Origin of the sequence: Pseudomonas sp. CBZ-4 (assembly GCF_000346755.1) — a bacterium.
Lineage (GTDB): Bacteria > Pseudomonadota > Gammaproteobacteria > Pseudomonadales > Pseudomonadaceae > Aquipseudomonas.
In genome coordinates this window covers 1-57,671 of record NZ_ANNV01000183.1, presented here as the reverse complement: position 1 = coordinate 57,671, position 57,671 = coordinate 1, and the positions used below count along the sequence as shown (strand labels likewise).

Genomic DNA, 57,671 nt, shown 5'->3' with positions numbered 1-57,671 from the left:
ATGGCAAATACCAGGGCCAATGCGGTCAGGGCTTTTTCGCCGCCGGACAACAAATGGATGGTGCTGTTCTTCTTGCCCGGAGGCCGCGCCATGATCGTTACCCCTGTATCGAGTAGATCTTCGCCCGTCAGTTCCAAGTAAGCGCTGCCACCGCCGAAAACTTTCGGGAATAACGCCTGTAAACCGCTATTAATCTGATCAAAGGTATCTTTGAAACGGTTGCGGGTTTCCTTGTCGATCTTGCGGATCACGTTTTCCAAGGTATCCAGGGCTTCGACCAGGTCGGCGTCCTGCGCGTCCAGATAACGTTTACGCTCGGATTGTTGCTGGTATTCGTCGATGGCCGCGAGGTTGATCGCGCCCAGACGTTGAATGCGCGCAGCAATCCGCTCAAGTTCTTCTTCGGCGTCTTTTTCGTTGGCCTGGGTGGTCAACGTGTTGAGCACGCCGTGCAAGTCGTAGCCGTCTTCCAGCAACTGGTCTTGCAGGGTCTTGCGGCGCACGGTCAGGGCTTGCCATTCCATGCGCTGTTGTTCGAGTTGGCCGCGGATCAACTGGGATTGCTGCTCGGCCTGGGTCCGGCGTTTTTCGGCATCACGCAGTTCGCGGTCGGCGTCTTCCAGGGCGATTTGAGCGGTCTTGAGTTCTTCGTCGACGGTCATGCGCTTGTCGAGCAACTCTTCGAGCTTGAGCCGCAACTCTTCCAGCGGCGCTTCGCCCTCTTCCAGGTTGAGGCTCAGCTGTTCGCGTTTTTCGGTGAGGCGTTCGGACTGCATCTCCAGGCGTTCAAGGGCCTGGGCGGTAGACGCGTGCTGGGCCTTGAGCGAGCCGAGGCGCACCGCCAGTTGGTGGGCGTGATCCTTGTGCTGGCGGGCTTCCTGGCGCACGCGGTCGAGGCGTTCGCGCAGGCTGTCGCGCTGGGCCAGCAACAGTTCGCGCTGCTCGGTGTCGAGGGCCATGCTGTCGAGGGCTTCCTGCAACTGCAGGCGCGCTTCGCCGATCTGTTCGTGTTCCAGGGCGCGCTGCTCGCCCATCTCGGCGACTTCTTCGTCGAGGCGGGTACGGCGCAGGGTCAGCTGTTCGGCCTTGGCCTTGCTCGCGGAAAGCTGGGCCTTGAGTTCACCTTGCTGGCGCGCTTCGTCCTGCAACAGGCGGCGCAGGTGTTCGCGACCGGTTTCTTGCTGGCGCTGGGTGGCGCGCAGGGTTTGCAGTTGGGTTTCCAGGCTTTCCAATGTCGCTTCGCGCTCTTCGCGCTCGGCGATCAGGTTGACGATTTCCTGGCCACGGGCCAATACACCGCTTTCCGCTTCGCTGGCGCGGCGCACCCGCAGGAAGTGCCGGCCGACCCAGTAACCGTCACGGCTGATCAGGCTTTCGCCGGCCGCCAGTTGACCGCGTTGGGCCAGGGCTTGCTCAAGTGATTCAACCGGCTTGACCTGGCCCAGCCACGGCGACAGATCAATCGCCGCCTCAACCTTGTCCAGCAAGCTGCCGGGCACCCGCTGGCCATCGGCAGCAGGGCTGAGCAAGCGCAGGTCGCCCTGGGTAAAACCGGCCAGGTCGAAACCGCCAAAGTCATCCACCAGCACGGCTTGCAGGTCGGCGCCCAGCACGGTTTCCACCGCCAGCTCCCAACCCGCTTCGACTTTCAAACCCTCGGCCAGGCGCGGGCGCTCGGCCAGATGCTGGTCGCGCAGCCATTCGGCGGTGCCGGTGCCGGGGTCCAACGCCGCTTGTTGCAACGCTTCAAGGGACGCCAGCCGGCCGTTAAGCCGCTGCAAATCGCCCTGGGCCTGCTGCTGCGCCTGGGTCGCCTGTTGCAGTTGCTGACGCAGTTGCTCCAGGCGCTCCACTTGTTGTTCTTCGCTGGCTTCCAGCTCCTCAAGCGTCATTTCGCTTTCGGCCAGTTGCTCGCTCAGCTCCATGATCGCCGCGTCTTCCGGGTCGGCGGCGAGCAGCACGCGCTCTTCCTGCAAGCGGCGCTGGCGCTCGGCCAAACGCTCCATGCTGGTTTCCAGTTGCTGGATGCGCGACTGCTGCACTTCGGCCTGGCGGCGCGGCTCGGCGGATTGCAGGTTGAACGTGTCCCACTGCTCCTGCCAGCCGTGCATGGTGCTTTCGGATTCTTCCAGGGCGGCGGCGGCTTCTTCGGCGGCAGCGCTGGTGACTTCCTGCTCGGGGGTGAGCATGTCCAGTTCTTCACCGAGGGTCAGCAGCAAGGTACGGTCGTGACCCAGGTGGGATTCAGTCTCCAGGCGCGCGCGTTCGGCTTCCTTCAAGTCATCCTGCAACTGGCGCAAACGCTGCTGGCCGTGCTGGATGCTCTGCTCGACGCGGGCAATATCGCCGCCCACCGAATAGAAGCGGCCCTGCACCAGATTGAAGCGCTCGGACAAATCATGGTGCCCGTCACGCAGGCGTTCGATGCTGGCGTCGGCATTGCGCTGTTCGGCCACCAGCGCTTCAAAGCTGATTTCCTGGGTGCCGATGATCGCCTCGCGCTGGCCGACCTGCTCGTTCAACGCCTGCCAGCGCAGGGCCGACAGTTGGGCCTTGAGCTGGCGCTCTTCGCCCTTGTATTCCTGATACTTCTCGGCCGCCTGGGCCTGGCGGTGCAGGCGCTCCAACTGGCGCTCCAGCTCTTCGCGCAGGTCCGTGAGGCGGGCGAGGTTTTCGTGGGTGCGGCGGATGCGGTTTTCGGTCTCGCGGCGGCGCTCCTTGTACTTGGAGATGCCGGCCGCTTCTTCGATAAAGTTGCGCAGGTCTTCGGGCTTGGCTTCGATCAGCTTGGAGATCATGCCCTGCTCGATGATCGAGTAGCTGCGCGGGCCTAAGCCTGTGCCGAGGAAAATATCGGTGATGTCCCGACGGCGACACTTGGTGCCGTTGAGGAAATAACTGTTCTGGCTGTCGCGGGTCACTTTGCGGCGAATGGAAATTTCGGCGTAGGCCGCGTACTCGCCAATCAAGGTGCCATCGGAGTTGTCGAACACCAGCTCGATGCTGGCCTGGCTCACGGGTTTACGGCTGGTGGAGCCGTTGAAGATGACGTCGGTCATCGACTCGCCGCGCAGGTTTTTTGCCGAGCTCTCGCCCATCACCCAACGGACGGCGTCGATGATGTTCGACTTGCCGCAACCATTGGGCCCGACCACCGCCGCCATATTACTGGGGAAGTTCACCGTGGTCGGGTCGACGAAGGATTTGAACCCCGCCAGTTTGATGCACTTGAGCCGCACGTTTAGGCGTCCGCCAACGCAGCGATGACCAGCGAGCAGCTGCGTTCGCCGTAGGCCGACAGCACCTGGCGAATCTGTGGCAGGTCACGGGCGAGGACGGCGGCGAGCAATTGCTCGAACAACACCAGGTATTCGCTCATGGACGCCTTGCGCTGATCCAGGGCCAGGTAATAGGCGCGGTTCATCGCCGGTTGCAGGTTTTCCACGGTTTCCTGCAAATACGGGTTGTTGGCAAACGGGTACGCGGCGCGCATCACGTTGAAGCTTTCTTCGACGAAGGCGCGGATGTCCTGGCGCTCGAAATTGCTCACCAGGCGCTGCTGGATCTGCACGAAGGGCGCCATGTCGGCCTGGGTCTGCCAGCCTTCGGCGACCGCATTGCCGAGCAGGATGTACAACTCGCCCATCAGCGTGCACAGGCTCTGCACCTTGTGCGCGGTGAGTTCGGTGACGTGGGCGCCACGGCGCGGCAGGATCGCGATCAGGTGGCGGCGTTCGAGGATCAGCAAGGCTTCGCGCACGGAACCACGGCTGACATTGAGTGCCAGCGTGACCTTTTGCTCCTGGATCCGCTCCCCAGGCTTGAGTTCGCCGCGAATGATGCGTTCGGCGAGGTGGTGAGCGATTTGCTCGGCGAGGCTGTCCGGCGCCTTGAACGTCATGTTTTACCTTCAAAATCTTCTATCGATACAAGCGCGGCAGTGTAGCGCATTGGCCCGCTGATGGCGCTACGCCCACCGTGGCGAATTTGGCACGGAATAAGCAGCGCTGAAAACGCAAAAGCCCCTGAAAACGCCGGTTCCAGAAGACTGGACCATAATTGAAAGTGTTGCGACCGGATTTTCTTGACCTTCTGGTCAGAAAATCGTTGACCGAAAAGTCAGACATGACTAGATTCGGCGCAAAGCGGTTAACAACAATAATGAGTCTGCGAGGCCTTCCGTGATCCAGTTTTTACTTAACCAGGAACTCCGTAGCGAGCACGCCCTGGACCCCAATCTCACCGTGCTCAACTACCTGCGTGAGCACCTGGGCAAATCCGGTACCAAGGAAGGCTGCGCCAGCGGCGACTGCGGCGCGTGCACCGTGGTGGTCGGCGAGCTGCACACCGATACGCAAGGCGCGGAGCAGATTCGTTACCGCAGCCTCAACTCGTGCCTGACGTTTGTCTCGTCCCTGCACGGCAAGCAATTGATCAGCGTCGAAGACCTCAAGCACCAGGGCCAACTGCACAGCGTGCAACAGGCGATGGTCGAGTGCCACGGCTCGCAATGCGGCTTTTGCACCCCCGGCTTCGTCATGTCGTTGTTCGCCCTGCAAAAGAACAGCGACGCCCCCGACAACCAGAAAGCCCACGAAGCCCTGGCCGGCAACCTGTGCCGCTGCACCGGTTATCGGCCGATCCTCGCCGCCGCCGAACAGGCCTGCTGCAACAAGCCACAGGATCAGTTCGACAGCCGCCAGGCCGACACCATCGCCCGCCTCAAAGCCATCGCGCCGACGCAGACCGGCGAACTCAACAGCGGCGACAAACGCTGCCTGGTGCCGCTGACCGTGGCCGACCTGGCCGACCTCTACGACTCCTATCCGCAAGCCCGTCTGCTGGCCGGCGGCACTGACCTGGCGCTGGAAGTCACCCAGTTCCACCGCACGCTGCCGGTGATGATCTACGTCGGCAACATCGAAGAGATGAAGCGCATCGACGACTTCGCCGATCGCCTGGAAATCGGCGCCGCCACCGCCCTCTCCGATTGCTACACAGCACTGCACCACGAATACCCGGACTTCGGCGAGTTGCTGCACCGCTTCGCCTCCTTGCAGATCCGCAACCAGGGCACCCTCGGCGGCAATATCGGCAACGCTTCGCCCATCGGCGATTCGCCGCCGCTGCTGATCGCCCTCGGTGCGCAGATCGTGCTGTGCAAGGGCAACACCCGGCGCACCTTGGCGCTCGAAGACTACTTCATCGACTACCGCGTCACCGCGCGCCAGGACAGCGAGTTCATCGAGAAGATCATCGTGCCGAAGGGCCACGCGCTGTTCCGCGCCTACAAGGTGTCCAAGCGCCTGGACGATGATATTTCCGCCGTCTGCGCCGCGTTCAACCTGAAGATCGACAACGGCGTGATCCGCGAAGCCCGCGTCGCCTTCGGCGGCATGGCTGCCACGCCAAAACGCGCAAAAAGCTGTGAAGCCGTGCTGGTAGGCGCCACCTGGAACAGCGCCACTGTGGAGAAAGCCTGCGCCGCCCTGGCCGAGGATTTCACCCCGCTGTCGGACTTCCGCGCCAGCAAGGAATACCGCCTGCTCAGCGCGCAGAACCTGCTGCGCAAATACTTCATCGAACTGCAAACGCCGCACATCGAGACTCGGGTGACCGCTTATGTCTAACCATCACGCCGTCGTTAAAACCCAAGCCGAACTGGCCGAGCTGTTCGCCCAGGACCTCACCTCCGGTGTCGGCCGCAGCGTCAAGCATGACAGCGCCGCCAAGCATGTTTCCGGTGAAGCGCAGTACATCGATGACCGCCTGGAATTCCCCAACCAGCTGCACCTGTATGCGCGCATGTCCGACCGCGCCCACGCCCGCATCATCAGCATCGACACCGCGCCCTGCTACGCGTTTGAAGGCGTGCGTATCGCGATCACCCACGAAGACGTGCCCGGCCTGAAAGACATCGGCCCGTTGATGCCTGGCGATCCGCTGCTGGCCATCGACACGGTGCAGTTCGTCGGCCAGGTCGTGCTCGCCGTCGCCGCCCGTGACCTGGAAACCGCACGCAAAGCCGCGATGGCGGCGGTGATCGAATACGAAGACCTGGAACCGGTGCTGGACGTGGTCGAGGCCTTCCGCAAGAAACACTTCGTGCTCGACAGCCACACCCACCAACGTGGCGATTCAGCCAGCGCACTGGCGTCGGCGAAAAACCGCATCCAGGGCACCCTGCACATCGGCGGCCAGGAACACTTCTACCTGGAGACGCAGATCTCCTCGGTGATGCCCACCGAAGACGGCGGCATGATCGTCTACTGCTCCACGCAAAACCCCACCGAAGTGCAAAAACTGGTGGCCGAAGTGCTCGACGTGTCGATGAATAAAATCGTCGTGGATATGCGCCGCATGGGCGGCGGTTTCGGCGGCAAGGAAACCCAGGCCGCCAGCCCCGCGTGCCTGTGCGCCGTGGTCGCACGCCTCACCGGCCAGCCGACCAAGATGCGCCTGCCGCGTGTCGAAGACATGCTGATGACCGGCAAGCGCCACCCCTTCTATATCGAATACGACGTGGGCTTTGACGACAGCGGCCGCCTGCACGGGATCAACCTCGACCTGGCCGGCAACTGCGGCTGCTCGCCGGACTTGTCCAACTCGATTGTCGACCGCGCGATGTTCCACTCCGACAACTCGTATTACCTGGGCGATGCCACGGTCAACGGCCACCGCTGCAAGACCAACACCGCGTCCAACACTGCCTATCGCGGCTTCGGCGGCCCACAAGGCATGGTCGCCATCGAAGAGGTGATGGACGCCATTGCCCGCCATCTGGCCCTCGATCCGCTGGCGGTGCGCAAGGTCAACTACTACGGCAAGACCGAGCGCAACGTCACCCACTACTACCAGACCGTCGAGCACAACCTGCTCGAAGAGATGACCGCCGAGCTTGAGGCCAGCAGCCAATACGCCGAGCGCCGCGAAGCGATCCGCCTGTACAACGCCCACAGCCCGATCCTGAAAAAAGGCCTGGCGCTGACCCCGGTGAAATTCGGTATTTCGTTTACCGCCAGTTTCCTCAACCAGGCCGGTGCGCTGATCCACATCTACACCGACGGCAGCATCCACCTGAACCACGGCGGCACCGAGATGGGCCAGGGCTTGAACACCAAGGTCGCGCAGGTGGTGGCCGAAGTGTTCCAGGTGGAAATCGACCGCGTGCAGATCACCGCCACCAACACCGACAAGGTGCCCAACACCTCGCCGACCGCCGCCTCCAGCGGCGCCGACCTGAACGGCAAGGCCGCGCAGAACGCCGCCGAAATCATCAAGCAGCGCCTGGTGGAATTCGCCGCGCGCAAGTTCGATGTGAGCGAAGCGGATGTGCAATTCCACAACGGCCACGTGCGCGTGCGCGAGCAGATCCTCACGTTCGAGGCGCTGATCCAGCAGGCGTATTTCGCCCAGGTGTCGCTGTCGAGCACCGGGTTCTACAAGACCCCGAAAATCTTCTACGACCGCAGCCAGTCGCGCGGGCGGCCGTTCTACTACTTCGCCTTCGGCGCGGCGTGCTGCGAAGTGATCGTCGATACGCTGACCGGCGAATACAAGATGCTGCGCACCGACATCCTCCACGACGTGGGCGCTTCGCTGAACCCGGCCATCGACATCGGCCAGGTGGAAGGCGGGTTTATCCAGGGCATGGGCTGGCTGACCATGGAAGAGCTGGTGTGGAACAACAAAGGCAAGCTGATGACCAACGGCCCGGCCAGCTACAAGATCCCCGCGGTGGCGGACATGCCGCTGGACCTGCGGGTGAAGCTGGTGGAAAACCGCAAGAACCCGGAAGACACGGTGTTCCATTCCAAGGCCGTGGGCGAGCCGCCGTTCATGCTGGGGATTGCCTCGTGGTGTGCGATCAAGGATGCGGTGGCGAGTTTGGGTGACTATCGGTATCAGCCCAAGATCGATGCGCCGGCGACGCCGGAGCGGGTGCTTTGGGGGTGTGAGCAGATGCGGCAGTTGACGGCGGCTTCGCCTGTGGAAACTGAAACCGAGTTGGCTTCGCTTTAGGACCGAGGTGCTTGCCTGCGATAGCGGCCTGACTGACAACAGCAATGTTGAGGTAGACATGAACAACTGGATCAGCGCCCTCGCCCACCTGCAAGCCAGCGGCGAACCCTGCGTGTTGGTAACCATCATCGAAGAACTCGGCTCCACCCCGCGCAACGCCGGTTCCAAGATGGTCATCAGCGCCGCCCAGACCTTCGACACGATCGGCGGCGGGCATCTGGAATACAAGGCGATGCAGATTGCCCGGGACATGCTCGTGCGTGGCCAGCAGAACACCCATCTGGAGCGCTTCAGCCTCGGTGCGAGCCTGGGCCAGTGCTGCGGCGGCGTGACCGTGCTGCTGTTCGAGCCCATGGGCCAGGTGCAGGCACAGATCGCGGTGTTTGGCGCCGGCCATGTCGGCCGTGCGTTGGTGCCGCTGCTGGCGAGCCTGCCGTGCCGGGTGCGCTGGATAGACTCTCGCGAGCAGGAGTTTCCAGCACATATCCCCGACGGCGTGCGTAAAATCGTCAGCGAAGAGCCGGTCGATGAAATTGCCGACCTGCCGGTGGGCAGTTACTGCATCGTCATGACCCACAATCACGCGCTGGACCTGGAACTCACCGCCGCCCTGCTCAAACGCAATGACTTCGCCTACTTCGGCCTGATCGGCTCCAAGACCAAACGGGTCAAGTTCGAACATCGCCTGCGTGACCGCGGCTTCGACGCCGCACAGTTGCAACGCATGCGCTGCCCCATGGGCCTCACCGAGGTGAAGGGCAAGTTGCCGGTGGAGATCGCGATCTCCATCGCCGGCGAAATCATCGCCACCTATAACGCCAATTTCGGCCAGCACACCGCCAGCGCCGAACCGATTGCCAAACTGCTGCCGGCGTCGCGTCGCAGCCAAGCCATTTGAATCGAGATGACCATGCCTTTGACTCGCAAAGCCTACCGTGCCGCCATTCTGCACAGCATCGCCGACCCCGCCGAAGTGGGCATCGAAGCCTCTTATGAGTATTTCGAAGACGGCCTGCTGGTGATCGAAAACGGCAAGATCAGCGCCGTCGGCCATGCCAGCGATTTGCTGCCGACCCTGCCCGCCGATATCGACATCACCCATCACCAGGACGCGTTGATCACCCCCGGCCTGATCGACACCCATATCCACCTGCCACAGACCGGCATGGTCGGCGCCTACGGCGAGCAGTTGCTGGACTGGCTCAACACCTACACCTTCCCGTGTGAAAGCCAATTCGCCGACAAGGCCCACGCCGAGGAAGTTGCCGACATCTTCATCAAGGAACTCCTACGCAACGGCACCACCACCGCCCTGGTGTTTGGCAGCGTGCATCCGCAGTCGGTGGACGCATTTTTTGAAACGGCCGAAAAGCTCGACCTGCGCATGATCGCCGGCAAGGTGATGATGGACCGCAACGCCCCGGACTATCTGACCGACACCGCCGAATCCGGCTACCAGGAAAGCAAGGCGCTGATCGAGCGCTGGCACGGCAAGGGCCGCCTGCACTACGCCGTCACGCCACGCTTTGCACCGACCAGCACGCCGGAACAACTGGCGCTGGCCGGGCAACTGCTGGGGGAATACCCGGACCTCTACATGCAGACCCACATCAGTGAGAACAAGCAGGAAATCGAGTGGGTAAAAGAACTATTCCCTGAGCGTAACGGTTACCTGGATGTGTACGACCACTACAAATTGCTCGGCGAGCGCTCGGTGTTTGCCCACGGCGTACATCTATGTGACGACGAGTGCGCGCGGCTGGCGGAGACCGGTTCGGCGGTGGCGTTCTGCCCGACGTCGAACCTGTTCCTCGGCAGCGGTTTGTTCAACCTGCCGATGGCGGAAAAGCACAAATTGAATGTAGGACTGGGCACGGACGTGGGCGGCGGCACCAGCTTCTCGCTGCTGCAAACCCTGAACGAAGCCTACAAGGTCATGCAGTTGCAGGGCGCGCGGTTGAGCCCGTTCAAGTCGCTGTATCTCGCCACCTTGGGCGGCGCGCGGGCGCTGCGCCTGGAAGACAAGATCGGTACCTTGCAGCCGGGCACGGATGCGGACTTTTTGGTGCTGGATTACAACGCTACGCCGCTGCTGAGCTATCGCTTGAAGCAGGCCAATGACATTGCCGAGACGTTGTTTGTGCTGATGACGCTGGGGGATGATCGGACGGTGTTGCAGACGTATGCGGCGGGTGCTCTGGTGCACCAACGCTGATTTCAGAACCACCACAAAACAAATGTGGGAGCTGGCTTGCCTGCGATGGCATCACCCGGGGCTAACTGAAAGACCGAGGTGTCTGCATCGCAGGCAAGCCAGCTCCCACAAGAGCCAGCTCCCACACAAGCTCAGCGCCCACATTGTTGATCGGGTTTACAGCTTTACAGACGAGCGCCCCGGCTTCTTGGTCTGCAACAAATGCGAAAACACCGCATGCAAATCATCCGACGCGCTTTCCTCATCGAGGTTGAGCTTGCTGTCGATGTGATCCATGTGATGCATCATCAGATCCACCGCCAACACCGCGTCCCGCGCTTCGATCGCGTCGATCAACTGGGTGTGCTCATCGTACGAGCAGTGCGAGCGGTTGCCGCTTTCGTACTGGGCGATGATCAGCGACGTCTGGGACACCAGGCTGCGCTGGAAGCTGATCAGCGGCGCGTTCTTCGCTGCTTCGGCCAACTTGAGGTGGAACTCGCCGGAGAGACGGATACCCGCACCGCGGTCGCCACGGGAAAAGCTGTCGCGTTCGTCGTTGACCATCTGGCGCAACTCGGCCAGTTGCTCGGCCGTGGCATGCTGCACCGCCAGTTCGGTGATCGCGCGCTCCACCAGACGCCGCGCCATGAAGACCTGGCGGGCCTCTTCGACACTCGGGCTGGCCACCACCGCACCGCGATTGGGCCGCAGCAACACCACGCCTTCATGGGCCAGGCGCGACAGCGCGCGGCGAATGATGGTGCGGCTGACGCCGAAGATTTCGCCCAGTGCCTCTTCGCTCAATTTGGTGCCGGGTGCCAGGCGTTGTTCGAGGATCGCCTCGAAGATATGCGCGTAGACGATATCGTCCTGGGTTCCGCTGCGACCGGCCTTGCCGGCTCGCGGTTGTTTCTTGAGAGGTTGCAACTGTTCGTTCATGGGCACTCGGGTCGGGAGAACGGCGGCGAAATAACGGTAATACGGCAACAACGTGTTGCTGGCAAGTATCACCTAAAAACAGCGCACATTGTACACAACCGCATGCGCCAACACACTGTACGGCTGTTTGTGGCTTCGGCTGTATTGCAATGAGTGGTTACGTTTGAGTTTAGGCTTGAATTCGCTTTTTCATAGGTAGAAGGAACACCGCTCCATGACCGATGCCACCCAAGCGCCTCTGCGCCCGCTGGCCGACACGTCTCCATCGGCCGTCGTCGCCGGTTTTATCGCCATGATGACCGGCTACACCAGCTCCCTGGTGCTGATGTTCCAGGCCGGACAAGCCGCCGGCTTGACCACGGCACAGATTTCTTCCTGGATCTGGGCGATTTCCATCGGCATGGCGGTGTGCAGCATCGGCTTGTCGCTGCGCTACCGCACGCCTATCACCATTGCCTGGTCGACGCCCGGCGCGGCGCTGCTGATCACCAGCCTGGGCGGGGTGAGTTATGGCGAGGCGATTGGCGCCTACATCACCTGTGCGGTGCTGGTGACAATCTGCGGGTTGACCGGCAGCTTTGAAAAACTGGTCAAACGCATTCCGGCGTCCTTGGCGGCCGCCTTGCTGGCGGGGATCCTGTTCAAGATCGGCAGCGAGATCTTCGTCGCCGCCCAACACCGTACCGGCCTGGTGCTGGGGATGTTTTTCACTTACCTGATCATCAAGCGCCTGTCGCCGCGTTATGCGGTGCTGGCTGCACTGGTGATCGGCACCGTATTGTCCGGGCTGATGGGCCTCCTGGATTTCAGCGGCTTTCACCTGGAAGTGGCGACGCCGGTGTGGACCACCCCGCACTTCTCCCTGGCCGCGACCATCAGCATCGGCATCCCGCTGTTCGTGGTGGCGATGACCTCGCAAAACATGCCGGGCGTCGCGGTGCTGCGGGCGGACGGGTACAACGTGCCCGCCTCCCCGTTGATCACCGCCACCGGCCTGGCCTCGCTGGTGTTGGCGCCCTTCGGCTCCCACGGCATCAACCTGGCGGCGATCAGCGCGGCGATCTGCACCGGGCCCCACGCCCATGAAGACCGCAACAAGCGCTACACGGCAGCGGTCTGGTGCGGGGTGTTCTACGGGATGGCCGGGGTGTTTGGCGCGACGCTGGCGGCACTGTTCGCCGCCTTGCCCAAGGAACTGGTGCTGTCGATTGCGGCATTGGCGCTGTTTGGCTCGATCATCAATGGCCTGAGCATCGCCATGAATGAGCCGAAGGAACGGGAAGCGGCGCTGATCACCTTTATGGTCACGGCGTCTGGCTTGACGCTGTTTTCCATCGGCTCGGCGTTCTGGGGGATTGTCGCGGGGGTGTTGACGCTGCTGATTCTGAATTGGCGCAAGGCATAAAAAAACGGCGACCCTCAGGTCGCCGTTTTTTTCAGTATCACTTAGCCGCGTTGATCGGCTTTTCCGGATACCACACGTCCAGCAGCGGGCTGACTTCAGCCTTGGTCAGCTCGGAACGGGTTTTCAGCCAGGCTTCAACAGCAGCACGTTGCTCTTCGGAGACCGAGCCACGCTTCTGCAGGCAAACCAGACCGTAGTCATCGCCGCCAACATAACCCAGACCGTTGGCTTCCATGGCTTCGTTGATGAATGCTTCGAGGAAAGCGTCGATAGCTTCTTCACTCAGGCCTTCGTTGAAGTCCAGGTTCAGTTCGAAACCCAGCTCTTGAAATTCATCAACGCACAGTTTTTTGCGCAGACGCTGGGAACGGTTAGTCGCCATTGGAACAATCCTCTTAAGTAATAACGGGCGGCACTTTAGCAGTTTAAGGCGGCGATTGCCCGACTCTCTGGGACGGGCGGCAAATTGCCTGCAAAAAAACGCCGATTTCCAGCTATCGTTCAGCTACAAGAGGCCCCACCTTGGGGCATAATGCCGACAATTTCGTGACCAATGAGGGATTTTTCTTATTTACCCCTCGCCTTTTTCACCCTCCTCAGCAGTAGGGTTTTATTCTTTATGATCAAATCTTTGCGTCCATTGCTCCTTGCCGGCCTTCTTCTGCCGCTGGCCTTCTCTGCCACCGCCGCCACCGTCAACAACACCCTGCCACCCAACGTCCAGCAGGCACTGTCCAAAGCCAAGCTGCAAAACAACGCACTGTCCCTGGTGATGATCCCCCTGAACGGCCCGGGCACGCCGACCATCTTCAACGCCGACGTCTCGGTCAACCCGGCCTCCACCATGAAGCTGGTCACCACCTACGCCGCCCTGGAAATGCTTGGCCCCAACCACCAGTGGAAAACCGAGTTCTACACCGACGGCACCCTGAGCGGTGGCGTGTTGCACGGCAACCTGTACCTCAAGGGCGGCGGCGACCCCAAGCTGAACATGGAAAAACTCTGGCTGCTGATGCGCGACCTGCGTGCCAACGGCGTGCAGCAAGTCACCGGTGACCTGGTGCTGGACCGTGCCTTCTTCAAACAGCCGCTGTTGCCCGAGTTCAATGACGACGGCAACGACGAGAACAAACCCTTCCTGGTCAAACCCGACGCCTTGCTGGTCAACCTCAAGGCCCTGCGCTTCGTGACCCGTAATGACTCAGGCCGGGTCATCGTGTCCGTCGAGCCGCCGATTGCCAGTATCCGTATCGACAACCAGGTCAAAGTGTCCAACACCAAGCAGTGCACCGGCGACGTGCGCTACAACCCGGTCACCGCCGCCGATGGCAGCGTGACGGTCACCGTCAGCGGCCAACTGGCCGATGGCTGCAGCTCGCAGACTTATCTGTCGCTGCTCGACCACGCCACCTACACCGCCGGCGCCGTGCGGGCGATCTGGCAGGAACTGGGCGGCAGCATCCAGGGCCGCGATATCCAGGCGCCGGTGCCGAAGGACGCCAAGGTCCTGGCCCGCGCGTTCTCGCCGGACCTGGCGGAAATCATCCGCGACATCAACAAATACAGTAACAACACCATGGCCCAGCAGTTGTTCCTGAGCCTGGGCGCGCAGTTTCGCAACGATGCCGACGGCGACGACGCCAAGGCCGGCCAGCGCGTCGTGCGCCAGTGGCTGGCGAAAAAAGGCATTACTGCGCCGCACCTGGTGATGGAGAACGGGTCCGGCCTGTCCCGCGCCGAACGGGTCAGCGCCCGGGAAATGGCGGCGATGCTGCAGGCCGCGTGGAAAAGCCCGTATGCGGCGGAATACATCAGCTCGCTGCCGATTGCCGGCACCGACGGCACCATGCGCAAACGCCTGAAGACCACCGCCATGCGCGGCGAGGCCCACGTCAAGACCGGCACCTTGAACACCGTGCGCGCCATTGCCGGGTTCAGCCGCGACAACAACGGCAACACCTGGGCAGTGGTGGCAATCCTCAACGATCCGAAGCCGTGGGGCGCTTCGTCGGTACTGGATCAAGTGCTGCTGGACTTGTATCGCCAGCCGAAACTGGCGGCGGCTGCGCCCGTTCTCTGACCCCGGAAGGCAGAGTGTCAGTTTGCATATGAGTGACTGATACACCGCCATCGCAGGCAAGCCAGCTCCCACAGTGGATTGGGTTCACAAAGCAAAATGGGTGTGAACCCGATCAAAATGTGGGAGCGGGCTTGCCCGCGATGGCAGAGTGTCAATTTGCATATCTGTGACTGACACGCCGCTATCGCAGGCAAGCCAGCTCCCACAGTGGATTGGGTTCGCAAAGCAAAAGGGGTGTGAACCCGATCAAAATGTGGGAGCGGGCTTGCCCGCGATGGCGATCGCTCAGTCACCCATCAGTTGACTGACCTGCCGCTATCCCGGGCCTCCACCCGATCCCGACCGGTCTGCTTGGCGACATACACCGCCGAGTCCGCGCGCAGCAACAAACCGTCAATCCCTTCATCAACGCGCCAACTGGCCACGCCAAAGCTCGCAGTAACAATACCGACCGGCTCCATCGGCTCGCTGCGCAACGACTGCCACAACTCCATCGCCAGGCTGTAGGCCTGCTCGCCATCGGTGTTGGGGCACAGCACCATGAACTCTTCCCCACCCAGGCGGCAGAACACGTCGGTACGCCGCAGGCGCACGCTGATGCGCTTGCACAACTCCTGCAACACGCCGTCGCCCACGCCATGCCCATGCTGGTCATTGATCCGCTTGAAGTGGTCGATATCCAGCATGATCAGCGACAGCGACCCCGACACCCGGTTGAGCCGCACCATCTCGGCCTTGAGGCGATCCTGGAAATACCGACGGTTATGAATACCCGTCAGGGAGTCGGTAATCGACAGCGCGCGCAGCTCCTCCTCAACCCGTTTCAGATCAGAAATATCCGACACATAGCCATGCCACAGCGTACCGCCTCCGGGTAGCTCTTCCGGCGTAGCTTCGCCGCGAATCCAGCGCACGCCCCGCTGCGGCAACTGCACGCGATACTCTTCACGCCAATGGCTCAATTGCAGCGCCGACAAGCGAATCGAAGCCCGCACCCGCTCGATGTCCAGTGGATGAATACGTTCCAGCGCCTTGCTGGCGTCCAGTTGCAACACCCCCGGTTCAATCTCGTAGATATCGCGGATGCCATCGCTGGCGTAGATAAAACGCCAGTTGTCCTTGGGCTCCAGGGTGAACTGGAAGATCCCGCCGGGAACATGGGCGCTGAGTTTTTTCAGCAGGCGATCCCGTGCAGCCAAGGCTTCGTAGGCACGCTTTTGTTCGGTGACGTCCAGGTAAATCGCCAAGTGCCCCACCCACAAGCCATGGTCATCCAGCAACACCGTGGCCAGCATATTCACCGTCAACTGGCTGCCATCCTGGCGTTTCAAGGTCCACTCGCGGGCCTCGTGCTGGTGGTCAGGGCTTTCTACCAGCATCGCCTGGCTCGGCGGGATGCGCTTGCCCATGACCATGCTCAGGCTGGCGGCGCGCGCGTCCAGCTCGGGGGCCAGGTGCAGGCTTTCCAGGGTCAGGCGGCCCAGCACTTCATCGGACTTGAAGCCCAGCATCTGCTCGGCGCCGGCATTGAACGTATTGATCACGCCGCGCAGGTCGGTGGCAATGATCGCCACCTGGGTCGCCGCGTTCAGCACGCTGCGCAACTGACCATGGGCGCCGCGCAACTCAAGCTCGCTCAGGCGCAATTGCTCGGTGCGTTGCTCGACCATTTTCAGCGCGCGCTGACGCTGGCTGACCAGCACATACAGCAACGCGCTGAGCAGCAGGCTGAGCAGGCCGCCCATGGTCAGGATCGTGTTCATCGAAGAGTGGTTGGCCTGGTCGAACACCTGGCTCGCTTGCAGGCTCAGGGCGTAGACGTGATCGCCCAGGGTCAGCCGGCGCGCGGCGGCCAGGTCGCTGCTGCCTGGTGCATTGCTGGATGCATAAAGCACGCGCTTCTGGGTGTCGGAGGTGTCGATGATCTGCATCACCAGGTTGTCGCGGTTGGGTTTGGGCAAGCCATCGGCCACCAACTGCCGCATGCTGATCACCGCCATCACGAAGCCATAGGCTTCGGGCTGGGATTGCTGGCTGTCCGGCAGCTTGCTGACGGGGGCTACCAGCAATACGCCAGCGGCATAGGACGGTTCCACCCCCACCAGTTGCATGGGTTGCGACACCGCCATCTTGCCGGTCTTCAGCGCACGCTCAAGGGCTGAACGGCGCAGTGGCTGGGCCAGCAGGTCAAAGCCCAATGGCGAACCGAGCAGGCTCTGGGTCTGGCTGTAGAGCACCGGCACGTATTCATCGCGCTCGGGCGCTGGGGCCAACTCGCCCGTGGCGTCCAGCTCGCGAATGACAAAAGGCTTGCCGCGTTGGCGTGACACCTCCTGCTCAAACGCGCTGCGCTGATCGCGAAACACCCGCGGCGCCCAGGAATAGGCACGGGCGCGCAGCAGCAGGGGTTGGGCGAAGCCGTCGAACTCTTCACGGGATACGTCGCCGGAATTGACGAAGAAACGCCGCAGACTACCCAGGCGTTGCTCCTGGTCCTCAAAGCGCTCTTGCAGGCGGCTGTAGCGTTCATTGACCAGCAACTGAAAGCGCTGGCGCAGCTGTTGCTGATAGAGGTTGGACGCCGCCCACGCGACAATCAGCGTCAGCGCAGCCCCCGCCAATAACACCACCAATGCCACCAGCCAAGCCGATGCCTGCTCACTGATAAAACCAAGGATTTTCGGGCGAACGGCTTGCAACGGCATAGGCAACACTCACAACGCCAGCGTGCGGGGGGTGTCACTTTGGCTAGGCGTTAAGTTATAGCCATCGGGCCTGTATTTGACCAGCGTAAAAAAGCCGCAAGGCCGGAATATTCCAGGCTTGCGGCTTTAAGTGACGGCGATCAGCGCGCGGTGATTTTCCACGCCCGGTGGATCTTCGCGTTACGCGCGAAATCCGGGTCGATGGTCTTGTCGCTGATTTCCTCGACCGCGTAGCGTTCGCCGAGGTTGTCCTCCAGCGCGAACTTGCGGAAGTTGTTCGAGAAGTACAGCACGCCGCCCGGTGCCAGGCGGGCCATGGCCAGGTCGAGCAACTGCACGTGGTCACGCTGCACGTCGAAGATGCCTTCCATGCGCTTGGAGTTGGAGAAGGTCGGCGGGTCGATGAAGATCAGGTCGAACTCATCGCGGCTCGCTTCCAGCCATGCCATCACATCGCCCTGCTCCAGACGGTTCTTGTCGGAGAAACCGTTGAGGGAGAAGTTGCGACGCGCCCAGTCCAGGTAAGTCTTCGACAAATCGACGCTGGTGGTGCTGCGCGCGCCGCCCTTGGCTGCATGCACGCTCGCGGTGGCGGTGTAGCAATACAGGTTGAGGAAACGCTTGCCGGCGGCTTCTTTCTGGATGCGCATGCGCATCGGGCGGTGGTCGAGGAACAGGCCGGTGTCGAGGTAGTCGGTGAGGTTGACCAGCAGCTTCACGCCGCCTTCACTGACTTCGGTGAACTTGCCCTGGGCGCTCTGGCGCTCGTACTGCTTGGTGCCGCTCTGACGCTCGCGGCGTTTGACGACCACGCGGCTCTTGTCGATGTTCAGCGCCTGGGGAATCGCGGCCAGGGCATCGAACATGCGTGCGGAGGCTTTTTCCGGGTCGATGGACTTCGGCGCGGCGTATTCCTGGACATGGACCCAATCGTGGTACAGGTCGATGGCCATGGAGTATTCCGGCATGTCGGCGTCGTACACGCGGTAGCAGTCAACGCCTTCACGCTTGGCCCACTTGCCCAGCAACTTGAGGTTCTTTTGCAGGCGGTTGGCGAACATCTGCCCGCCTTCGCTCAGGCGCGCCTGTTCAACCACTGGCGCCGGGGCTGGCTTGATCGGGTTGCCGTTCTTGTTGTACTGGCGCTCTTGTGGCTCCACCGGGGCTTGATCGTAAGCGGCTTGCTCACGTTCGGCCTGGCGCTGCTCCGGGGTGCGGCGCTCGCCGGTGACGAACTGGTCCGGGTTGACCTTGATCAGCAGCAATTTGCACGGCAACGCGCCGTTCCAGAACGAGTACTGCTTGTGGCTGCGGATACCCATGCGCTTGCCCAGGTCCGGCGCGCCGGTGAACACCGCCGCTTCCCAGCCCATGCACGCCTGGCGCAGGCGTTCGCCAAGGTTCTGGTAGAGGTACAACAGGCTGGCTTCGTCACCCAGACGCTCGCCGTACGGCGGGTTGCAGATGACCAGGCCTTTCTGGTTCTGGTCCGGGCGCGGCTCGAAGGTGCCGACTTCACCCTGGTAGACCTTGATCCAATGGCTCAGGCCGGCGCGCTCGATGTTGTTGCGCGCAGGCTGGATCAGGCGCGGGTCGGCTTCATAGCCACGCACCCACAACGGCGGCTTGTTCATGCCGATAGCGGCACGCTCCGACGCTTCGGTGTGCAGTTTCTTCCACAGCGCCGGGACGTGACCGAGCCAGGTGGTGAAACCCCACAGCTCACGGTTCAGGTTGGGCGCCATGTCGGCAGCGATCATCGCGCCTTCCACCAGGAAGGTGCCCACGCCACACATCGGGTCAGTCAGCGCGCCGCCTTCGGCAGCAATGCGCGGCCAGCCGGCACGGATCAGGATCGCGGCCGCCAGGTTTTCCTTCAACGGCGCAGCGCCCTGCTGCAGGCGGTAGCCGCGCTGGTGCAGGCTGTGGCCGGAGAGGTCGAGGGACAGGATCGCTTCGCCACGGTCCAGACGCAGGTGAATGCGCAGGTCCGGGTTGATCTTGTCGATGGACGGACGTTCGCCGGTCGGGGTTCGCAGCTTGTCGACAATCGCATCCTTGACCTTCAGCGCGCCGAAGTGGGTGTTGTCGATGCCCGAGCCGTGACCGCTGAATTCCACGGCGAGGGAACCGTCGGGGACCATGTGCTCGGCCCATTCGATATCCAGCACACCGTGGTAGAGGTCTTCGGCGTCCTTCATCGGGAAGCGCTTGAGTACCAGCAACACGCGGTTGGCCAGACGCGACCAGAGGCACAGGCGGTAGGCGGTTTCCATGTCGGCCATGCCGCGCACGGCCGAGGTGTGCTCGCGGGCTTCCTCAAGGCCAAGCCCGACGGCTTCCTCGATCAGCAGGCCTTCGAGGCCCTTGGGGCAGGTGAGGAAGAGTTCAAAACGGTCCGACATGGGGCATTCCAGGCTTTTCAGCAATAAATGAACGGGCGACGCATCGCCGGCTCGGTTTTCAATCAAGCACTTTTCTTGAAGAGTGCTCGCGTGGCACGAATGTGCCGTCCCACCCCGCCTGCCAGGCCTTTAGGCCGTGGTTGACGGGGCAGATAGATAATGTGGCGTAACAAAAGGAAATATTCCGACCCTTCGTCGAATAGTAACCGACTGCAACGGGCGGACATTCTCACTAAAGGATTAAACCCATCCTCTTTGCAGGCTGCATCATAGCTGGCTTTGCCCATTAAATGGGGCGAAAAGCCACCCTAGCTTATGGCTATAGCATCGTTATCGTTACGTGCTTATGACAAAACGATCATTGAATCCATGTGACCTATTGGTTAGAACTCAACACAGGTTGGCGCCGTAACGACGCCGACACATAGGCTCGCCACGCCGGCAGCGAGCCCACCAACGGCAGAAAAACTCTGCCCGGCCCCAGACGAGGCCGAAGGATATCAAGACAGTCAACAAGTGAGGGAAACACCCTATGAGAAGACTTAAGCGTGATCCGTTGGAAAGAGCATTTTTACGCGGATATCAATATGGCGTTCATGGCAAATCCCGTGAGCTTTGCCCATTTACTCTACCGTCGGTACGCCAAGCCTGGATCAACGGCTGGCGAGAAGGACGCGGCGACAACTGGGACGGTATGACTGGCACTGCGGGAATCCACAGACTCAACGAACTTCACGCCGTCGGCTAATCAGGGCATTCAATTCCGACATACACTGTTGAAGATGTAACGACTTAACCACGCACGTCCTATCCGGGCGGCGGGCTTCGGCCCAGGGGGCTCCTTTATGGAGCCCTTTTTATTGGCTGAAAATTACTGTGGGAGCGGGCTCCCACAGTCAAGGCATCAGCGCAGTGCCGCAATCGCATCCACCGACTGGCGAATCAACGCCGGGCCCTTGTAGATAAAACCGGAGTACAACTGCACCAGGCTGGCGCCAGCCGCGATCTTCTCGGCCGCATGCTGGCCTTCGGTGATGCCACCGGCGGCGATGATCGGCAAGCGCCCGGCCAGTTCGGCTGCCAGGACCTTGACGATATGGGTGCTCTGCTCACGCACCGGCGCGCCCGACAGGCCGCCCGCTTCGTCACCATGGGCCAGGCCTTCGACGCCAACACGGCTGAGGGTGGTATTGGTCGCGATCACTGCGTCCATGCCCGAGTCCACCAGGGCCTGGGCCACCAGCACGGTCTCTTCGTCGCTCATGTCCGGGGCAATCTTGATTGCCAACGGCACACGCTTGCCATGGCGCACGGCCAGGTCTTCCTGGCGCTGGCGCAAGGCTTCGAGCAATTGTTTGAGGGAGTCACCGAACTGCAGGCTGCGCAGGCCCGGGGTGTTGGGCGAGCTGACGTTGACGGTGACGTAACTGGCGTGGGCGTAGACCTTGTCCAGGCAGATCAGGTAGTCATCCACCGCACGCTCCACCGGCGTGTCGAAGTTCTTGCCGATGTTGATGCCGAGGATACCCTTGTACTTCGCCGCCTGAACCCGCGACAGCAAGTGATCCACGCCCAGGTTGTTGAAGCCCATGCGGTTGATGATCGCTTCAGCTTCCGGCAGGCGGAAGATACGCGGCTTGGGGTTGCCCGGCTGTGGACGCGGGGTCACGGTGCCGATCTCGACAAAACCGAAACCCAGCTGCGCAAAGCCATCGATGGCCGCACCGTTCTTGTCCAGGCCAGCCGCCAGCCCGACCGGGTTGGGGAAGTCGAGCCCCATCACCGATACCGGCATCTTTGCCGGTGCCTTGCATACCAGGCCATTGAGCCCCAGGCGGCCACCTGCACCGATCAGGTCCAGGGACAGATCGTGGGAGGTTTCCGGGGAAAGTTTGAACAACAGCTGGCGGGCCAGGGTATACATGGGCGGGCTAGACTCGGATGGCGGCGAAAGGTGGCGACGATTATAGCCGGGGTGGCGGGCTGCATGCGAGGCGTGCCGTCAATCGTCATGGGCGATTGGCAACCAGCTCTTCGTAGCGTGCCCAGATCTTCTGCGCGTATTGCAGGCGCAAGGCATCACGTTTGGGGCCTGCCCCGCCACCGACGTTATAGGAGCCGACAGCCGTCCAGTTGTAACCAAAGCGCTGGATGAACTCGGTAAGAATCGACGCTGCCACCTCCACCGAGAGACACGGCTCGCTCAACAACCGTTCTTCCGTAATGCCCAGCTTCAGCAGGCGGGGCAGATGAATGCTGTTGATCTGCATCAAGCCGATATCCCGCGTGCCATTGCTGTTGGCATTGTTGATGGTCTGCGCGCGGTAACCCGACTCGACAGCAGCGATGGCCTGCAGCAACTCCGGCTCAAGGTCGTAACGGCTGGCCACTTCATCCCAGCAGTATGCCAGCGCCGGGCTGCTGCCCATCAACAGGCTCAACAACAGACTTTTCCCCCAGGTTTCAAACATTGTTGACCTGACCACACACCGCACACACATGCGCCACCTGCTTCGCATCAGCACTTCCCGCCTGCACCGGACAAGTAAACCGATACCCCCTGCCATAGATCGTCTTGATAAAGCCCTTGTCGGCTTTCAAGTGCTTGCGTAACGAGTAAATGCATCGTGTCAGCGACTCCTCGGCCACCTCGCCTCTGGGCCATGCGAGTTCCAGCAAGCGGTCCTTGGTCATCAACGTGCCACCAGACCCCAGCAGCAACCGCAGCACCAAACCCTCCTTGGGTGGCAACTGAACGTCTGTCCCTCCCCCCGTCAACCGACCATCGCCATGCAAGGTCCAACGGGCAAAAACAAGAGACGTCGCTGACCCGTCAATCACGACCGCCATACGCACCTCTGCATCCAACTACTGACATTGAAATCCTTATTCCCTGTACTGGCTCACCCGCCAACATCACGACTATAAGAAGCAGTCCTACACCTCGCCCTAGGGAAAAACCCATTCATCCAGCGCTTTTCGCAGGTGCTCAGTAGGACGATTCTTTATCCAGCCTTACCGAGCGACCCAATCCTGGTAAACCTCATGCAACTCAACACCCAATCGATCCTCCAATTGCACCAACTCTCCCAAAGCCATCAACTGACCATTGACCCGCACCTCCACACAGCGAATGACTTCAGGTGTCAGCGGCAACACCTTGCCCACTGCAAACGCCGCCAGACGCTTGCGACTGATCAGTTGCTCTTGCAGGAGTATTTCCAGGTGCATGGACAAGCGCCCTATTCATGGAGAAATTTCGCGACCCCGTTGCATGAACGCGCGATGCACACGCTCATGCTGCTCCGCCGTCAAGGGTGATGGCCCGGGAGGGGCCGTCTGGGTCTTGAGTTCGTTGTGGTCGGCACCGACCTGCCACAACGAGACCTCATCCGGCCGGGTGAGCACATCCAGCTCCGCGACCCACTGCTTGATAAGGCTCACCTGGTCGGGCTTGCCCTGGATCAGCAGGCTGTTGGTGTCTGGATAGGCAATGAACGTAAGGCTGCCGTCAGCCAGTTGCGTCTTGTGCTCGCTGGACAACCGGGCTTCGATCATCGAAGCCATCCCCGGCACGCTGACCGTGTCCGCACCCACTCCAAATTGACGATCAGCGACGTTGACATTGAACACCTGCACCACGCCAACGGCGGGCAACTCCACGCGCGGCTGGGCAGGTGGCCGATCCATCAATTGCGCCATGCGCAGCACCTGATCGACATAGCTTGGCGGCCCCGTGACGGAGAACATGCGTTCCGCGCTTTTATGCAAGGGATAGCTGGACTCATCCAGCCCCGTACGACGCATCAGGCCCCGCAGCCTGTCGACGGAAATGTGCCGCAACGCCACCACCGAGCTCCTCACCTCATCGGCTTCGTAGAGGTACAGGACTTTCCCATCGCGATGCCAGATCAGGCCCTCCTGCATGGCCAGTACCTCCAGGACCTGTTGCGGCGCATCAAAATCAAACAACCCACTGACGTGCAGGCGAGCGACTTTGCGGCTGAGCACCACTGACAAGCCCAGTGGCACCGAGAGCGCGGTAAAAAAACGCTGCAGGTTCTCCTCCTGCGCCCGGTAGGGCTCGCCCCTGGCTGCGCAGGTGCCCAGCGCTAACGCAGCGCACAACAACCAGCTGCACAGCCGGTGGCGGGTCATCCTTGCAGGGAAAGCACTCTTCACCTTGGTTATCTCGGCAGCCTGGCGTGACAAAGCGGCCATACTGAGAGCCAGCCAGTTTTCAATCTTGACGGAAAACTGACGGCACACCTCCCCCCTGCCCATGGCATGTGCATTGCTACATACACTCATCAGAGCGCGCGCCAACGAAGGCACGGGCCTACGGACAAAGGCGTCGTTACCCTGCAATGGCCTCTAGCGCCATCCGAGGGAACGACGCTTTTTTTTCAGAGAAAAGGCAGGTGTTGATGAACGAACCGGCAGATAACCACCTGAAAAGAGACCCACTGGCCTGGGTCAACGGCAGTGACGCGCCGGAGAAGAGCAGCCTCGACCTGGGCTTCATGGCCCTGAGTGATTGCGCCTCGCTGGTGGTTGCCGCCACCCAGGGCTTCGCCCAACCCTATGGCCTGACACTCAACCTCAAGCGCCAGGCGTCATGGGCCACCCTGCGCGACAAACTGGTCAGCGGCGAACTGGACGCCGCCCACAGCCTGTACGGCCTGATCTATGCCGTGCACCTGGGCATCGGCGGTGTAGCGCCCACCGACATGGCGGTGCTGATGGGGCTGAACCAGAACGGCCAGAGCATCAACCTGTCTCACCGCCTGCAACAGCAAGGCGTGGTCACTCCTGAGGCACTGGATCGCCATGTGCACCAAAGCCGCACAAAACTGACCTTCGCCCAGACGTTTCCCACCGGCACCCACGCCATGTGGCTGTATTACTGGCTGGCGAGCCAAGGCATCCACCCGCTGCAGGACGTCAACAGCGTGGTGGTGCCGCCGCCGCAAATGGTCGCGCACCTGCAAGCCGGGCGTATCGATGGTTTTTGTGTCGGCGAACCCTGGAGCGCCAGCGCGGTGCAACAAAACCAGGGCTTTACCTTGGCAACCACCCAGGCGATTTGGCCAGACCACCCGGAGAAAGTCCTCGGCTGTACCCAGGCGTTTGTCGAGCAATACCCCAACACCGCCCGCGTGTTGGTAATGGCCATCCTCGAAGCCAGCCGCTTCATCGAACAGAGCCAGGAAAACCGCCGCTCCACCGCCCAACTGCTCAGCGCCCGCGACTACCTCGACGCGCCGCTCGACTGCATCGAACCCCGCCTGCTCGGCACCTATGACGACGGCCTCGGCCACCAATGGCAAGACCCCCATGCCCTGCGTTTTTTTGCCGATGGCGCGGTGAACCTGCCGTATCTCTCGGACGGCATGTGGTTCATGACCCAATTCCGCCGCTGGGGCCTGTTGCGCGAAGACCCGGACTACCTCGGAGTTGCCCGCCAGGTGCAGCAATTGACGCTGTATCGCAAAGCCGCCAGCGCCGTTGGCGTCACCCCCATCGCCCAGGACATGCGCAGCAGCCAATTGATCGACGGCAAGCTCTGGGACGGTTCCAACCCCGCCGCCTATGCGCGCAGTTTCCGTCTGCACGCCATGACTGATCCTACCGGCCGCCAGGCCCAGCGCTGACAGGAAGACCGATATGCTGCGAATCCTGTTGATCAATGACACCCCGCGCAAAGTCGGGCGGCTCAAGGCTGCGCTGATCGAGGCCGGGTTCGAGGTGATCGATGAGTCCGGCCTGACCATCGACCTGCCCGGGCGCGTCGAAACGGTGCGCCCGGACGTGATCCTGATCGATACCGAGTCACCCGGCCGTGACGTGATGGAACAAGTGGTGCTGGTCAGCCGCGACCAGCCTCGGCCCATCGTGATGTTTACCGACGAGCACGATCCCGATGTGATGCGCCAGGCGATCAAGTCCGGCGTCAGCGCCTATATCGTCGAAGGCATCCAGGCCCAGCGCCTGCAACCGATCCTCGACGTGGCCATGGCGCGCTTCGAGAGCGACCAGGCCCTGCGTGCCCAGTTGCAGGCCCGCGACCAGCAGTTGGCCGAGCGCAAGCGCATCGAACTGGCCAAGGGCATGCTGATGAAAATGAAGGCCTGCAATGAGGAAGAGGCCTACACCCTGATGCGCCGCCAGGCCATGAGCCGCCAGCAGAAACTGATCCAGGTGGCGGAGCAGATTATCGCCATGAGCGAGTTGCTCGGCTGATCTGGCTCAGCTCTTGCTAAAGGATCCCTACAGGTAACCAACGGCGGTTGCCCCTCCACGACAAAGACGTCGCACATCCGGTTTGCCCCTCGCGAACCCGGTGGCGGCGTTTTTGCGTTTTGGCCCCAGAACCTGGGGCCGGTGGGGCGGCCTTCGCCGGCGGCTCCATCACCAGGCCTTCTTACAAGACTCCCAACCGTTGAGGTGCGTGATGAAATCAAGCTTCTGGAAATCCGGGCACACCCCGACCCTGTTTGCCGCGTTCCTGTATTTCGATTTGAGCTTCATGGTCTGGTATTTGTTGGGCCCGCTGGCGATCCAGATTGCCGCCGACCTGCACCTGACCACACAACAACGCGGCCTGATGGTTGCGACGCCGATCCTCGCCGGCGCGGTGCTGCGTTTTTTGATGGGCATGCTGGCCGACAAGCTGTCGCCCAAGACCGCCGGCCTGATCGGCCAGGTGATCGTGATCGCGGCGTTGTTCGGCGCCTGGAAACTCGGGATTCACAGCTACGAACAAGCCTTGCTGCTGGGTGTGTTCCTTGGCATGGCTGGCGCGTCGTTTGCGGTCGCCTTGCCACTGGCGTCCCAGTGGTACCCCGCTGAACACCAGGGCAAAGCCATGGGCATCGCCGGTGCGGGCAACTCCGGCACCGTGTTTGCGGCGTTGCTGGCGCCAGTGCTGGCCGCCGCGTTTGGCTGGAGCAATGTGTTCGGTTTTGCCCTGATTCCCTTGATCCTGACCCTGATCGTCTTCGCCTGGCTCGCGCGCAACGCCCCGGAACGGCCAAAAGCCAAAGCCATGGCCGACTACTTCAAGGCCCTGGGCGACCGCGACAGTTGGTGGTTCATGTTTTTCTACAGCGTGACCTTCGGCGGCTTTATCGGCCTGGCCAGCGCCCTGCCCGGCTATTTCAACGACCAGTACGGCCTGAGCCCGGTGGCGGCCGGCTACTACACCGCCGCCTGTGTGTTCGGCGGCAGCCTCATGCGCCCATTGGGCGGCGCCCTGGCCGATCGTTTCGGCGGGATTCGCACCCTGCTCGGCATGTACGGCGTGGCGGCGGTCTGCATTGCCGCAGTGGGCTTCAACCTGCCGAGTTCCTACGCGGCCCTGGCGCTTTTCGTCTGCACCATGCTCGGCCTCGGCGCAGGCAATGGCGCAGTGTTCCAATTGGTACCCCAACGTTTCCGCCGCGAAATCGGCGTGATGACCGGCTTGATCGGCATGGCCGGTGGTATCGGCGGCTTTGCCCTCGCGGCGGGCATGGGCGCGATCAAACAGAGCACCGGCAGCTATCAATTGGCCCTGTGGCTGTTCGCCAGCCTCGGCGTGCTGGCCTGGTTCGGCCTGCATGGCGTGAAACGTCGCTGGCGCACCACCTGGGGCTCGGCCGCCGTAACGGCCGCGCGCGTCTGATGAGCCTGCGACTGAGCATCGCCCACGCCAGCGCCATCGGCCCACGACCGGAAAACCAGGACGCGCTGCGGGTGGTCACGCCCGTGGCCGAACTGGCCGCGAGCAAAGGCTACCTGTGCGCGCTGGCCGACGGCGTGAGCCAATGCGCCGACGGCGGCCTGGCCGCCCGTTCGACCTTGCAGGCGCTGGCCCTCGACTACTACGCCACGCCGCAGACCTGGGGCGTGGCCCAGGCGCTGGAACGCTTGCTGCTCGCGCAGAATCGCTGGTTGCAAGCCAATGGCAGTGGCCAGCCGCTGCTGACCACCCTCAGCGCCCTGGTGTTTCGCGGCCAGCGCTTCACCCTGGCCCATGTTGGCGATTGCCGGGTGTATCGCTGGCTGGAGGGCGAGCTGCAACGCATCAGCGAAGACCATGTGTGGGAACAGCCGGGCATGCAGCATGTGCTCAAGCGCGCCCTCGGCCTGGATCAACACCTGGTGCTGGATTTTCTCGACGGCGAACTGCGTGAGGGCGAGTGCTTCCTGCTGGTCAGCGACGGTGTGTGGGCCACCTTGGGCGACAACAGCATCAGCACGATCCTGCGGGAGCAAAGCGACCTCGACCTGGCGGTCAACACCTTGGTCAACGCCGCGCACCTGGCCGGCAGCCAGGACAATGCCAGCGCCTTGCTGGTGCGGATCGACACACTCGGCGCCGCGACCCTCGGCGATGCACTGGTGCAGTTGCAGCAGTGGCCCCTGCCGCCGCGATTAAAAGCCGGACAACACTTCGAAGGCTGGCAAGTGGAAAGCCTGCTGGCCCAGAGCCAACAGTCACTGTTGTACCGGGTGCGCGATGCCCAACAGCAACCTTGGCTGCTGAAAACCCTGCCGCTCAACCGTGACGACGACAACGATGCGGGCCAGGCCTTGCTGTCGGAGGAATGGTTTCTGCGCCGGGTCGCCGGGCGTGCGTTTCCTGAAGTCCATGCCGCCAGCGCGCGTCAGCATTTGTACTATGTGATGCGTGAATATTCGGGGCAAACCCTGGCGCAGTTGTTCCAGCAACAAGGCCCATTGCCCCTGGCGCAATGGCAGTCCATCGCCGAGCGGTTGGTGCGGGCGGTGGGCCTGCTGCATCGGCGACAGATCCTGCACCGCGACATAAAACCGGAGAACCTGCTGCTGGGGGACGACGGCGAACTGCGTGTGCTGGATTTCGGCCTGGCCTACTGTCCGGGGCTCTCGGAAGACCGCGCCCACTTGCTGCCCGGCACCCCGAGCTTTATCGCCCCCGAGGCCTTCGGCGGTGAACTTCCTACGGCCCAGCAGGATTTATACAGCGTTGGCGTGACGCTGTATTACCTGCTGACCGGGCATTATCCCTACGGTGAGATCGAAGCCTTTCAACGGCCGCGCTTCACCCAGGCCGTCAGCGCCAGCCGCTACCGTCCCGACCTGCCCGAATGGCTACCCCTCTGCCTGGAACGGGCAGTGGCCGCTCACCCCACACAACGTTACGAAACGGCCGAGGAATGGCTGCGGGCCCTGGAGCAGGCCGATCGCCGCGAATTAAGCGTGCGCCCCAGGCCGCTGCTGGAGCGTGAACCGCTCAAGGTCTGGCAAACCCTGGCGGCCGTGTCTTTGCTGTTCAATCTGGTGCTGTTGTACTGGCTGTTGCACCACTAGAGGGCGAAACAAGCTCGCCGGATCCGGCGCAAACCCAATAAAAACAGGGGCAGGCCAACTTGGCACAAGCACTGCATTAGCTCCTTCAACAACACACATATAGCCGCCCCTTCAACGACGAAGGGCCGTGCTTCCCGACAGAACGGGACCAGGACAAAGGCGTCCTCGCTAGCTAGCTAGCGGGGGCGCCTTTTTTGTTTGCGCGTGATTTGTCGAGCCATTGCGGAGAACGACATGAAAAAACTCAAATTGGTGATGATCGGCAACGGCATGGCCGGGGTTCGCACCCTTGAAGAATTGCTCAAGCTGAGCAGCGACCTGTACGACATCACGGTGTTCGGCGCCGAGCCCTACACCAACTACAACCGCATCCTGCTGTCGCCGGTGCTGGCCGGTGAACAGACCTTTGAAGAGATCGTGCTCAACGACCTCAGCTGGTACCTGGATAACCACATCAAGCTGCTGCTCAACCGCAAAGTGGTGCAGATCGACCGCGTCAAACGCGTGGTGATCGCCGAAGACGGCAGCGAAGCCGAATACGATCGCCTGCTGATCGCCACCGGTTCCACGCCGTTTATCCTGCCGATCCCTGGCAACACCTTGCAGGGCGTGATCGGCTACCGCGACATCGCCGACACCCAGGTCATGATCGACACCGCCAAGACCCACAAGCATGCGGTGGTCATCGGCGGCGGGCTGCTCGGCCTGGAAGCCGCCAACGGCCTGATGCTGCGCGGCATGCACGTGACCGTGGTGCATATCGGCGAGTGGCTGCTGGAGCGGCAGCTGGACAAGACCAGCGGCCAGTTGCTGCAAACCGAGCTGGAAAGCCGTGGCCTGGTGTTTCGCCTGTGTGAACAGACCCAGGCGCTGCATGACGCCGGCAATGGCCGCGTCGGCTCGGTGCAATTCAAGAACGGCGACATCATCCCCGCCGACCTGGTGGTGATGGCTGCCGGCATCCGGCCCAACACCGAACTCGCGGAAAAATCCGGCATCCCCTGCAACCGTGGGATTCTGGTCAACGACACCCTGCAAACCTACGACCCGCGCATCTATGCGATCGGCGAGTGCGCCAGCCATCGCGGGATCGCCTACGGCTTGGTGGCGCCCCTGTTCGAACAGGCCAAGGTCTGCGCCAATCACCTGGCCCAGCTGGGTTTTGCCACCTACAAGGGCTCAGTGACCTCGACCAAGTTGAAGGTCACCGGTATCGACCTGTTCTCCGCCGGTGACTTCATGGGCGGCGAAGGCACCGAGACCATCACCCTCTCCGACCCGATTGGCGGCGTGTACAAGAAGCTGGTGATCAAGGACGACATCCTGGTCGGCGCCTGCCTGTACGGCGACACCGCCGACGGGGGGTGGTATTTCCGCCAGATCCGTGAGAACCACGCCATTGGCGAGATCCGCGACCACCTGATGTTCGGCGAAAACGCCCTGGGCGACGTAGGCCACCAGGGCCAGGACAAGGCCATGAGCATGGCCGACAACGCCGAGGTCTGCGGCTGCAACGGCGTGTGCAAGGGCACCATCGTCAAGGCGATCCAGGAACAGGGCCTGTTCAGTGTCGATGAGGTGAAAAAGCACACCAAGGCGGCCAGCTCTTGCGGCTCCTGCGTCGGCTTGGTGGAACAGATCCTGATCAACACCGTCGGCGGTGCGGCTGACGTCAAACCAAAAAGCGAAAAAGCCATCTGCGGTTGCAGCGACCTCAACCACGGGCAGATCCGCCAGGCCATCCGCGACCAGCACCTGCTGACCATCGCCGGCACCATGAGCTACCTCAACTGGCGCACGCCCAACGGCTGCGCCACCTGCCGCCCGGCGCTGAACTACTACCTGATTTCCACCTGGCCCGGCGAAGCCAAGGACGACCCGCAATCGCGCCTGATCAACGAACGGGCCCACGCCAATATTCAGAAAGACGGCACCTACTCCGTAGTCCCACGGATGTGGGGCGGTGTGACCAATCCTTCGGAGCTGCGCCGCATTGCCGACGTGGCCGACAAGTACAACGTGCCCATGGTCAAGGTCACCGGCGGTCAGCGCATCGACTTGCTGGGGATCAAGAAACAGGACTTGCCGGGCGTGTGGAAAGACCTCGACATGCCGTCTGGCCACGCCTACGGCAAATCCATCCGTACCGTGAAAACCTGCGTGGGCAGCGAATTCTGCCGTTTCGGCACGCAGAACTCCACGCAACTGGGCATCGAGCTGGAGCATGACCTGTTCAATATGTGGTCGCCCCACAAGGTCAAGCTGGCGGTGTCCGGTTGCCCACGCAATTGCTCGGAAGCCGGAATCAAGGACGTAGGAATCATCGGCGTCGACTCCGGCTGGGAGATGTACATCGGCGGCAATGGCGGGATCAAGACCGAGGTCGCGGAGTTTTTCGTCAAGCTGAAGACCGCCGAAGAAGTACGCGAATACAACGGCGCCTTCCTACAGCTGTATCGCGAAGAAGCCTTCTACCTTGAGCGCACCGTGCACTACCTGCAACGGGTCGGCATGGAGCACATCAAGAAAGCCGTGCTGGAAGACCCCGCGCGCCGCCAGGCCCTCAATGAACGCCTGCAGTTTTCCCTGTCGTTCGAACAAGACCCGTGGAAGGAGCGCCTGGAACAGCCGCTGCTGAAAAAGGAATTCGATGTCATCCCTGTCCAACAGCTGGAGGTGCCGGCATGAACTGGCTGAATATCTGCGCCCTCGACGAGATCAACGTATTGGGCTCGCGCATCATCCAGGGGCCCAAGGGCGATATCGCGATTTTTCGTACCAGTGACGATGAAGTATTCGCCCTCGACGACCGCTGCCCACACAAGGGCGGCCCGTTGTCCCAAGGCTTGATCTACGGCAAGCGCGTGGCCTGCCCGCTGCACAACTGGCAGATCGACCTGGCGTCCGGCGAAGCCCAGGCGCCGGACATCGGTTGCGCCCACCATCACCCGGCCCGCGTGGAAAACGGCCGGGTGCTGCTGGCCCTGCGGGACGCCGTGTGATGAACCGCCAGACCACCGCGTCCACCTGCTGCTATTGCGGCGTGGGTTGCGGCGTGCTGATCGAACATGACGGTGCGCAGATCCTCGGGGTAAAGGGCGACCCGAGCCACCCGGCCAATTTCGGCAAATTGTGCAGCAAGGGTTCCAGCCTGCACCTGACCGGCGACCTGTCCGCCCGCGCCTTGTACCCAGAACTGCGCCTGGGCAAAGGCATGGCCCGGGCGCGCACCGACTGGGACACGGCCCTGGATCACGCGGCAAACGTGTTCGCCGAGACCATCGCCGAACACGGGCCGGACAGCGTGGCCTTCTACATCTCCGGGCAACTGCTGACCGAGGACTACTACAGCTTCAACAAGCTCGCCCGGGCCTTGGTGGGCACCAACAATATCGACAGCAACTCACGGCTGTGCATGTCCTCGGCAGTGGTCGGCTACAAACGCAGCCTGGGGGCCGATGCGCCGCCATGCAGCTATGAAGACCTGGAAAGCAGTGACTGCGTGATGATCGTCGGCAGCAATATGGCCTACGCCCATCCGGTACTGTTCCGACGCCTGGAAGAAGCCAAGGCACGCCGCCCGCAGATGAAAGTGCTGGTGATCGACCCACGGCGCACAGACACCTGCGATCTGGCTGACCTGCACCTGGCGATTTTGCCCGGCACCGATGTGGCGTTGTTCCATGGGATTTTGCATCTATTGCTGTGGGAAGACTGGATTGACCGCACGTTTATCCAGGCCCATACCGAGGGTTTGGCCGAGCTGAAACGCCTGGTCCATGACTACACGCCGCAGATGGTCACGCAGCTGTGCGGGATCAGCGTCGAGCAACTGCGCTTGTGCGCAGAGTGGGTGGGCACCTCCAGCAGTTTCCTGTCGCTGTGGTGCATGGGGCTTAACCAGTCCACCGCCGGCAGCGCAAAAAACAGCGCGCTGATCAATCTGCACCTGGCCACCGGGACTATTGGACGGCCGGGTTGTGGCCCGTTTTCCCTGACGGGCCAGCCGAATGCCATGGGTGGGCGCGAAACGGGCAGCTTGTCGAACCTGCTGCCGGGGCATCGGGAGGCGGCGAACCCTGAACATCGCGCAGAGGTCGCGGCGTATTGGGGCGTGGCGTCGCTGCCCGCCGCCGTTGGGCTGAGCGCGGTCGAGCTGTTCGAGCAGATGCAGGCGGGCAAGATCAAGGCCGTGTGGATTGCCTGCACCAACCCGGCCCAATCGCTGCCGGACCAGAACGCCGTGCGCGCGGCCTTGGCAACCTGCCCTTTTGTGGTGTTGCAGGAAGCCTTTCACACCACTGAAACCGCAGCCTATGCCGACCTGTTACTGCCCGCCGCCAGTTGGGGGGAGAAAGAAGGCACAGTGACCAACTCCGAACGGCGTATTTCCCACGTGCGCCGCGCCATCGCCCCACCAGGGGAAGCGCGGCCGGACTGGGCAATTACCGTGGATTTCGCACAGCGTCTGGAGCGTCGTTTACGCCCGGGGCGGGACAGCCTGTTTGCCTTCGCGCAGCCAGCGCAGATTTTTGAGGAGTACAAACGGCTGACCCACGGACGCGATCTCGACCTGTCGGGCATCAGCCACGCCTTGCTCGACAAGATCGGCCCACAGCAATGGCCGTTTCCTACAGGTGCACAGGCTGGCACGCCACGCTTGTACACCGATGGCCACTTTCCTACCGCCAGTGGGCGTGCACAGTTCGTCGCCGACCCTTACCGCGCGGCCAAGGAACAGCGTGATGCACGCTTCCCCCTGACCCTGATCACCGGCCGCCTGCGTGACCAGTGGCATGGCATGAGCCGCACCGGCACCGCCGCGCAGCTGTTCGGACACGTCAGCGAGGCATTGTTGAGCCTGCACCCAGACGAAATGCGCCGCCATCGCGTGAAAGACGGTGATCTGGTCAACCTGAAAAGCCGTCGCGGCCAAGTGATCGTGGCGGTCAGCGCTGACGACAGCGTGCGCCCTGGCCAGGCATTCCTGCCGATGCATTGGGGGGATCGTTTTCTCAAGGGCGGCGTGAATGCCCTCACCCAACCGGCGTTCGACCCGCTGTCGAAACAGCCGGAACTCAAGCACAGCGGTGTGCGCCTGGAGGCGGTGAACCTGCCGTGGCAGTTGTTCGCCTTGATCGAAGGCGATGTGCAGCAACACTTTGCCGCGTTGCGCCCGCTATGCGAGGCGTTTGCCTACGTCAGCCTGAGCCTGGCCGGACGCGAGCGCCCGGCCCTGCTGTTGCGTGCGGCGCACAGCGAAGCGCCCGACCTGCAACTGCTGACGCGTATCGACCAATTGCTCGGGCTCAATGACGGCCCGGTGATGGCCTATGACGACCCGCGCCGTTCCATTGGCAAGCGCGTGAAAATCGAAAAAGGCCGCATCACCGCGTTGCGCCTGGCCGGGGAAACCCTGGCGCGCCACTGGCTGCAAAGCCTGTGGCTGGAGGGGCGTACCGACGATCAACTGCGGCGCTGGCTGTTGGCGCCACTCAGTGCACCGCCGGGGGGGGCGGCGGCCAGCAGCAAGGTGGTGTGTAACTGCAAGAACGTCAGCGAGAACGCCGTGTGCGCGGGCATAACCCGTGGCCTGGACCTGGACGGGCTCAAGCGGGAGCTGGGTTGCGGCACGCAATGCGGCTCCTGTGTACCGGAAATCAAACGTCTGTTGGCCAGCCATCCGCAGCCAATCGCAATCAGTGTGTGAGGGAGAGAACATGAGCGCAAAAGTCTGGCTGGTGGGCGCAGGGCCCGGCGACCCCGAGTTGCTGACCCTCAAGGCGGTAAGGGCGATGAATGAAGCCGATGTGGTGCTGATTGATGATCTGGTCAACCCGATGGTGCTGGAACACTGTGCCGGTGCACGGGTGATTACTGTGGGAAAACGTGGCGGTTGTCGCTCGACGCCGCAGGATTTTATCCACCGCCTGATGCTGCGTTATGCGCGCCAGGGCAAGTGCGTGGTGCGGCTCAAGGGCGGCGACCCGTGCATTTTCGGCCGGGGTGGCGAAGAGGCGATGTGGTTGCGTGAGCGTGGGGTCGAGGTGGAGTTGGTCAACGGCATCACCGCCGGCCTGGCGGGGGCGACGAATTGCGCGGTGCCACTCACGTTGCGCGGTGTCAGCCGGGGCGTGACGCTGGTGACGGCGCATACCCAGGACGACAGCAGCCTCAATTGGCGGGCGCTGGCCGAGGGCGGGACGACGTTGGTGGTGTATATGGGCGTGGCGAAGCTGGAGGAGATTCGCCAGCAATTGCTGGAGGGCGGCATGGCCGAGGATATGCCGGTGGCGATGATTGAAAACGCCTCGTTGCCCCAGCAGCGCGAGTGCCGCAGCACGCTGTCGCGGATGCACGAAGACGCCCAAGACTTTGCCTTGAAAAGCCCGGCCATCCTGGTGATTGGCCAGGTTGCGGCCAGCGGGCAAGCGGCCTATGTGGCGGCAGCGGCCAGCGCCTGAGGCAAATTGCAGGCAAAAAAAAGCCCGGCCTAAGCCGGGCTTTTTTCTACCACTCAGCTAATTACTTAGCTTGAGTTTCAACCGCTGCTTCTACGCGACGGTTAACAGCACGACCAGCTTCAGTTGCGTTATCAGCAACTGGGCGGGATTCGCCGTAACCTACGGAAGTGATACGGCTAGGAGCAACGCCGTCTTTAACCAGGACTTGCTTAACAGCGTCAGCACGACGCTGGGACAGCTTCTGGTTGTAAGCGTCTGGACCTACGGAGTCAGTGTGACCAGCCACTTCTACGCGAGTGTCTGGGTACTGAGCCATGAAGTCGGCCAGGTTTTTCACGTCGCTGTAGCTGTTAGGCTTAACAACGGATTTGTCGAAGTCGAACTTAACGTCCAGCTCAACACGAACAACCTGAGCAACCGGAGCTTCTGGCTCTGGAGTTGGCTCTGGAGCTGGTGCTGGGGTAGGAGCTGGAGCTACTGCGCCAGCGTTGCCGCCGAAGTTTACGCCCAGGCCGACCAGTGCGGAGTAATCCCACTTGCCGTTGTCCAGGTTGTAGTCAGATTCAACACCGGCACGAGCGTACAGGTTGTTGGTGAAGTAGTACTTCACACCGGCGCCAGCGATAGCCAGGGTCGATTGATCGCGACCGCTGTGGCCGTCAGCTTTGACGTTGCCACGGCTCTGGTGGCCGAAACCGCCTTCAACGTATGGACGCAGGCTGTCAACGCCAGCCTGACCGAAGTGGTACTGAGCAGTCAGGCTGCCAGTGTCACCTTTGATCTTCTGGTTGCCAGTGCCGTCGTTCGAACGGGTGTGGTTAGTCTTGTCGTACGACAGGTTCAAGGACAGGTCGTCGGTCAGGAAGTAACCAATGCGAGCGCCAGGGTTGAAGCCGTCTTCGATGTGCTTGACGCTATCGTTGTACTGCTTCTTGTAGAACAGCTCGCCTTCAACTGCGCCTTGGCCTTGTGCCAGAACGCCGAAAGAAGTAGCGGCAATAAGAGAACCAATGGCCAAGCCCAAGGTGTTTTTCAGTTTCATCCGTTAAATCCCCATCTGGTGATTGTAAAGCAGTCCCACAAACCGGGGGACAACTCGGCGACAAGTCTAACAGAACTTGCCTACACGTAAGAGATATTTGCCACGCACTAAGTTTCAGTCTCGCCCGCAAATTTCTCACGTAATTTATCTAGAGCACGTTTGTAACGCATTTTTGTAGCACTCAAACCCATGTGCATGATGTCAGCGATTTCCTGAAATTCCAGTTCTGCGACAAATCGTAGCACCAGAATTTCGCGGTCAATCGGGTTCACATACACCAACCAGCGATCGAGTCCAGCCTTGTCCTCGGGTGCCGGCGTCTTTTCTTCAGACGCCTCCTCAAGGGGGTCCAGACTCAAGGCGTCCATCAAGCGACGCTTTCGCCGTTCCTTGCGATACTGCGTGATGCACTCGTTGTACGTGATGCTATATAGCCATGTCTTGAACTTCGATTTGCCCTCGAAGTTCTTCAAGCCATACAGCACCTTGAGCATCACTTCCTGACAGACATCATCCGCATCTCTATCGTTCCCTAAATACCTTGAACAAACGTTGAACAGAGTGCCTTGATATCTGCGCATCAATTCTTCGTACGCGCGAGTTACGTGAAACAGCTCCGTGTGCGAGCGCGCGACCAACTCCTCATCAGAGAGCTCACGGGGGTCATAGCGCGTGGACAGCGTTTGGGCTTTATTCAAAACAAGTCGTGCCGACAGTCAGGTCAATGTCCGCTACAGCCCGGTCAGCCGGGTTTGCGGCGGCGTACATTAGCAGGGTTTGCCGGGTTAGCGGCTACTGACCTGCTGCTCAAGGAGGATCCGATTGGACAGCGACACCAGGTCGCCGTCATCGGTCAGCACCGTCGTCTTGACTGTGCCGATCTCCTCGATTTGCCCTTCGACCTCGCCTACACGCACCTGTTGCCCAACCTGATACAACTCACGCACATAGATTCCCGCAAGAATCTGGCCGGCAATTTCCCGGCTTCCCAAGCCCATGGCCAGCGCAACGGCCAGACCAACGGTAATCAAAACGATGACAATCACATGGTTGAGCAGGTCAGTCTTGACCTCCAACTGGCTGATCGCGACCGAAATACTGATGATGATCACCAGGCCCTGGGCAATTCGCCCCAGGCCAGCGGCATAGTCCAGCCCCACGCCTTCAGCGGCACCGCGCACCAGGCCGTTGGCCAGTTGCGCCAGTAAAACGCCTACCAGCAGTACCAGCGCGCCGCCGAAAACCTTCGGCAAATACAGCGCCAGCATGTCGAGCGTAGCTGAAACTCGCTCAAGGCCAAGGGATTGAGCCGCAGAAACCAGAAAAATCAGCAAAACGAACCAGTAGACGATCTTACCGATCAGTGTCGAGATCGGCACTTGCAGCCCGGCACGCCCCAGCAGCTTGGTCAGGCCGGTGCCTGCCATCAGGCGGTCGAGGCCGAGTTTGGCGAGCAGCTTGGACAGCAGGGTGTCGAGCAGCTTGGCCACGACAAAACCCAGCAATACCAGGACCAGAGCCCCAAACAGGTTGGGAATGAAGTTCGCCACCTTGGTCCACAATGCGGTCATCGCGGTGACCAGGCTCTGGGTCCAGAGATCAAGTTCCATATTCAATCAGCCTTATCAGCAGTGCGAGCAAGAGGTTTACGACGGGAAACCGGTGATACGTGGGCCGAACCGTTGTTCAGGGCCATCATCAGCGCCGGCAGCCAACGCCCGAGCAGACCGAACAAATCACCCGCCCCTACCTGACGGTTGGCGGTTTTCAACACGCGGCCCAGGCAGGCATCGTCGTCACGGTTGGACGGCGAAGCATTGAGCATGTCACGCAAAGACTGTTCGAACGGATCGTGCATAAAGACCTCTCGCAAGTGTTTTAAAAGACGAGGGTTAAATTCTTGGGGTCACATAGGACCCTTCCTACGTTCAGCTCATATTCAGCTCAAACCCAGCGCAATCGTCGAAATAGCCACCATTGTCCCAGTGCCACCGACACCATCAACAAGCATGCAATCACAAACCCATAGGGGCTGGCGGAGAACGGAATCCCGCCCACATTGATCCCCAGCAAGCCGGTCAGAAAGCTCATCGGCAGGAAGACCCCGGTGATGATGCCAAAACGGTACATCGTGCGATTCATCCGCACGCTCAAGCGCCGGTCTTCGGCTTCCAGCACAAGCCCCACGCGCTCCCGGGTCAATTCAAGCTCTTCCAGGTAGCGGGTCAGGCTGTTGTTCAATTCGTTCCAATAGTCGGCATCGTCGTCGCAGAACCACGGCAATTTGATCCGCGTCAGCTGGGCAAAAATATCCCGTTGCGGCGCGAGGAATCGCTTGAGCCCGGCCGCTCGCCGACGGATCTGCAAAACGCTGCCGTGTTCCGGGGTATACCGTTCGTCGGTATCGAGTTTTTCTTCCTCGGCATCGACGATTTCGGACAGGTCCGTGACCAGGTCCTGCACTTTATTGGTCAGGTACTGCGCCATATAAAGGATAAGTTCTGACGCTGTTTTAGGACCTTTGCCATCCGCCAATTGCACCAACAGCTCATCGGTGGCGCGCAATGGCCGCAAACGCAGGGAAATCACGCGACTGGCTGCCGCGAAGATGCGCACCGAGACCATGTCTTCCGGCTCGGCACCCGGGTTGAGGTTGACCCCGCGCAGGAACAGCAGCAACTCGGCGTCCGGCAGCGGCAACAGGCGCGGGCGGGTGTTCTCCTCCAGCAGCAGGTCACAGGCGAATTCGCTCAAGCCACTGGATTTGCGCAGCCAGGTCTGCGTCTGGGGATGGCTGCGATCCCAGTGCAGCCACAGGCTTTCTTGGGGCTGCAGTTGCAAGTCGTCGAGCTCAGTCCGGGCAATCGAACGCGCACCGCCTTTACCGTCCAGCACCAGGGCGTGCACCAGCCCCCATTGCGCGTTTTCTTCCTCGAACATCCTCACCCCATCGGCTATTGCGGTTTATTCAGGCATTTTCAGCGGGCTTGGCGACACGATCACGCCATTGTTGTCGGCGTAGATGTATTCACCCGGGCGGAACGTCACGCCGGCAAACGTGACCACCACGTTGAGGTCACCGATACCGCGCTTGTCGGTCTTCATCGGGTGGCTGGCAAGCGCCTGCACCCCCAGATCGGTCTGCGCGATGACATCGACGTCACGGATGCAACCGTAGATCACCAGCCCTTCCCAACCGTTTTTCGCAGCCTTTTCGGCGATCATGTCACCCAGCAAGGCGCGGCGCAGGGAACCACCACCATCGACCACCAGCACCTTCCCAGCGCCCGGCTGCTCGGCTTGCTCCTTGACCAGCGAGTTGTCTTCGAAGCACTTGATAGTGACGATCTCACCACCAAAGGAGTCTCGGCCGCCGAAGTTGCTGAACATCGGCTCGACGACCTGCACCAGCTCCGGGTAGGCGTCGCACAGGTCGGGGGTCACGTAATGGTTCATCGAAAAAATTCCTTTCTGTCAAAGAAGTGTCTTTCAAGGAAGTACCGGTCGAAGCCGGTGGGAAACATCCCACCCGCGCCGCCGCAACGCAATAGCCACTGCGCGACTGAATATGACCAGAAGCGTCCGGCGCGTCATATCTTAGCCGTAACCGTAATGGAGCGAAACGCCCGTGGCTGAGCGTTGCCTCAAACCTGGGCGACGGCCCCGGCCAAAGGTGTAAGCGGGTCCTTCAACCACTGCGCCACCAGCGGCCACACTTCAGCTTGTGCCGCCTTGCTGACCAGCATCTCTACGTGGCCGAAATCCCCGCTGAAACCCTGCTGGCGCCCCAGGCACAGGTATTGGCGATGCTCGGAGCCCACCTGTTCGAACAGCTTGCGACAGGCCCAGTCCGGGTCTTGAAGGTCGCCGGCAGCACTGACCGCCAAGAGCGGCACCTCGACGTCGGCCAGGCCTTTCCACCAATCATTCTTACCTTCGCCAAACCGTCCGAACAAGCCGTTCCAGCGCATGGCCTCGATCAGCACGCCCGCCGGTTCGTCCTCCGGGCCGCGCTTGAACCGTGTGCCGGAAATCTCGCCGAAGCGTTTCAACAGCAAGCGGCCGGTCCACTCCAGCGGCGGCAGTTTCAACGGCCAATGCGTGCGACTGACCTGACAGCCAAACAGTGCCACCGAAGCCGCTGCCGGCGCGCCCAGGTGTTGCCCACCCAGGGCGGCAGCCAGGCTGGTGGCGCCCAACGAATGACCGACCCAATGCGGGATCTGCCCGCTTTGCTCACGCACAAACGCCCCAATGGCCGGCAAATCGTAGCGCGCATAGTCCGCGACACGATTGCGCGCGTAGTCATGATTGCGCTTGGACAGGCCATGCCCACGCATTTCCGGGATCCACACGTCAAACCCCTGGCGTGCCAAATGGGCGCCCAGGCCGAGCCCCTTGGGCGAATACCAGAAGCGTCGGTTGGAAAAACTGCCGTGCAACAAAATAACGGGGATGCCCCGGTTTTCCGGGACATCGGCCAGCCCCAAACGGGTAACCGCCAGCTCGACGGTGCCGTCGGGGCTGTTACCGGGTTTGAGGCGATAGACATCTTCACTCAGGTCGCCACGACGTTCAGCGCTGATCAGGGCGACGGGAAACAGGTTGCTGCTGCTTTGCATAATGCTCTTGCACAAAAAAGGGCGGCGTCCGCGAGGAGGCCCGCCCTGTACAGATAAGAATGCCGGTCACCCTCAGCGAGTGACCGGCACTTTTGACGTACCGACCTTAGGCGGACGCTTGGCCTTCCGCCAGGAAGAACCAGGTTTCCAGCACGGAATCGGGGTTCAGCGAGACGCTCTCGATCCCCTGTTCCATCAGCCATTTGGCCAGGTCCGGGTGGTCGGAAGGGCCTTGGCCGCAGATACCGATGTACTTGCCGGCCTTGTTACAGGCCTGAATAGCGTTGGCCAGCAGCTTCTTCACCGCAGGGTTCCGCTCGTCGAACAGGTGCGCGATGATCCCCGAATCCCGGTCCAGGCCCAGGGTCAGCTGGGTCAGGTCGTTGGAGCCGATGGAGAAACCGTCGAAGAACTCCAGGAACTCTTCGGCCAGGATGGCGTTGGACGGCAGTTCGCACATCATGATCACGCGCAGGCCGTTTTCGCCACGGGACAGGCCGTTTTCAGCCAGCAGGTCCACCACCTGGCTCGCTTCGCCCAGGGTGCGCACGAACGGCACCATGATCTCGACGTTGGTCAGGCCCATCTCGTTGCGCACGCGCTTGAGGGCGCGGCATTCGAGTTCGAAGCAATCGCGGAACGCTTCGCTGATGTAACGCGAGGCGCCACGGAAACCCAGCATCGGGTTTTCTTCTTCCGGCTCGTAGAGCTTGCCGCCGATCAGGTTGGCGTATTCATTGGACTTGAAGTCCGACAGGCGCACGATGACCTTTTTCGGGTAGAACGCCGCCGCCAGGGTGCTGATGCCTTCCACCAGCTTCTCGACGTAGAAACCCACCGGGTCGCTGTAGCCGGCGATGCGCTTGTCGACGCTTTCCTTGATGTCCAGCGGCAGGCCGTCGTAGTTCAACAGGGCCTTGGGGTGCACGCCGATCATGCGGTTGATGATGAACTCCAGGCGGGCCAGGCCCACGCCGGCGTTCGGCAACTGCGCGAAGTCGAAGGCGCGGTCCGGGTTGCCGACGTTCATCATGATCTTGAACGGCAGGTCGGGCATGGCATCGATGGAGTTTTGCTTGATGTCGAAGCCCAGCTCGCCTTCAAAGATGAAGCCGGTGTCGCCTTCGGCGCAGGAAACGGTGACGCCCTGACCGTCTTTCAACAGTTGAGTCGCGTTGCCGCAGCCCACCACCGCAGGAATCCCCAGTTCACGGGCGATGATCGCAGCGTGGCAGGTACGCCCGCCACGGTTGGTGACGATGGCGCTGGCGCGCTTCATCACCGGTTCCCAGTCCGGGTCGGTCATGTCGGAGACCAGCACGTCACCTGGCTGGACTTTGTCCATTTCGGACACGTCCTTGATGATCCGCACCTTGCCGGCGCCGATGCGCTGGCCGATGGCACGGCCTTCCACCAGCACGGTGCCGGTTTCTTTCAGCAGGTAGCGTTCCATGACATTGGCCGAAGTGCGGCTCTTCACGGTTTCCGGGCGGGCTTGCACGATGTACAGCTTGCCGTCGTCACCGTCTTTGGCCCACTCGATGTCCATCGGGCACTTGTAGTGCTTTTCGATGATCATCGCTTGCTTGGCCAGTTCGCTGACTTCGGCGTCGGTCAGGCAGAAACGCGCGCGATCAGCCTTGTCGACGTCAACGGTTTTCACCGAACGGCCGGCCTTGGCTTCGTCGCCGTAGATCATCTTGATGGCCTTGCTGCCCAGGTTGCGGCGCAGGATGGCTGGGCGACCGGCTTCAAGGGTGTGCTTGTGGACGTAGAATTCGTCCGGGTTCACCGCGCCTTGTACGACGGTTTCCCCCAGGCCGTAGGCGCCGGTGATAAACACCACGTCACGGAAGCCGGATTCGGTATCGAGGGTGAACATGACGCCGGCGGTACCGGTTTCCGAACGCACCATGCGCTGCACGCCGGCAGACAGGGCTACCAGCTTGTGGTCGAAACCTTGGTGTACACGGTAGGAAATCGCGCGATCGTTGAACAGCGAGGCAAACACTTCCTTGGCCGCGCGGATCACGTTTTCCACGCCGCGGATGTTCAGGAAGGTTTCTTGCTGGCCGGCGAACGAGGCGTCCGGCAAGTCTTCGGCGGTGGCCGAGGAACGTACGGCAACGGCCACGTCCGGGTTGCCGGCCGACAGTTCGGCGAAGGCGGTGCGGATTTCTTCGTTGAGCTTCTCGGGGAACTCGGCGTCCATGATCCATTGGCGGATCTGGCTGCCGGTCTTGGCCAGGGCGTTGACGTCATCGACGTCCAGTGCGTCCAGCGCGGCGTGGATCTGAGCGTTGAGGCCGCTCAGTTCGAGGAAATCGCGGTAAGCCTGGGCCGTGGTGGCAAAACCACCCGGCACCGAAACACCAGCGCCTGCAAGATTACTGATCATCTCGCCGAGGGATGCGTTCTTGCCCCCCACGTGCTCTACATCATGGACGCCGAGCTTATCGAGGGAAACTACGTACTCTACCAAGGTGATCTCTCCACTAACTGTGTTGGAAAAGCTCAGGACGCCGGCTGCTCAGTAGGAGCTTTCGCCAGCGCTTGTGGCCTGGACCTGGAAAATAAGTGAGAATGCGGCCCACTGCGGGACGGCAAAATCGCGCCTATCATATCCAAGATTCGTCATCAGCTTAAGGCCCAGGGCTCAAATGAAACGATCTGCTTTCTTTATCTCCGACGGCACCGGCATCACCGCCGAAACATTGGGTCAAAGCCTGTTGGCGCAGTTCGAAAACATTACCTTCGCCAAATTCACGCGGCCTTATATCGACAGCGTGGATAAAGCGCGGGCCATGGTACAACAAATCAATCTGGCGGCTGAAAAAGACGGCTTTCGGCCGATCATTTTCGACACCATTGTCAATCAGGACATTCGTGAGATCCTCGCGACTTCCAATGGTTTCATGATCGACATCTTCTCGACGTTCCTTGCGCCACTGGAACAAGAGCTGAGTGAACACTCCTCGTACTCGGTAGGAAAGTCCCATTCCATTGGGCACAACTCCAACTATATGGAACGCATCGAGGCGGTGAACTTCGCCCTCGACAACGACGACGGCGCCCGCACGCATTACTACGACAAGGCCGACCTGATCCTGGTGGGCGTGTCCCGCTGCGGCAAGACGCCCACCTGCCTCTACATGGCCATGCAGTTCGGCATCCGCGCGGCCAACTACCCGCTGACCGAGGACGACATGGAGCACCTGACGCTGCCTGCGGCCTTGCGTTCACACCGGCACAAGTTGTTCGGCCTGACCATCGACCCGGACCGCCTTACCTCGATCCGCAACGAGCGCAAGCCCAATAGCCGCTATTCCAGCTACGCGCAGTGCGAGTTCGAAGTGCGTGAAGTGGAAAATCTGTTCCGTCGCGAGAATATTGCACATATCAATTCCACCCACTTTTCGGTGGAAGAGATTTCCGCGAAGATTTTGGTGGAGAAGGGTGTGGAGCGTCGGTTCAAGTAGTTGTGTCGTCTGGGCTGGCCTCTTCGCAGGCAAGCCCGCTCCCACAGTTGACTGCATTTACACATCAACATGTGGGAGCTGGCTTGCCTGCGATGAACGATAACGCGGTAAACCTGCCTACAACTGAAACCGCCCTCCACCCTGCCCCAGCGCCGTCGCCAACGCATCAAACCCCGCCAACAACAGCTGGTCATCCCCCGATGTATTGCAGACACTCGCCCGAATAAACTGCGGCACCGCCGTCTGCCCTACGGCAAACGCCTCGGCCGTGGCGATCAGGTAATTATTCTGCTTGAGCTCCGCCTCGATTTCCGACGCGCGCCACGGTTCCGGGACTTCGATCCAGAAGTGCGGGCTGTTGAGGTGCGTGCGGTACTCAAGCCCGGCCAACACCCCCTCGACCAGGTTTTTGCGGCGACTGATCTCGTTGATCTGCTGACGCAACAGGTATTCCGCAGTGCCGTTTTCGATCCACTGTGTCGCCAGTTCCAGCGTCACCGGCGTGGCCATCCAGCAGGTCGAGCGCAGCGCCGCCGAAATACGGCTGACCAGCGCCGGCGGTGCGTGCACATACCCCACACGTAACCCGGCCGACACCGCCTTGCTCAGACTGCTGATCAAAATCGTACGCTCGGGCGCGAAGTGACTGAGGGGCGGTGGACGATCTTCCACCAACACGCCGTGGGCCTCGTCTTCGAGAATCAGCAGGTTGTGTTCCCGGCAGACCCGGGCCAATGCCTCCCGGCGCGAAATCGACAGGACCGCCGTCGTCGGGTTCTGAATGGTCGGCGTGCAATACAACGCCGAAACCCGGTGGTTACGACAGACTTCTTCCAGCGCACTCGGCAGCACGCCCTCTTCGTCCATCTCCAGGCCGATCAGGCGCACGCCAAGCATACGGGCTGCGGTGATCAAGCCCGGGTACGTCAATTGTTCGGTGACCACCGTATCGCCAGCGCGCAGCAACGCCATCATCGCGCAGAGCAAACCGTGCTGGCCGCCGTTGACGCAGATGACCTGCTCGGGAATCGGATGAAAGTCACGCTGCACCAGCCATTGCGCGCCGGCTTCGCGGTAACGCGGCAGGCCGGCATCGGGCGTGTACGCACTGATGTCCTGGAGGAACTTGGCGTTGGTCGCCAGGGTTTGCAGGCTCTGGGAAAGAAAGGCCGTCTCTTGCCCGGGGATATGCATGTTGCGGCTCATGTCGAAGAACTGGCGCGGCTCCTCGCTGAAGTTGCGAAAACCTTCATCACGTTGGCGCTCCATCCCACGCTTGCGCACGAAAGTGCCGTCACCCACCCGCGCCACCACCAAGCCCAGGCGTTCCAGTTCGCCGTAGGCCCGGCTGATGGTGCCGATGGTCACCCCAAGATTGTCGGAAAGCACCCGATGGGGCGGTAGCTTTCGTCCTGGTTCAATCAGCCCTTCGAGGATGCCCCGTTCCATGACATCGGACAGGCGCTTGTACTTCACGCCCTGCCCGCTGGACAACCCCTCACGCATAATTGACACCATGTCAATATTTGTTTTGACAGCCATCTTTCGCCCTAATAGTGTGCTTTTACGGGTTCAATCGCCGAATTTAATAACTCATTACAAGTTCAATATAGAGTTCAATTCCGGCTCAGGGAAGTAATAAACGATGCCAATGTCCGCCGTTCTCGAAAACGCTGAAAAAACCAAATCCCAGAAACAGTGGTTGGCCGGCCTGGTCACCAGCCTGATGTTTCTCATCGTGTGCCTGAGCTGGGGCACCACCTGGCTGGGGATCAAGATTGCCGTGGAGAGCGTGCCGCCGCTGACGTCCGCGGGCCTGCGCTTCCTGATCGCCTTCCCGCTGTTCCTGTGTTTTGCCATGGTGCGCCGCGAGCCGATCCTGTTCCCCCGGGAAAGCCGCTGGTTCTTTGTGTTCGTGACCCTCTCCTACTTCAGCGTTCCCTATTACCTGCTCAACTACGGCGAGATGCATGTGTCATCCGGCCTGACCGCCCTGCTGTTCAGTTGCATGCCGGTGTTCATCCTGATTTTCTCCGCGCTGTTCCTGCGCGAGCGCATCTACTTCTCCCAGGTGGTCGGCATCGGCATCGGTTTCGGCAGCCTCTACATGATCATCAAGAGCCAGGGCCTGCACCTGGACCACGCCGAGTTCTTCGGGGTGCTGGCGATTCTGACCGCCGCGATCATGCATGCCTTGTGCTACGTCATTACCAAGCAAAAAGGCAGCGCCATCAGCGTGATCACCTACAACACCCTGCCCATCGGCATTGCCGGGCTGATGCTGTTCGTGGCCGGGCTGTGGTTTGAGACCCCCAGCTTCGACAGCATCACCCTGCGCTCCTGGAGTGCGCTGTTCTACCTCGGGCTGGTCGCCTCGGTCGGTGGCTTCATCGTGTACTTCATGCTGCTCAAGCGCCTGAGCCCGATCATCCTGTCGTTCGTGTTCATCATCTTCCCGGTGTTCGCGGTGATCATCGGCGCCTGGTACGAAGGCGTGGCGATTTCCCGCGACCTGATGCTGTATTCGGCCATCCTGCTGGCCGGTTTTGCGATCACCAAGTTGCCGGTTGAAAAACTCCTGGCCAAGAAAAAATGACTTTCAACAGACGCGAGAGAAACATGGACGTCCTCCGCCCCAACGCCCTGGAACAGATCTACGCCCACGCCAGCCGCAGCTATCCTGAGGAATGCTGTGGGTTCGTCTTCGCCGACGGCAGTGTGCACCTGGGCAGCAATATCCAGAACGAGCTGCACCGCAAGAACCCCGAGATCTACCCGCGCACCGCCGCCAACGGCTACACCTTCTCGGTGGCCGACACCCTGCTGCTGAACAAGGCGTTTCGCGGCGACAACCCGGTGGTGGTGATCTACCACTCCCACCCCGACGTCGGCGCCTACTTCAGTGACGAAGACCAGGACAAGGCGCTGTTCATGGGCGAACCGATCTTCCCCGTGAGCTACCTGGTGGTCGATGTTCGCCAGGGCCAGGCCCTGAGTTCAAAGCTGTTTGCCTGGGATGGCAAGCATTTCGCCCTTAACCCTTTCAACGACCTGCACACGGAGTTGTCCATGAACGCTGTCTCTTTCCCCGACATTCTGGTTCGCGTGGCCAAGCTGCCGGAATCGACCCTTGAGGGCACCGGATCGACATTGCGCGAAGTCATTGAAAACCTCTGCGAAAGCCACCCGCAATTGCGCCCGCATCTGTTCCACGAAAAGAACAACCAGCTCAAGGAACACTTCCTGTTTACCGCCGAGGAAGAGCTGATCGGCGCCGACGATCCACTCCCCGGGAAAGCCCGGATCGAAGTGTTGCTCGCCACGTCCGGCGGCATGGATGTGGAGACGTTGAGCAATGAAGAAGTGCAACGTTATGTGCGCCATATCACCCTGCCGGGCGTCGGCCGCGAAGGCCAGTTGAACCTGAAGAAAGCCAAGGTGCTGATCATCGGCACCGGCGGCCTGGGCTCGCCCATCAGCCTCTACCTGGCGGCGGCCGGCATCGGCACCCTGGGCCTGGTGGATTTCGACGTGGTGGAAAGCAGCAACCTGCAACGCCAGATCGTCCACGGCAACAGCACATTGGGCATGCCCAAGGTCGAGTCCGCCAGGCAGCGCCTGCAGGACCTCAACCGCCATATCCAGATCAACGCCCACGACACCGCCCTGAATGCCGACAACGCCCTCGAGCTGGTCGGCGCCTACGACCTGGTGATCGACGGCACCGACAATTTCGACACCCGCTACCTGGTCAACGACGCCTGCGTCCAGCTGGGCAAACCCTTGGTGTACGGCGCCATCTACCGTTTCGATGGGCAGATCAGCGTGCTCAACTATAAAGGTGGGCCGTGCTACCGCTGCCTGTTTCCCCAGGCGCCGCCCGCCGAGCTGGCGCCCAATTGCAGCGCTGGCGGGGTGATCGGCGTGCTGCCCGGTGTGGTCGGGATGATCCAGGCCACCGAGGCGATCAAGTTGCTCATCGGCATCGGCGAACCCTTGTCCGGCCGCCTGATGCGCTTCGATGCGCTGGCGATGAAATTCAGCGAGATCCGCTTCAAGCGCCGCGCCGACTGCCCGTGCTGCTCGGACCTGCGCCACAGCGCAGCCCAGGCACCGGCGGTCTGCGCCGACGCCGTGCCCGGCACACCGTCACTGGCCGCAGAACGCTACATCAAGCCGCGCGTGCTCAAGCAACTGCTCGAACACCCCCGCAGCGCCGATGTACTGCTGGACGTGCGCGACGCCAGCGAGCTGGAAGTGTGCAAATTGCCGGGCGTGGTGCACATCCCCCTGGCCGAGCTGGATGGGCAACTCGACAGCCTCAGCCGTGACAACACCCACTACCTGATCTGTTATGCCGGCACCCGCGCCGAGCAAGCGGCCACCACCCTGCTGGCGGCCGGCTTTGCCAACACCAAAGTGCTGCAGGGCGGCATGAAGCATTGGGTGCGCGACGTCGAACCCGACATGCCGTTGTATTGAGCCGGGGGCTGACTGATGCTGCATAACTCCATTCTCGACGTCATCGGCCATACGCCGATTGTGCGCCTGGCGCAGTTTTCCGAAGACCTCGGCATCGAGGTCTACGCCAAGCTCGAATCCCTCAACCCTGGTGGCAGCCACAAGGCGCGCATCGCCCTGGGCATGATCCTCGACGCCGAACGCCGTGGCGTGCTGATCCGTGACGCCGGGCAAACCATCATCGAGCCCAGCGGCGGCAACACCGGCATTGGCCTGGTGATGGCGGGCAACGTGCTGGGCTACAAAGTGGTGCTGGTGATCCCCGACAACTACAGCCCCGAAAAGCAGAAGCTGCTGCGCCTCTACGGCGCCAAGGTGGTGTTGTCGGACAGCCGCCTCGGTAACAATTCCCACGGCGAAAAGTGCCTGGAACTGCAACTGGAAAACCCCAGCTACGTGATGCTCAACCAGCAACGCAACGGCGCCAACCCGCAAACCCACCGCGATACCACCGCGCCAGAGATCCTGCGCGCCTTTGGTGAGCGGCGTGTGGACTACTTCGTCAGCGGCATCGGCACCGGCGGCCACATCACCGGCATCGGCGAAACCCTCAAGGCCGCCTGGCCGGAGCTGCGCGTCATGGGCGTGGAGCCGGAAGAATGCGACCTGCTGAAAAACCAGCACGCGCCGCACCATATCCAGGGCCTGTCGATCGGCCTGATCCCCAGCATCCTCAACCTGGATGTGCTGGACGGCATGCTCAAGGTGTCGCGCCAGGAATGCATCGACATGATGAAACGCATCATGCGCACGGATGCCATCAGCCTGGGCCTGTCCTCGGCCGCCAACATGGTGGCCATTGCCAAGCTCGCCCCGGAGCTGCCCACCGAAACAGTGGTACTGACCATGGTCTACGACAATGCCGACAGCTACCTGCCCAGTTTCGAATAAGCGGTTTCCCAACCATCCAGAATGCGGGGGTGCCTCCATGGGGGGGTTTATTGACATGCAACAGCTGCACGATGAGTTGCTCACCCACCTCATCAAGACCCTGACGCCTGCGCAGATGAAGCAACTGGAACCGCACCTGGCGCCCTTGGTGCAGAACGCCGCCCAGGCCGTGGCCGAAGACTTGATCGCCTACGCCTACCGTGATCCCGCCTCGCGTGGCCGGGGTGAGCTGATCCTGGAGTCCTACGCCTCGTTCAAAGCGGTGCTGTTCTACCGCCTGGCGCATTTGGTGTGGAACTTCCCCGACCAGCTCAACGGCGTGTTTTCGCGCATGGCCCTCAAGCTCAGCAACCAGGGCAAGATCCTCTCCGGCGCCGAGATCCACCCGGCGGCGCGTATCGGCCGGCGCTTTGTGCTGGACCACGGCTACGGCACGGTGATCGGCGAGACCTGCGAGATCGGCAACGACTGCTACATCCTCTGCGGCGTGACCCTGGGTGCCCGTGGCATCGCCAATAACCCGGACGGCAAGCGCCACCCGCGCCTGGGCAACAACGTCGAGATCGGCTCCGGCGCGCGGGTGCTGGGCTATGTGCTGATCGGCGACAACGTGTTCATCAGCCCATCCTGCGTGATCACCCAGGACGTGCCCGCAGGCACCAAGGTCAAGGTGGTCAACCAGGTGCAACTGCAAAAAAACGACGAGTCCGAGCACAGCAATTACCTCGGCGCCTTCGCCCTCGACGAGCGCCTGCACGTGGTCGGCGAAATCAACGCCAACCACAAGGTCACGGTGCTCGACGCCGACTTTCACCCCTTGCAGGGCCTGATGCTGGAGCCGACGGTGAAAGAGCGCCACCACCTGCAATTTCGCCTGCACCGCATTGAAGCCGATAGCCACCTGCCGCGCCTGCCACTGAACCTGAAGGTCTGCGGCCCGGAGTTTGAAATCACCCTGCTTTCCCCCCCTGGCTTGAGTGCAATGGTGCGTCATCTGTTGCAAACCAGCCCTTTGAACGTCGGAGGTTGAACATGTCCGTGCACACCATGGAAACCCTGGCGCTGTTCGACAGCGCGCCCTACCAGAATGCGTTCAGCGCGCGGGTCATCGCCGTCAGCGAACACGGCATCGCCCTGGAGCACACGCTGTTCTACCCCACGGGCGGCGGGCAACCGGGCGACACCGGCCACTTCACCCTGGCCGATGGCACGCGGGTCGAGGTCGTCGGCACCGTGCGCGACCCGGTGCTGCGCTCGATCATCTGGCACCAGGTGGAACACTGTCCCGCACAATTGACCTCCGGCGTGCAGGTTGACGCCGGCCTCGATTGGGAGCGGCGCTACCAGCACATGAAGATGCACACCTGCCTGCACCTGTTGTGCTCGATCATCGACGCCCCTGTGACCGGTTGCAGCATCAGCGCCGACAAAGGTCGCCTGGATTTCGACCTGCCGGAAATGACCCTCGACAAGGACAGCATCACCCGCGACCTCAATGCGCTGATCGAACAGGCCCACACGGTGAAGGCCCTGTCGATGCCCGCCTCGGAGTATTCGACCCTGCTGCAAATCACCCGCACCCAGGCGGTTGCGCCGCCGGTGGTGCAAGGCTCGGTGCGCATCATCGAGATTGCCGGGGTGGATATCCAGCCGTGCGGCGGCACCCATGTGATCAACACCGAGGAAATCGGCCGGGTGTTCTGCGAGAAGATCGAGAAGAAGAGCAAGCACAACCGCCGGGTCATCCTGCGTTTTGAATAACCCTCAAGCGCCTGGGGCGCCAATGCCCCAGCCGCTTTTCGTACAGCGAACTGACAGGAAATTTATCCGCTTGTAACATTCAGAAACGTATCATCCCACCAGCAGCCATCGTCCTGATGCGCGGCTACTTGAACCTCCAGGAAAGCACACCCGCCCGTTCCCGGAGGGTCTTTCGTACAGAAGCCATGCTCACCCCATCGCCGCCCCTGAACCTGAACGCAGCAGGAATGACTGCCTATGAATAAAGTGCTCCGTCACTACATACCAGCCTCCACCTTGCGCTTGCTGCCCAATCGCTGGGACCTGGTCGCCCTGCCGTTGGTGATCGGCTTTCTGCTGTTTTTTTCCATCACCGCACGGGAAACCTGGGCGCCCATCGACACGTTGCAGAGTGAGGTCATCTCCCTCGACCCGGCCAACCTGCCGGAATACGCCATGCGCACCACCCTGCGCATGCTCGCGGCGATGGTGGCGGCGCTGGTGTTCACCTTCCTCTACGGCACCCTCGCGGCAAAAAGCCGGCGCGCCGAAAAACTCCTGGTGCCGGTGCTCGACATCCTGCAATCGGTGCCGGTACTCGGTTACATCTCGTTTACCGTGACCTTCTTCCTGCTGCTGTTTCCCGGCCGTGTGCTCGGCGCCGAGTGTGCGGCGATCTTTGCGATCTTCACCAGCCAGGCCTGGAACATGACGTTCAGCTTCTACCAGTCGCTGCGCATGCTGCCCCATGATCTGGTGGAAGTGTCCACCAACCTGCGGCTGTCCGGCTGGCAACGTTTCTGGAAGCTCGACGTGCCCTTTGCCATGCCCGGTCTGGTGTGGAACATGATGATGAGCATGTCCGGCGGCTGGTTTTTCGTGGTCGCCTCCGAAGCCATCACCGTCGGCGACAAGACCATCACCCTGCCCGGCGTGGGCTCGTACCTGGCCCTGGCCATCGCGCAGAAAGACCTGCATGCCGTGGGCTACGTGATCCTGGCGATGATCGCGGTGATCCTGATCTACGACCAGTTCCTGTTCCGCCCGCTGGTGGCCTGGGCCGACAAGTTCCGCATGGAAACCACCGCCTCCCAGGGCGCCGCGCCGCAATCCTGGGTGCTCAACCTGATCCAGCGCACGCGCATGGTCCAGCGCATCCTGCGCCCGATCACTCGCGCCATCAGTCGCATCGGCAACAAACGCTTCAGCCTGGCCGGTGGTGCGCTCAAGGCGCTGCCGAGCGAATCACCGGCAGCCTCCAAGGTGATCGATTGGGTCTGGGGCACGTTGATTGCCGTGCTCACCGCCTACGCGCTGTACCACATCGTGATGTACGTCGGCACCGAAGTGACCTTCGCCGAGGTCGGCCATGTGTTCGTGCTCGGCTTGATCACCCTGATGCGTGTGACGGGCCTGATCCTGATCGCCTCGCTGATCTGGGTACCGCTGGGGGTGATGATCGGCCTGCGCCCGCGCCTGGCGCAGAAGATCCAGCCGGTGGCGCAGTTCCTCGCGGCGTTCCCGGCAAACCTGCTGTTCCCGGTGTTTGTCATCGTGATCCTGCACTACCACCTCAACCCGGACATCTGGCTCAGCCCGCTGATCGTGCTCGGCACCCAGTGGTACATCCTGTTCAACGTGGTGGCCGGTGCCAGTGCGTTTCCCAATGACTACAAGGAAGCCGCCGCCAACTTCCGCATTCGCGGCTGGTTGTGGTGGCGCAAGGTGATGCTGCCGGGGATTTTCCCCTATTACGTCACCGGCGCGATTACCGCCTCCGGTGGTGCGTGGAACGCCAGCATCGTTTCCGAGTACGTGTCCTGGGGCCAGGACAACGTGGTCGCCCACGGCCTCGGCGCCTACATCGCGCAAACCACCGCCGCCGGCGACTTCCCGAAGATCGCCCTGGGCGTGGTGGTGATGTCGATCTTTGTGGTGGCCTTCAACCGCGCGGTCTGGCGCCCGATGTACGCCCTGGCGGAAAACAAACTGCGACTGAATTGAGGGGGACTCGCCCAGATGACTACCTATACCGAACACAGCGCCGACACCCCGCAAATCTATTCGCTGAAAAACGTGAACCGGGTGTTCGGCAAAGGCAAGGATGAGCTGCAAGTGCTCAGCGGCGTCGACCTGAGCCTGCACGAAGGCGAGATCGTCGGCATGCTCGGCCGCTCCGGCTCCGGCAAATCCACCCTGCTGCGCATCATTGCCGGGCTGATCCAGCCGTCATCAGGCGAGGTGCGTTACCACGGCGTGCCACTGACCGGCCCGGCCGAAGGCGTGGCCATGGTGTTCCAGACCTTCGCCCTGTTCCCCTGGCTGACCGTGCTGGAAAACGTCGAAGCGGGCCTGCAAGCCTTGCAGGTCGAACGCAAGGAAACCCGCCGCCGCGCCCTGGCCGCCATCGACCTGATCGGCCTGGACGGTTTTGAAAACGCCTACCCCCGCGAGCTGTCCGGCGGCATGCGCCAGCGCGTCGGCTTTGCCCGTGGCCTGGTGGTCAACCCGACCCTGCTGCTGATGGACGAACCCTTCTCCGCCCTCGACGTGCTCACCGCCGAAACCCTGCGCACCGACTTGCTGGACCTGTGGAGTGGCAAGCAGTTGCCGATCAAATCGATCCTGATCGTGACCCACAACATCGAAGAAGCGGTGCTGATGTGCGACCGCATCCTCGTGCTGTCCTCCAATCCGGGCCGGGTGGTCGCCGAGATCAAGGTACCGTTTGCCCATCCACGCAACCGGCTGGACCCGACCTTCCGGCAAATGGTCGATGACATCTACGCGCTGATGACCGACCGGCGCAGCGCCGATGCCAGCGCCGGCAAACCCGAGCTGAAAATGAGCAGCCTGCTGCCGGAAGTCTCCACCAACCTGATGGCCGGCCTGATCGAAACCCTGGCCGCCGAGCCCTACAACGGCCACGCCGGCTTGCCCACCGTGGCCGAGCGGCGCCTGCTGGAAGTCGATGACCTGTTTCCGGTGGCGGAGATGCTGGAGCATCTGGGTTTCGCCGAACTCAAGGGCGCCGACATCACCCTCACCGACGCCGGCAAGTTGTTTGCCGACTATGGCACCCAGGAACGCAAGACCCTGTTCGCCGAGCACCTGATCCAGCATGTGCCGTTGGCCGCGCGCATTCACCAGGTGCTGCTCGAACGCAGCGGGCACCGCGCGCCACGGGTGCGTTTCGAGCAGGAGCTGGAGGACTCGATGACCGAGGCCTTCGTCGAAAAAACCCTGGAAAGCGTGGTGGCGTGGGGACGGTATGCGGAGATTTTCTCGTATGACGACCATACCGAGACATTCAGCCTGGAAGATGTTGAAGGCAGCATGTAAGCCCAGCGCGTTGAATGAACCACACCTGAAGAAATGTGGGAGCTGGCTCCCACATTGACTGTAGCGTTGCCCACCTGAAAAACATGATCACAAACCGGTTTACTGGCGATGGCTCCCTCGTGCTTGAGTGCCCTGTTCGACACTCGCCCGTGAAGGTGGCGGCGGGCTGCTTGGTTACGCGCTGAGACTGTCGACGAACTGGTCGATTTTGCCCAGCATCACCTCTCTTTCCCCGCGCCTAAACCCGTTATCCAACGCACTCAAGTATGAGAGCGGCGGGCTGCTTGGTACAGACCTGATCTCGCCGACGAACGGGGCAACGTTGCCCGCTAACACCTCCTTGTCTGGGAGTCTGACCCCCTCATTCAACCCACTCAAGCGTGAGAGCGGCGTCGGGATGTTTGGTACAGACCTGATATTGTCGACCGCCAGGCCTGCGCCATCGTGCATCAGGCTGCCTCCCCGTACGGTGGCCCCGTCGATGCGAGACAGCAGCACTGGGTTTTGCAACCCCGCATGGGCTGCAAACAGCCCGCGCGGTTGTGACGCCATCACCCCCTGAGGCAGCGCTGGACCTGTATAGGTCATGTGCCCGAAGCGGGCCTGGGCACTGTCTTCATACCGGATCGGAGTGGGGGGCACAGACATTTCAAAACTGGCGTGTTGAGGCGTGATCACCTGTGGATGTATGCAAATCATTGAAGTACCTCTTCAGATGCAGGGTTTGACTCGGGGGAGTACTTGGCAGGCGACCGTTCACAACCGGCCGCCTGACTACCTGATTGGCATTTATCCGAAAACGGTTCCGCAAATGTAGGAAGCGTGAACAGTCGAGGCGTTGGGCTTCAACACCGGGCCAATGCGCAGCCTGTTCAAATCACCCACAAGTCCACAAAGCGGTTCACCGGCGTGGCTTCAAGCTTCGCCTGATCCTTGCACAACGCAAAAATCTCGCCGCAGCGCTGTGCGGTGAAGCGTGTGGCCAGGTTGGCCTTGAACTTGTCTTCCAATAACGGAATGCCATCCACCCGGCGACGCCGATGACCGATCGGATACTCCACCACTACCTGCTCGGTGCGGGAACCGTCCGTGAAGAACACCTGCACTGCGTTGGCAATCGAGCGCTTGTCCGCTTCCAGGTAGTCGCGGCTGTAGCGCGGGTCTTCGACGATGACCATCTTGTCGCGCAACGCGTCGATGATCGGGTGCGCAGCGTGGAACTCATCTTCGTACTGCTCGGCCACCAGGTTGCCGAACGCCAGCGGCACGGCGGTCATGTATTGCAGGCAGTGGTCACGGTCGGCGGCGTTGGCCAGTTGTCCGACCTTGGAGATGATGCGGATCGCCGACTCGTGGGTGGTGATCACGATGCGTTCGATTTCATGCAGGCGATCCTTGACCAACGGGTGCAGCGTCACGGCGGCCTCGCAGGCGGTTTGCGCGTGGAATTCGGCGGGAAAGCTGATCTTGAACAGCACGTTTTCCATCACATAGGTGCCGTAGGGCTGGGGCAGGCTGAAGACGCGCTTGTCCTCGGGCTTGAGGGCCAGGTCCTTGTTGGTGTGGCTGAACAGCACGTCGTAGAACCCCCATTGCGGCGCGCTCAAGACGCCGGGGATGCCCATCTCGCCACGCAAGGCGATGTCGGCCAGGCGCACGCCACGACTCGACGCATCCCCCGCCGCCCACGATTTGCGCGAGCCGGCATTCGGCGCATGGCGGTAAGTGCGCAACGCTTGGCCATCGACAAAGGCATGGGACAAGGCCGCCAGCAGTTGCTCGCGGTTGGCGCCCATCAGCTTGGCGGTGACGGCGGTGGAGGCGACTTTCACCAGCAGCACGTGGTCGAGGCCGACGCGGTTGAACGAGTTTTCCAGGGCAATCACGCCCTGGATTTCGTGGGCCATGATCATCGCGTCCAGCACCGCGCGCACGGTCAGCGGCGCGTCGCCGTTGGCCACGCGCTTTTGCGAGAGGTGGTCGGCCACGGCGAGGATGCCGCCGAGGTTATCCGAAGGGTGGCCCCATTCGGCGGCGAGCCAGGTATCGTTGTAGTCGAGCCAGCGCACGATGCAGCCGATGTCCCAGGCGGCCTTGACCGGGTCGAGTCGGAACGAAGTGCCCGGCACCCGTGCGCCGAACGGCACTACCGTGCCTTCGACAATCGGCCCCAGGTGCTTGGTGCACTCGGGGAAACGCAGGGCCAGCAGGCCGCAACCCAGGGTGTCCATCAGGCAGTTGCGGGCCGTGTCCAGCGCGGCCGGGGAGTCGATCCGGTAGTTGAGGACGTAGTCGACGATGTCCTGCAAGACCTGGTCGTAGTCGGGGCGGTGGTTCTGGTCGACGTTGGCGCTCATGGCAGTACTCCAAGAATGGGTTGGGGTTGGTCCTCGGGCTCACGGTTAATCGGGTTTTGGCCGGTCTGGTTGCCTGCCTTGGAATAGAGATCCCTTGTGGGAGCGGGCTTGCCCGCGATGGCGG

At 61.6% G+C, this 57,671-nt stretch carries 44 protein-coding genes (1 of these 44 running past the window's edge); 23 read left to right on the top strand and 21 right to left on the bottom strand.

The genetic code is table 11. The annotated features are described in order from the left end of the window. Together smc and B348_RS0129325 are read right to left on the bottom strand one after the other, a co-directional pair. Window positions 1-3,239, bottom strand: the 5' portion of a protein-coding gene (gene smc, locus B348_RS0129330) for a chromosome segregation protein SMC (RefSeq protein ID WP_017739589.1). The gene continues 250 nt to the left of window position 1, outside the view; only the first 3,239 of its 3,489 coding nucleotides appear in the window; the start codon lies at window positions 3,237-3,239; its stop codon lies off the left edge, out of view. A 2-nt stretch (window positions 3,240-3,241) separates the two neighbouring features. Continuing rightward, a complete protein-coding gene (locus tag B348_RS0129325; protein WP_017739588.1) occupies window positions 3,242-3,901 on the bottom strand; it encodes a GntR family transcriptional regulator in 660 nt (219 codons plus the stop codon). 280 nt (window positions 3,902-4,181) lie between these two features. Between B348_RS0129325 and xdhA the strand changes: the two genes are divergently transcribed. The 4 genes from xdhA to guaD are packed head-to-tail and all read left to right on the top strand — an operon-like array spanning window position 4,182 to window position 10,237. Continuing rightward, window positions 4,182-5,630 (top strand): xanthine dehydrogenase small subunit, encoded by a 1,449-nt coding sequence (gene xdhA, locus B348_RS0129320; RefSeq protein ID WP_017739587.1) that lies wholly within the window; start codon window positions 4,182-4,184, stop codon window positions 5,628-5,630. After that, the gene (gene xdhB, locus B348_RS0129315; RefSeq protein ID WP_017739586.1) at window positions 5,623-8,022 is read left to right on the top strand and encodes a xanthine dehydrogenase molybdopterin binding subunit; all 2,400 of its coding nucleotides are present in this window, start codon (window positions 5,623-5,625) and stop codon (window positions 8,020-8,022) included. Before xdhA ends, xdhB begins: the two co-directional genes overlap by 8 nt. 58 nt (window positions 8,023-8,080) lie before the next feature. Then, complete coding sequence (xdhC, locus tag B348_RS0129310; protein ID WP_017739585.1) at window positions 8,081-8,920, top strand: xanthine dehydrogenase accessory protein XdhC; 840 nt, start codon at window positions 8,081-8,083, stop codon at window positions 8,918-8,920. 12 nt (window positions 8,921-8,932) lie between these two features. Beyond that, the gene (guaD, locus tag B348_RS0129305; RefSeq protein ID WP_026137162.1) at window positions 8,933-10,237 is read left to right on the top strand and encodes a guanine deaminase; all 1,305 of its coding nucleotides are present in this window, start codon (window positions 8,933-8,935) and stop codon (window positions 10,235-10,237) included. Window positions 10,238-10,393: 156 nt separating this feature from the next. On the opposite strand, the gene B348_RS0129300 is transcribed toward guaD, so the two are convergent. Then, window positions 10,394-11,158, bottom strand: a complete 765-nt coding sequence (locus tag B348_RS0129300) for a GntR family transcriptional regulator (RefSeq protein ID WP_017739583.1) — start codon at window positions 11,156-11,158, stop codon at window positions 10,394-10,396. A 214-nt stretch (window positions 11,159-11,372) separates the two neighbouring features. Here B348_RS0129300 and B348_RS0129295 point away from each other — a divergent pair, with 214 nt between their 5' ends. Next, window positions 11,373-12,563, top strand: coding sequence for a benzoate/H(+) symporter BenE family transporter (locus B348_RS0129295; RefSeq protein WP_017739582.1), 1,191 nt, complete (start codon window positions 11,373-11,375; stop codon window positions 12,561-12,563). A gap of 37 nt (window positions 12,564-12,600) precedes the next feature. Here B348_RS0129295 and B348_RS0129290 read toward each other — a convergent pair whose 3' ends face one another. Beyond that, window positions 12,601-12,945 carry a YggL family protein gene (locus tag B348_RS0129290; RefSeq protein WP_017739581.1) on the bottom strand — a complete coding sequence of 115 codons (345 nt, stop codon included), beginning with the start codon at window positions 12,943-12,945 and terminating at the stop codon, window positions 12,601-12,603. A gap of 237 nt (window positions 12,946-13,182) precedes the next feature. Between B348_RS0129290 and dacB the strand changes: the two genes are divergently transcribed. Then, window positions 13,183-14,643 carry a D-alanyl-D-alanine carboxypeptidase/D-alanyl-D-alanine-endopeptidase gene (gene dacB, locus B348_RS0129285; RefSeq protein WP_017739580.1) on the top strand — a complete coding sequence of 487 codons (1,461 nt, stop codon included), beginning with the start codon at window positions 13,183-13,185 and terminating at the stop codon, window positions 14,641-14,643. Between the two features lie 296 nt (window positions 14,644-14,939). Here the strand turns inward: dacB and B348_RS0129280 are convergent, their stop codons facing one another. Both B348_RS0129280 and rlmKL read right to left on the bottom strand, forming a co-directional pair. Then, window positions 14,940-17,348, bottom strand: coding sequence for a GGDEF domain-containing protein (locus B348_RS0129280; RefSeq protein WP_017739579.1), 2,409 nt, complete (start codon window positions 17,346-17,348; stop codon window positions 14,940-14,942). Between the two features lie 140 nt (window positions 17,349-17,488). Beyond that, window positions 17,489-19,753, bottom strand: a complete 2,265-nt coding sequence (gene rlmKL / locus B348_RS0129275; protein WP_017739578.1) for a bifunctional 23S rRNA (guanine(2069)-N(7))-methyltransferase RlmK/23S rRNA (guanine(2445)-N(2))-methyltransferase RlmL — start codon at window positions 19,751-19,753, stop codon at window positions 17,489-17,491. Window positions 19,754-20,285: 532 nt separating this feature from the next. Here rlmKL and rmf point away from each other — a divergent pair. After that, on the top strand, window positions 20,286-20,501 hold the full coding sequence (rmf, locus tag B348_RS1000000131355; protein WP_002553055.1) for a ribosome modulation factor: 216 nt from the start codon (window positions 20,286-20,288) through the stop codon (window positions 20,499-20,501). A 156-nt stretch (window positions 20,502-20,657) separates the two neighbouring features. On the opposite strand, the gene B348_RS0129270 is transcribed toward rmf, so the two are convergent. From B348_RS0129270 to B348_RS01000000130425, 5 genes are all read right to left on the bottom strand, one after another. Continuing rightward, a complete protein-coding gene (locus B348_RS0129270) occupies window positions 20,658-21,677 on the bottom strand; it encodes a quinone-dependent dihydroorotate dehydrogenase (protein ID WP_017739577.1) in 1,020 nt (339 codons plus the stop codon). An 85-nt stretch (window positions 21,678-21,762) separates the two neighbouring features. Further along, on the bottom strand, window positions 21,763-22,224 hold the full coding sequence (locus tag B348_RS0129265; RefSeq protein ID WP_017739576.1) for a transglycosylase SLT domain-containing protein: 462 nt from the start codon (window positions 22,222-22,224) through the stop codon (window positions 21,763-21,765). Beyond that, window positions 22,217-22,603, bottom strand: coding sequence for a winged helix-turn-helix domain-containing protein (locus B348_RS0129260; protein ID WP_017739575.1), 387 nt, complete (start codon window positions 22,601-22,603; stop codon window positions 22,217-22,219). Before B348_RS0129260 ends, B348_RS0129265 begins: the two co-directional genes overlap by 8 nt. A 165-nt stretch (window positions 22,604-22,768) precedes the next feature. Further along, window positions 22,769-22,984 carry a FliM/FliN family flagellar motor switch protein gene (locus B348_RS0129255; protein ID WP_017739574.1) on the bottom strand — a complete coding sequence of 72 codons (216 nt, stop codon included), beginning with the start codon at window positions 22,982-22,984 and terminating at the stop codon, window positions 22,769-22,771. Between the two features lie 15 nt (window positions 22,985-22,999). Beyond that, window positions 23,000-23,974: a secretin N-terminal domain-containing protein gene (locus B348_RS01000000130425; RefSeq protein WP_256204515.1), complete on the bottom strand. Its 975-nt coding sequence runs from the start codon at window positions 23,972-23,974 to the stop codon at window positions 23,000-23,002. 206 nt (window positions 23,975-24,180) lie between these two features. Here B348_RS01000000130425 and B348_RS0129245 point away from each other — a divergent pair, with 206 nt between their 5' ends. From B348_RS0129245 to cobA, 8 genes are all read left to right on the top strand, one after another. Further along, window positions 24,181-25,407 (top strand): CmpA/NrtA family ABC transporter substrate-binding protein, encoded by a 1,227-nt coding sequence (locus tag B348_RS0129245; RefSeq protein ID WP_017739572.1) that lies wholly within the window; start codon window positions 24,181-24,183, stop codon window positions 25,405-25,407. Window positions 25,408-25,420: 13 nt separating this feature from the next. Beyond that, on the top strand, window positions 25,421-25,996 hold the full coding sequence (locus tag B348_RS0129240) for an ANTAR domain-containing response regulator (protein ID WP_017739571.1): 576 nt from the start codon (window positions 25,421-25,423) through the stop codon (window positions 25,994-25,996). A gap of 211 nt (window positions 25,997-26,207) precedes the next feature. After that, a complete protein-coding gene (locus tag B348_RS0129235; RefSeq protein ID WP_017739570.1) occupies window positions 26,208-27,419 on the top strand; it encodes a NarK/NasA family nitrate transporter in 1,212 nt (403 codons plus the stop codon). Then, entirely contained in the window at window positions 27,419-29,089 is a 1,671-nt protein-coding gene (locus B348_RS0129230) for a bifunctional protein-serine/threonine kinase/phosphatase (RefSeq protein ID WP_017739569.1), read from the top strand. The genes B348_RS0129235 and B348_RS0129230 overlap by 1 nt, the downstream gene beginning before the upstream one ends. A 234-nt stretch (window positions 29,090-29,323) precedes the next feature. Further along, window positions 29,324-31,777: a nitrite reductase large subunit NirB gene (gene nirB, locus B348_RS0129225; protein ID WP_017739568.1), complete on the top strand. Its 2,454-nt coding sequence runs from the start codon at window positions 29,324-29,326 to the stop codon at window positions 31,775-31,777. Further along, window positions 31,774-32,091 carry a nitrite reductase small subunit NirD gene (gene nirD / locus B348_RS0129220; RefSeq protein ID WP_017739567.1) on the top strand — a complete coding sequence of 106 codons (318 nt, stop codon included), beginning with the start codon at window positions 31,774-31,776 and terminating at the stop codon, window positions 32,089-32,091. Before nirB ends, nirD begins: the two co-directional genes overlap by 4 nt. Further along, window positions 32,091-34,799: a nitrate reductase gene (locus B348_RS0129215; protein WP_017739566.1), complete on the top strand. Its 2,709-nt coding sequence runs from the start codon at window positions 32,091-32,093 to the stop codon at window positions 34,797-34,799. Before nirD ends, B348_RS0129215 begins: the two co-directional genes overlap by 1 nt. A 10-nt stretch (window positions 34,800-34,809) precedes the next feature. Continuing rightward, the gene (gene cobA, locus B348_RS0129210; protein ID WP_017739565.1) at window positions 34,810-35,553 is read left to right on the top strand and encodes a uroporphyrinogen-III C-methyltransferase; all 744 of its coding nucleotides are present in this window, start codon (window positions 34,810-34,812) and stop codon (window positions 35,551-35,553) included. Between the two features lie 61 nt (window positions 35,554-35,614). Here cobA and B348_RS0129205 read toward each other — a convergent pair whose 3' ends face one another. The 8 genes from B348_RS0129205 to ppsA all read right to left on the bottom strand — a co-directional run bounded on the left by B348_RS0129205 (window position 35,615) and on the right by ppsA (window position 43,699). Further along, on the bottom strand, window positions 35,615-36,595 hold the full coding sequence (locus tag B348_RS0129205; protein WP_017739564.1) for an OmpA family protein: 981 nt from the start codon (window positions 36,593-36,595) through the stop codon (window positions 35,615-35,617). Between the two features lie 107 nt (window positions 36,596-36,702). After that, window positions 36,703-37,293 (bottom strand): RNA polymerase sigma factor SigX, encoded by a 591-nt coding sequence (gene sigX, locus B348_RS0129200; protein ID WP_017739563.1) that lies wholly within the window; start codon window positions 37,291-37,293, stop codon window positions 36,703-36,705. A gap of 87 nt (window positions 37,294-37,380) precedes the next feature. Beyond that, a complete protein-coding gene (locus tag B348_RS0129195) occupies window positions 37,381-38,205 on the bottom strand; it encodes a mechanosensitive ion channel domain-containing protein (RefSeq protein ID WP_003175519.1) in 825 nt (274 codons plus the stop codon). Window positions 38,206-38,207: 2 nt separating this feature from the next. Further along, window positions 38,208-38,453, bottom strand: coding sequence for a hypothetical protein (locus B348_RS0129190; protein ID WP_005790375.1), 246 nt, complete (start codon window positions 38,451-38,453; stop codon window positions 38,208-38,210). An 86-nt stretch (window positions 38,454-38,539) separates the two neighbouring features. Beyond that, on the bottom strand, window positions 38,540-39,535 hold the full coding sequence (locus B348_RS0129185) for a zinc transporter ZntB (protein WP_017739562.1): 996 nt from the start codon (window positions 39,533-39,535) through the stop codon (window positions 38,540-38,542). Between the two features lie 24 nt (window positions 39,536-39,559). Continuing rightward, complete coding sequence (gene rraA / locus B348_RS0129180) at window positions 39,560-40,051, bottom strand: ribonuclease E activity regulator RraA (RefSeq protein WP_017739561.1); 492 nt, start codon at window positions 40,049-40,051, stop codon at window positions 39,560-39,562. A gap of 188 nt (window positions 40,052-40,239) precedes the next feature. After that, on the bottom strand, window positions 40,240-41,217 hold the full coding sequence (locus tag B348_RS0129175) for an alpha/beta fold hydrolase (protein WP_017739560.1): 978 nt from the start codon (window positions 41,215-41,217) through the stop codon (window positions 40,240-40,242). Between the two features lie 106 nt (window positions 41,218-41,323). Then, window positions 41,324-43,699 carry a phosphoenolpyruvate synthase gene (gene ppsA / locus B348_RS0129170; RefSeq protein WP_026137161.1) on the bottom strand — a complete coding sequence of 792 codons (2,376 nt, stop codon included), beginning with the start codon at window positions 43,697-43,699 and terminating at the stop codon, window positions 41,324-41,326. Window positions 43,700-43,877: 178 nt separating this feature from the next. On the opposite strand from ppsA, the gene B348_RS0129165 reads away from it, so the two are divergent. Further along, window positions 43,878-44,696, top strand: a complete 819-nt coding sequence (locus tag B348_RS0129165; RefSeq protein WP_017739558.1) for a pyruvate, water dikinase regulatory protein — start codon at window positions 43,878-43,880, stop codon at window positions 44,694-44,696. Window positions 44,697-44,813: 117 nt separating this feature from the next. Here B348_RS0129165 and B348_RS0129160 read toward each other — a convergent pair whose 3' ends face one another. Then, window positions 44,814-46,238, bottom strand: a complete 1,425-nt coding sequence (locus tag B348_RS0129160) for a PLP-dependent aminotransferase family protein (protein ID WP_026137160.1) — start codon at window positions 46,236-46,238, stop codon at window positions 44,814-44,816. 160 nt (window positions 46,239-46,398) lie between these two features. On the opposite strand from B348_RS0129160, the gene B348_RS0129155 reads away from it, so the two are divergent. The 7 genes from B348_RS0129155 (at window position 46,399) to B348_RS0129125 (ending at window position 55,190) form a co-directional block, all read left to right on the top strand. After that, complete coding sequence (locus B348_RS0129155) at window positions 46,399-47,292, top strand: DMT family transporter (RefSeq protein ID WP_177325364.1); 894 nt, start codon at window positions 46,399-46,401, stop codon at window positions 47,290-47,292. A gap of 23 nt (window positions 47,293-47,315) precedes the next feature. Continuing rightward, window positions 47,316-49,178, top strand: a complete 1,863-nt coding sequence (gene moeB / locus B348_RS0129150; RefSeq protein WP_017739555.1) for a molybdopterin-synthase adenylyltransferase MoeB — start codon at window positions 47,316-47,318, stop codon at window positions 49,176-49,178. A 15-nt stretch (window positions 49,179-49,193) separates the two neighbouring features. After that, window positions 49,194-50,108 carry a PLP-dependent cysteine synthase family protein gene (locus B348_RS0129145; protein ID WP_017739554.1) on the top strand — a complete coding sequence of 305 codons (915 nt, stop codon included), beginning with the start codon at window positions 49,194-49,196 and terminating at the stop codon, window positions 50,106-50,108. Between the two features lie 37 nt (window positions 50,109-50,145). Beyond that, window positions 50,146-51,138 carry a serine O-acetyltransferase gene (locus tag B348_RS0129140; protein WP_017739553.1) on the top strand — a complete coding sequence of 331 codons (993 nt, stop codon included), beginning with the start codon at window positions 50,146-50,148 and terminating at the stop codon, window positions 51,136-51,138. Window positions 51,139-51,140: 2 nt separating this feature from the next. Further along, on the top strand, window positions 51,141-51,869 hold the full coding sequence (locus tag B348_RS0129135; RefSeq protein WP_017739552.1) for an alanyl-tRNA editing protein: 729 nt from the start codon (window positions 51,141-51,143) through the stop codon (window positions 51,867-51,869). A 237-nt stretch (window positions 51,870-52,106) separates the two neighbouring features. After that, a complete protein-coding gene (locus B348_RS0129130; RefSeq protein ID WP_017739551.1) occupies window positions 52,107-53,852 on the top strand; it encodes an ABC transporter permease subunit in 1,746 nt (581 codons plus the stop codon). Window positions 53,853-53,867: 15 nt separating this feature from the next. Then, window positions 53,868-55,190, top strand: coding sequence for an AAA-associated domain-containing protein (locus tag B348_RS0129125; RefSeq protein ID WP_017739550.1), 1,323 nt, complete (start codon window positions 53,868-53,870; stop codon window positions 55,188-55,190). A gap of 872 nt (window positions 55,191-56,062) precedes the next feature. On the opposite strand, the gene prpD is transcribed toward B348_RS0129125, so the two are convergent. Then, window positions 56,063-57,547, bottom strand: coding sequence for a 2-methylcitrate dehydratase (gene prpD / locus B348_RS0129115; protein ID WP_017739548.1), 1,485 nt, complete (start codon window positions 57,545-57,547; stop codon window positions 56,063-56,065). Window positions 57,548-57,671: the final 124 nt, after the last annotated feature.

Coding starts and splice junctions, on each gene's coding strand:
- B348_RS0129325 (WP_017739588.1), bottom strand. CDS start 3,901: ATGACGTTCAAGGCGCCGGACAGCCTCGCCGAGCAAATCGCTCACCAC.
- xdhB (WP_017739586.1), top strand. CDS start 5,623: ATGTCTAACCATCACGCCGTCGTTAAAACCCAAGCCGAACTGGCCGAG.
- xdhC (WP_017739585.1), top strand. CDS start 8,081: ATGAACAACTGGATCAGCGCCCTCGCCCACCTGCAAGCCAGCGGCGAA.
- guaD (WP_026137162.1), top strand. CDS start 8,933: ATGCCTTTGACTCGCAAAGCCTACCGTGCCGCCATTCTGCACAGCATC.
- B348_RS0129300 (WP_017739583.1), bottom strand. CDS start 11,158: ATGAACGAACAGTTGCAACCTCTCAAGAAACAACCGCGAGCCGGCAAG.
- B348_RS0129295 (WP_017739582.1), top strand. CDS start 11,373: ATGACCGATGCCACCCAAGCGCCTCTGCGCCCGCTGGCCGACACGTCT.
- B348_RS0129290 (WP_017739581.1), bottom strand. CDS start 12,945: ATGGCGACTAACCGTTCCCAGCGTCTGCGCAAAAAACTGTGCGTTGAT.
- dacB (WP_017739580.1), top strand. CDS start 13,183: ATGATCAAATCTTTGCGTCCATTGCTCCTTGCCGGCCTTCTTCTGCCG.
- B348_RS0129280 (WP_017739579.1), bottom strand. CDS start 17,348: ATGCCGTTGCAAGCCGTTCGCCCGAAAATCCTTGGTTTTATCAGTGAG.
- rlmKL (WP_017739578.1), bottom strand. CDS start 19,753: ATGTCGGACCGTTTTGAACTCTTCCTCACCTGCCCCAAGGGCCTCGAA.
- rmf (WP_002553055.1), top strand. CDS start 20,286: ATGAGAAGACTTAAGCGTGATCCGTTGGAAAGAGCATTTTTACGCGGA.
- B348_RS0129270 (WP_017739577.1), bottom strand. CDS start 21,677: ATGTATACCCTGGCCCGCCAGCTGTTGTTCAAACTTTCCCCGGAAACC.
- B348_RS0129265 (WP_017739576.1), bottom strand. CDS start 22,224: ATGTTTGAAACCTGGGGGAAAAGTCTGTTGTTGAGCCTGTTGATGGGC.
- B348_RS0129260 (WP_017739575.1), bottom strand. CDS start 22,603: ATGGCGGTCGTGATTGACGGGTCAGCGACGTCTCTTGTTTTTGCCCGT.
- B348_RS0129255 (WP_017739574.1), bottom strand. CDS start 22,984: ATGCACCTGGAAATACTCCTGCAAGAGCAACTGATCAGTCGCAAGCGT.
- B348_RS01000000130425 (WP_256204515.1), bottom strand. CDS start 23,974: ATGGCCGCTTTGTCACGCCAGGCTGCCGAGATAACCAAGGTGAAGAGT.
- B348_RS0129245 (WP_017739572.1), top strand. CDS start 24,181: ATGAACGAACCGGCAGATAACCACCTGAAAAGAGACCCACTGGCCTGG.
- B348_RS0129240 (WP_017739571.1), top strand. CDS start 25,421: ATGCTGCGAATCCTGTTGATCAATGACACCCCGCGCAAAGTCGGGCGG.
- B348_RS0129235 (WP_017739570.1), top strand. CDS start 26,208: ATGAAATCAAGCTTCTGGAAATCCGGGCACACCCCGACCCTGTTTGCC.
- B348_RS0129230 (WP_017739569.1), top strand. CDS start 27,419: ATGAGCCTGCGACTGAGCATCGCCCACGCCAGCGCCATCGGCCCACGA.
- nirB (WP_017739568.1), top strand. CDS start 29,324: ATGAAAAAACTCAAATTGGTGATGATCGGCAACGGCATGGCCGGGGTT.
- nirD (WP_017739567.1), top strand. CDS start 31,774: ATGAACTGGCTGAATATCTGCGCCCTCGACGAGATCAACGTATTGGGC.
- B348_RS0129215 (WP_017739566.1), top strand. CDS start 32,091: ATGAACCGCCAGACCACCGCGTCCACCTGCTGCTATTGCGGCGTGGGT.
- cobA (WP_017739565.1), top strand. CDS start 34,810: ATGAGCGCAAAAGTCTGGCTGGTGGGCGCAGGGCCCGGCGACCCCGAG.
- B348_RS0129205 (WP_017739564.1), bottom strand. CDS start 36,595: ATGAAACTGAAAAACACCTTGGGCTTGGCCATTGGTTCTCTTATTGCC.
- B348_RS0129195 (WP_003175519.1), bottom strand. CDS start 38,205: ATGGAACTTGATCTCTGGACCCAGAGCCTGGTCACCGCGATGACCGCA.
- B348_RS0129190 (WP_005790375.1), bottom strand. CDS start 38,453: ATGCACGATCCGTTCGAACAGTCTTTGCGTGACATGCTCAATGCTTCG.
- B348_RS0129185 (WP_017739562.1), bottom strand. CDS start 39,535: ATGTTCGAGGAAGAAAACGCGCAATGGGGGCTGGTGCACGCCCTGGTG.
- rraA (WP_017739561.1), bottom strand. CDS start 40,051: ATGAACCATTACGTGACCCCCGACCTGTGCGACGCCTACCCGGAGCTG.
- B348_RS0129175 (WP_017739560.1), bottom strand. CDS start 41,217: ATGCAAAGCAGCAGCAACCTGTTTCCCGTCGCCCTGATCAGCGCTGAA.
- B348_RS0129165 (WP_017739558.1), top strand. CDS start 43,878: ATGAAACGATCTGCTTTCTTTATCTCCGACGGCACCGGCATCACCGCC.
- B348_RS0129160 (WP_026137160.1), bottom strand. CDS start 46,238: ATGGCTGTCAAAACAAATATTGACATGGTGTCAATTATGCGTGAGGGG.
- moeB (WP_017739555.1), top strand. CDS start 47,316: ATGGACGTCCTCCGCCCCAACGCCCTGGAACAGATCTACGCCCACGCC.
- B348_RS0129145 (WP_017739554.1), top strand. CDS start 49,194: ATGCTGCATAACTCCATTCTCGACGTCATCGGCCATACGCCGATTGTG.
- B348_RS0129140 (WP_017739553.1), top strand. CDS start 50,146: ATGGGGGGGTTTATTGACATGCAACAGCTGCACGATGAGTTGCTCACC.
- B348_RS0129135 (WP_017739552.1), top strand. CDS start 51,141: ATGTCCGTGCACACCATGGAAACCCTGGCGCTGTTCGACAGCGCGCCC.
- B348_RS0129130 (WP_017739551.1), top strand. CDS start 52,107: ATGAATAAAGTGCTCCGTCACTACATACCAGCCTCCACCTTGCGCTTG.
- B348_RS0129125 (WP_017739550.1), top strand. CDS start 53,868: ATGACTACCTATACCGAACACAGCGCCGACACCCCGCAAATCTATTCG.
- prpD (WP_017739548.1), bottom strand. CDS start 57,547: ATGAGCGCCAACGTCGACCAGAACCACCGCCCCGACTACGACCAGGTC.